The 56087-nt window shown below is 68.8% G+C and carries 48 protein-coding genes (2 of these 48 only partly in view); 22 read left to right on the forward strand and 26 right to left on the reverse strand.

What is annotated here, in order from left to right:
- The 4 genes in view from WG898_RS08885 to gcvPA are tightly spaced (at most 32 nt apart) and all read right to left on the reverse strand, a layout consistent with a single transcriptional unit that may run on beyond the window.
- A protein-coding gene (locus WG898_RS08885) for an SDR family NAD(P)-dependent oxidoreductase (RefSeq protein ID WP_339602415.1) crosses the window boundary here: on the reverse strand, positions 1-617 show its 5' portion. It extends 169 nt beyond the left edge of the window; the window shows 617 of its 786 coding nt (coding positions 1-617); it begins with the start codon at positions 615-617; the stop codon falls past the left edge of the window.
- Positions 618-649: 32 nt separating this feature from the next.
- Positions 650-1747 (reverse strand): ATP-NAD kinase family protein, encoded by a 1098-nt coding sequence (locus WG898_RS08890; RefSeq protein ID WP_339602416.1) that lies wholly within the window; start codon positions 1745-1747, stop codon positions 650-652.
- A 7-nt stretch (positions 1748-1754) separates the two neighbouring features.
- Complete coding sequence (gcvPB, locus tag WG898_RS08895; protein ID WP_339602417.1) at positions 1755-3353, reverse strand: aminomethyl-transferring glycine dehydrogenase subunit GcvPB; 1599 nt, start codon at positions 3351-3353, stop codon at positions 1755-1757.
- An 8-nt stretch (positions 3354-3361) separates the two neighbouring features.
- Positions 3362-4756: an aminomethyl-transferring glycine dehydrogenase subunit GcvPA gene (gcvPA, locus tag WG898_RS08900; RefSeq protein ID WP_339602418.1), complete on the reverse strand. Its 1395-nt coding sequence runs from the start codon at positions 4754-4756 to the stop codon at positions 3362-3364.
- Between the two features lie 129 nt (positions 4757-4885).
- Between gcvPA and WG898_RS08905 the strand changes: the two genes are divergently transcribed.
- On the forward strand, positions 4886-5797 hold the full coding sequence (locus WG898_RS08905; protein ID WP_339602419.1) for a LysR substrate-binding domain-containing protein: 912 nt from the start codon (positions 4886-4888) through the stop codon (positions 5795-5797).
- On the opposite strand, the gene WG898_RS08910 is transcribed toward WG898_RS08905, so the two are convergent.
- Together WG898_RS08910 and WG898_RS08915 are read right to left on the reverse strand one after the other, a co-directional pair.
- Positions 5783-6190, reverse strand: a complete 408-nt coding sequence (locus WG898_RS08910) for a nuclear transport factor 2 family protein (protein WP_339602420.1) — start codon at positions 6188-6190, stop codon at positions 5783-5785. The genes WG898_RS08905 and WG898_RS08910 overlap by 15 nt on opposite strands.
- Before the next feature lie 66 nt (positions 6191-6256).
- Positions 6257-6739 carry an SRPBCC family protein gene (locus tag WG898_RS08915; protein ID WP_339602421.1) on the reverse strand — a complete coding sequence of 161 codons (483 nt, stop codon included), beginning with the start codon at positions 6737-6739 and terminating at the stop codon, positions 6257-6259.
- Between the two features lie 101 nt (positions 6740-6840).
- On the opposite strand from WG898_RS08915, the gene WG898_RS08920 reads away from it, so the two are divergent.
- Genes WG898_RS08920 through WG898_RS08930 form a run of 3 tightly spaced genes read left to right on the forward strand, consistent with a single transcriptional unit; the run spans position 6841 to position 8839 of the window.
- Positions 6841-7242 carry a cupin domain-containing protein gene (locus WG898_RS08920; RefSeq protein ID WP_339602422.1) on the forward strand — a complete coding sequence of 134 codons (402 nt, stop codon included), beginning with the start codon at positions 6841-6843 and terminating at the stop codon, positions 7240-7242.
- A 7-nt stretch (positions 7243-7249) separates the two neighbouring features.
- Positions 7250-7960 (forward strand): sigma-70 family RNA polymerase sigma factor, encoded by a 711-nt coding sequence (locus tag WG898_RS08925; protein ID WP_339602423.1) that lies wholly within the window; start codon positions 7250-7252, stop codon positions 7958-7960.
- 9 nt (positions 7961-7969) lie between these two features.
- Positions 7970-8839 (forward strand): cupin domain-containing protein, encoded by an 870-nt coding sequence (locus WG898_RS08930; protein WP_339602424.1) that lies wholly within the window; start codon positions 7970-7972, stop codon positions 8837-8839.
- Here WG898_RS08930 and WG898_RS08935 read toward each other — a convergent pair.
- Positions 8824-9561 (reverse strand): DUF2306 domain-containing protein, encoded by a 738-nt coding sequence (locus WG898_RS08935; RefSeq protein WP_339602425.1) that lies wholly within the window; start codon positions 9559-9561, stop codon positions 8824-8826. The two genes, WG898_RS08930 and WG898_RS08935, sit on opposite strands and share 16 nt — an antisense overlap.
- On the reverse strand, positions 9558-10520 hold the full coding sequence (locus WG898_RS08940) for an extracellular catalytic domain type 1 short-chain-length polyhydroxyalkanoate depolymerase (RefSeq protein WP_339602426.1): 963 nt from the start codon (positions 10518-10520) through the stop codon (positions 9558-9560). Before WG898_RS08940 ends, WG898_RS08935 begins: the two co-directional genes overlap by 4 nt.
- A gap of 378 nt (positions 10521-10898) precedes the next feature.
- On the opposite strand from WG898_RS08940, the gene WG898_RS08945 reads away from it, so the two are divergent.
- Together WG898_RS08945 and WG898_RS08950 are read left to right on the forward strand one after the other, a co-directional pair.
- The gene (locus WG898_RS08945) at positions 10899-11978 is read left to right on the forward strand and encodes a sensor histidine kinase (protein WP_339602427.1); all 1080 of its coding nucleotides are present in this window, start codon (positions 10899-10901) and stop codon (positions 11976-11978) included.
- Positions 11975-12748, forward strand: coding sequence for a LytR/AlgR family response regulator transcription factor (locus WG898_RS08950; protein WP_339602428.1), 774 nt, complete (start codon positions 11975-11977; stop codon positions 12746-12748). Before WG898_RS08945 ends, WG898_RS08950 begins: the two co-directional genes overlap by 4 nt.
- A gap of 25 nt (positions 12749-12773) precedes the next feature.
- Here WG898_RS08950 and WG898_RS08955 read toward each other — a convergent pair whose 3' ends face one another.
- The gene (locus WG898_RS08955) at positions 12774-15731 is read right to left on the reverse strand and encodes an adenosylcobalamin-dependent ribonucleoside-diphosphate reductase (protein WP_444718926.1); all 2958 of its coding nucleotides are present in this window, start codon (positions 15729-15731) and stop codon (positions 12774-12776) included.
- 248 nt (positions 15732-15979) lie between these two features.
- Between WG898_RS08955 and WG898_RS08960 the strand changes: the two genes are divergently transcribed.
- Positions 15980-16582, forward strand: a complete 603-nt coding sequence (locus tag WG898_RS08960) for a diguanylate cyclase domain-containing protein (RefSeq protein WP_339602429.1) — start codon at positions 15980-15982, stop codon at positions 16580-16582.
- Positions 16583-16592: 10 nt separating this feature from the next.
- Here the strand turns inward: WG898_RS08960 and WG898_RS08965 are convergent, their stop codons facing one another.
- Positions 16593-17210, reverse strand: a complete 618-nt coding sequence (locus WG898_RS08965) for a DUF1134 domain-containing protein (RefSeq protein ID WP_339602430.1) — start codon at positions 17208-17210, stop codon at positions 16593-16595.
- A 207-nt stretch (positions 17211-17417) separates the two neighbouring features.
- Between WG898_RS08965 and WG898_RS08970 the strand changes: the two genes are divergently transcribed.
- The 4 genes from WG898_RS08970 to WG898_RS08985 all read left to right on the forward strand — a co-directional run bounded on the left by WG898_RS08970 (position 17418) and on the right by WG898_RS08985 (position 23061).
- Positions 17418-17855 carry a hypothetical protein gene (locus WG898_RS08970; RefSeq protein WP_339602431.1) on the forward strand — a complete coding sequence of 146 codons (438 nt, stop codon included), beginning with the start codon at positions 17418-17420 and terminating at the stop codon, positions 17853-17855.
- Between the two features lie 4 nt (positions 17856-17859).
- Positions 17860-18996 (forward strand): MFS transporter, encoded by a 1137-nt coding sequence (locus WG898_RS08975; RefSeq protein ID WP_339602432.1) that lies wholly within the window; start codon positions 17860-17862, stop codon positions 18994-18996.
- A gap of 32 nt (positions 18997-19028) precedes the next feature.
- Positions 19029-19391, forward strand: a complete 363-nt coding sequence (locus tag WG898_RS08980; RefSeq protein WP_339602433.1) for a PilZ domain-containing protein — start codon at positions 19029-19031, stop codon at positions 19389-19391.
- A 106-nt stretch (positions 19392-19497) separates the two neighbouring features.
- A complete protein-coding gene (locus WG898_RS08985) occupies positions 19498-23061 on the forward strand; it encodes an EAL domain-containing protein (protein ID WP_339602434.1) in 3564 nt (1187 codons plus the stop codon).
- Here the strand turns inward: WG898_RS08985 and WG898_RS08990 are convergent.
- On the reverse strand, positions 23058-23927 hold the full coding sequence (locus WG898_RS08990) for an alpha/beta fold hydrolase (protein WP_339602435.1): 870 nt from the start codon (positions 23925-23927) through the stop codon (positions 23058-23060). The two genes, WG898_RS08985 and WG898_RS08990, sit on opposite strands and share 4 nt — an antisense overlap.
- A gap of 109 nt (positions 23928-24036) precedes the next feature.
- Between WG898_RS08990 and WG898_RS08995 the strand changes: the two genes are divergently transcribed.
- From WG898_RS08995 to WG898_RS09020, 6 genes are all read left to right on the forward strand, one after another.
- Positions 24037-25179, forward strand: a complete 1143-nt coding sequence (locus tag WG898_RS08995) for a sensor histidine kinase (protein WP_339602436.1) — start codon at positions 24037-24039, stop codon at positions 25177-25179.
- A gap of 73 nt (positions 25180-25252) precedes the next feature.
- Positions 25253-26335 (forward strand): histidine kinase, encoded by a 1083-nt coding sequence (locus WG898_RS09000; protein ID WP_339602437.1) that lies wholly within the window; start codon positions 25253-25255, stop codon positions 26333-26335.
- Positions 26332-27105 (forward strand): LytR/AlgR family response regulator transcription factor, encoded by a 774-nt coding sequence (locus WG898_RS09005; protein WP_339602438.1) that lies wholly within the window; start codon positions 26332-26334, stop codon positions 27103-27105. Before WG898_RS09000 ends, WG898_RS09005 begins: the two co-directional genes overlap by 4 nt.
- Positions 27106-27163: 58 nt before the next feature.
- Positions 27164-27682: a protein tyrosine phosphatase family protein gene (locus WG898_RS09010; protein ID WP_339602439.1), complete on the forward strand. Its 519-nt coding sequence runs from the start codon at positions 27164-27166 to the stop codon at positions 27680-27682.
- 2 nt (positions 27683-27684) lie between these two features.
- The gene (locus tag WG898_RS09015) at positions 27685-28026 is read left to right on the forward strand and encodes a nuclear transport factor 2 family protein (protein WP_339602440.1); all 342 of its coding nucleotides are present in this window, start codon (positions 27685-27687) and stop codon (positions 28024-28026) included.
- Positions 28027-28080: 54 nt separating this feature from the next.
- On the forward strand, positions 28081-30291 hold the full coding sequence (locus WG898_RS09020) for a molybdopterin-dependent oxidoreductase (protein WP_339602441.1): 2211 nt from the start codon (positions 28081-28083) through the stop codon (positions 30289-30291).
- Here the strand turns inward: WG898_RS09020 and WG898_RS09025 are convergent.
- From WG898_RS09025 to WG898_RS09035, 3 genes are all read right to left on the reverse strand, one after another.
- Positions 30288-31136: an alpha/beta fold hydrolase gene (locus WG898_RS09025; RefSeq protein WP_339602442.1), complete on the reverse strand. Its 849-nt coding sequence runs from the start codon at positions 31134-31136 to the stop codon at positions 30288-30290. The two genes, WG898_RS09020 and WG898_RS09025, sit on opposite strands and share 4 nt — an antisense overlap.
- Before the next feature lie 7 nt (positions 31137-31143).
- Entirely contained in the window at positions 31144-33372 is a 2229-nt protein-coding gene (locus WG898_RS09030; RefSeq protein ID WP_339602443.1) for a TonB-dependent receptor, read from the reverse strand.
- A 264-nt stretch (positions 33373-33636) separates the two neighbouring features.
- Complete coding sequence (locus WG898_RS09035; RefSeq protein WP_339602444.1) at positions 33637-34878, reverse strand: serine hydrolase domain-containing protein; 1242 nt, start codon at positions 34876-34878, stop codon at positions 33637-33639.
- Positions 34879-35221: 343 nt separating this feature from the next.
- Between WG898_RS09035 and WG898_RS09040 the strand changes: the two genes are divergently transcribed.
- On the forward strand, positions 35222-35428 hold the full coding sequence (locus tag WG898_RS09040) for a cold-shock protein (protein ID WP_339602611.1): 207 nt from the start codon (positions 35222-35224) through the stop codon (positions 35426-35428).
- 539 nt (positions 35429-35967) lie between these two features.
- Here the strand turns inward: WG898_RS09040 and WG898_RS09045 are convergent.
- From WG898_RS09045 to WG898_RS09055, 3 genes are read right to left on the reverse strand one after another with little or no spacing between them, the layout of a single operon-like run.
- Positions 35968-37353, reverse strand: coding sequence for an efflux transporter outer membrane subunit (locus WG898_RS09045; protein WP_339602445.1), 1386 nt, complete (start codon positions 37351-37353; stop codon positions 35968-35970).
- A gap of 1 nt (position 37354) precedes the next feature.
- A complete protein-coding gene (locus WG898_RS09050; RefSeq protein WP_339602446.1) occupies positions 37355-40522 on the reverse strand; it encodes an efflux RND transporter permease subunit in 3168 nt (1055 codons plus the stop codon).
- Between the two features lie 18 nt (positions 40523-40540).
- The gene (locus WG898_RS09055; RefSeq protein WP_339602612.1) at positions 40541-41713 is read right to left on the reverse strand and encodes an efflux RND transporter periplasmic adaptor subunit; all 1173 of its coding nucleotides are present in this window, start codon (positions 41711-41713) and stop codon (positions 40541-40543) included.
- Positions 41714-41880: 167 nt separating this feature from the next.
- Here WG898_RS09055 and WG898_RS09060 point away from each other — a divergent pair, with 167 nt between their 5' ends.
- Together WG898_RS09060 and WG898_RS09065 are read left to right on the forward strand one after the other, a co-directional pair.
- Positions 41881-42564 (forward strand): TetR family transcriptional regulator, encoded by a 684-nt coding sequence (locus WG898_RS09060; protein ID WP_339602447.1) that lies wholly within the window; start codon positions 41881-41883, stop codon positions 42562-42564.
- 99 nt (positions 42565-42663) lie between these two features.
- The gene (locus tag WG898_RS09065; protein ID WP_339602448.1) at positions 42664-44982 is read left to right on the forward strand and encodes a YgiQ family radical SAM protein; all 2319 of its coding nucleotides are present in this window, start codon (positions 42664-42666) and stop codon (positions 44980-44982) included.
- An 11-nt stretch (positions 44983-44993) separates the two neighbouring features.
- On the opposite strand, the gene WG898_RS09070 is transcribed toward WG898_RS09065, so the two are convergent.
- Together WG898_RS09070 and WG898_RS09075 are read right to left on the reverse strand one after the other, a co-directional pair.
- Positions 44994-45344 (reverse strand): hypothetical protein, encoded by a 351-nt coding sequence (locus WG898_RS09070; RefSeq protein WP_339602449.1) that lies wholly within the window; start codon positions 45342-45344, stop codon positions 44994-44996.
- A complete protein-coding gene (locus tag WG898_RS09075) occupies positions 45341-45742 on the reverse strand; it encodes a phage holin family protein (RefSeq protein WP_339602450.1) in 402 nt (133 codons plus the stop codon). Before WG898_RS09075 ends, WG898_RS09070 begins: the two co-directional genes overlap by 4 nt.
- 185 nt (positions 45743-45927) lie before the next feature.
- Here WG898_RS09075 and WG898_RS09080 point away from each other — a divergent pair, with 185 nt between their 5' ends.
- A complete protein-coding gene (locus tag WG898_RS09080; RefSeq protein WP_339602451.1) occupies positions 45928-48174 on the forward strand; it encodes an EAL domain-containing response regulator in 2247 nt (748 codons plus the stop codon).
- Between the two features lie 36 nt (positions 48175-48210).
- On the opposite strand, the gene WG898_RS09085 is transcribed toward WG898_RS09080, so the two are convergent.
- From WG898_RS09085 to WG898_RS09095, 3 genes are all read right to left on the reverse strand, one after another.
- Positions 48211-48525, reverse strand: coding sequence for an ElaB/YgaM/YqjD family protein (locus tag WG898_RS09085; RefSeq protein WP_339602452.1), 315 nt, complete (start codon positions 48523-48525; stop codon positions 48211-48213).
- Between the two features lie 75 nt (positions 48526-48600).
- On the reverse strand, positions 48601-49305 hold the full coding sequence (locus WG898_RS09090; protein WP_339602453.1) for a response regulator: 705 nt from the start codon (positions 49303-49305) through the stop codon (positions 48601-48603).
- A complete protein-coding gene (locus WG898_RS09095) occupies positions 49302-50780 on the reverse strand; it encodes an ATP-binding protein (RefSeq protein ID WP_339602454.1) in 1479 nt (492 codons plus the stop codon). The genes WG898_RS09090 and WG898_RS09095 overlap by 4 nt, the downstream gene beginning before the upstream one ends.
- A 120-nt stretch (positions 50781-50900) precedes the next feature.
- Here WG898_RS09095 and WG898_RS09100 point away from each other — a divergent pair, with 120 nt between their 5' ends.
- On the forward strand, positions 50901-52163 hold the full coding sequence (locus WG898_RS09100; RefSeq protein WP_339602455.1) for a cytochrome-c peroxidase: 1263 nt from the start codon (positions 50901-50903) through the stop codon (positions 52161-52163).
- A gap of 6 nt (positions 52164-52169) precedes the next feature.
- Here WG898_RS09100 and ald read toward each other — a convergent pair whose 3' ends face one another.
- From ald to WG898_RS09120, 4 genes are all read right to left on the reverse strand, one after another.
- The gene (gene ald / locus WG898_RS09105) at positions 52170-53285 is read right to left on the reverse strand and encodes an alanine dehydrogenase (protein WP_339602456.1); all 1116 of its coding nucleotides are present in this window, start codon (positions 53283-53285) and stop codon (positions 52170-52172) included.
- Positions 53286-53387: 102 nt separating this feature from the next.
- Positions 53388-53624: a hypothetical protein gene (locus WG898_RS09110; protein ID WP_339602457.1), complete on the reverse strand. Its 237-nt coding sequence runs from the start codon at positions 53622-53624 to the stop codon at positions 53388-53390.
- A gap of 9 nt (positions 53625-53633) precedes the next feature.
- Entirely contained in the window at positions 53634-55118 is a 1485-nt protein-coding gene (locus WG898_RS09115) for a hypothetical protein (protein ID WP_339602458.1), read from the reverse strand.
- A gap of 91 nt (positions 55119-55209) precedes the next feature.
- Positions 55210-56087 carry the 3' portion of a hydroxymethylglutaryl-CoA lyase gene (locus WG898_RS09120; protein ID WP_339602459.1) on the reverse strand. Its footprint extends 31 nt past the window's final position, so 878 of the gene's 909 nt are visible here — the last part of the coding sequence; its start codon lies beyond the right edge, outside the window — the gene reads right to left on this strand; its stop codon occupies positions 55210-55212.

Here is a 56087-nt window from a genome sequence, read left to right on the forward strand (position 1 = left end):
CCGAGCTGGGCCGCCTCGTTGCGCAGCATCGCGGTGTCGGTATCACCCGGGCAGACGCTGTTGACGCGGATCTTCTGTGGCCCATGGTCCACCGCCATGGCCCGCGTCATATTCACCACCGCACCCTTGGCGGCGCAATAGGCCACGGCGTCCTTGCCGCCCACCAGACCCCAGCCCGAGCCGGCGTTGATGATGCTGCCGCCGCCTTGGCTCGCCATCACCGGCACCGCGTGCTTGCTCATCAGAAAGATGGATTTGACGTTGACCGCCATCACCGCGTCCCAATCCGCCTCGCTGGTGCTGAGCACATTGGCGCGGCGCGTGATGCCGGCGTTGTTGAAGAGCACATCCAGGCGGCCGTAGGCGGCCAAGGTCTCGCGCACCGTGCGCTCGCAGTCGGCGGCCAGGGCCACGTTCGCCTCGACGAATTGCGCCTGTCCGCCTGCGGCGCGGATGGCCGCCACCGTGGCCTCGCCGCCGGCGCGGTTCATATCGCAGACCACCACCTTCGCGCCCTCGCGGGCAAAGAGCTGGGCGGTGGCGCGGCCGATGCCGGAACCGGCGCCGGTGATCAGGGCCACCTTGCCGGCGAGTTCGCCATGTCTGTCGTTCATCATCATGTCTCCTTCTTTCCCTCTTTCTTCATCCATCAGGCCGCGACGAGTCGCAGCATCGCTTGTTCCCTGGGCCCGGTCATGGCGCGCACCGGGCCGGCATACAGCGCATCCACCGCGGCCGCGCCGCAATCCACGCGCAGCGGCACGCCGCCCAGGGCCTGCAGCTTGCGCGGCGTGATCAGCAGCGTCAGCGCCGCGCGGCCCAGGGCCTGCAGCACGCGCGGGCTGAGCGGCGCATTGCCGCGCCCCAGCACATGGCCCTGGCCGCCGATTGCGGTGAGCCAGAGCCTGGGCTGACGCTGCTGCTGCGCCAGCTCCCACAGCTGCGCCTCGGTGGCATCGCGCAGCCACAACGCGCCGTCCGCCACCACATCAACACCGATCAGGCTGCCGTCCAGCCCCAGGGCCTGCTTGAGGGCCCAGGTGGTGGAGCCGGGGCCGATGAAATGCAGGCCCTGCTGCAGCTGCGGCTTGAGGCTCTCGGCCAGGCGTTGGGCGTCCAGCGCATCGCCGGCCTCGCTGCGGGCCTTGCGTCCTTGCAGCAGGCGGGCGTCGACCGGCACGCGCAGCAGCCCGTAGAGCTGGGCCTGCACCCGGCCCTGGGCCAGCGCCCGTTCGTCCAGGTCCAGCACCTCGCGGGCTTCGCTGACGCGGGCGTGGCGCATCAGATAGGACGCCGCCAAGGCACCGGCGGCCCGCGGGCTGACGCCGAAGCAGGCCGATTGCAGCTTCACGCCGGCCGGAATGCCCAGCACCGGCAGCGCCTCGCCCACCGCATCGTGCACATCGCGCGCGGTGCCATCGCCGCCGGCAAAGAGCAGCAGGGTCAGGTCTTGCGCCAGCATCTGCGCGGCGATCTCGCGGGTCTGCTGCGCGCTGCTGGGCCAGCGGCGTTCGCCCAGCAGCTCGGGTGCCTGGCCCAGGGCACGCAGCAGGTCCTCGCCCATCGCGCCGGCGCCGCACACCCAATCGGGCTGGCAGCTCGCCAGCAGCAGCAGGCGCAGCGCTTCCTCGGCCCGCTGCGCCGCCCAGGCGGGCGGCTCGGCCCCCGGCCGGTAGGCGTCGCTGCCATGCTGGGCCAAGGGCCCGCCGGCACCGGCGATGGGGTTGATGATGAGGCCGACACGCATGCTGGGGTCAGACGGCGCTGCCGTGTTCGGAAAGCTTGCGCCGCCAGGCGCGCCAGGTGATGGCCCAGCGCTTGGGGTCTTCCAGGTACTCGTCCTTCACCCGCTTGCTGGGGCAGTGATGCGGCGCGCTGCGCACCAACTCCGGCTGCGTGCGGGCCTCGTGCGCCACTTGCGCCATGATCTGCACAAACTCGTCCAGGTCGGCGCGGGAATAGGCCTCGGTGGGCTCGATGGTGGCGGGCTCGGGCACCACATAGGGGTGGTGGCTGGTCCAGTAATGGGTGCCGTAATCGGCGGCGCGCAGGCCGATGTCGCCCGAGCTCACGCCGGTGGCCGCGCACAGCTCGGCCCAGCTGTAGCGCACCTGCTCGATGCGGCGCCTGCCGGCGGCATAAGGCGCGGCCAGGCCCTCGATCTTGTCGAGCAGCTGGCTCATCATGTAGTTGTTGTTCAGCACCGCCACCTCGGCCACCTCGCGCAGGCCATCGGCGCCGAGGTTCATGACCCAGGCATAGGCGCGCAGCACGATGGGGGCCGTGCCCATGAAGGCGGCCACCTTGCCGATGGATTGCGCCTCGCCCTGGTCGATGCGGTAGCGCTCGCCGTCCTCTTTCACGACGCGGGGCCGCGGCAGAAAGGGCGCCAGTGCGGCCGTCACCGCGCAGGCACCGACTGCCGGCCCGCCGCAGGCATGTGGCGTGGCAAAGGTCTTGTGCAGATTGAAGTGGCAGAGATCAAAACCGGCCTCGCGCGCCCGGGTGATGCCCAGCAGGCCGTTGGCATTGGCCTGGTCATAGCAGGCCAGCGCGCCCACCGCATGGGCGGCGGCCACGAACTCGGCGATCCTGGGGTTGAAGATGCCGGTGTCCTCGGGGTTGGTGATGATGAGCGCGGCGGTGCGCGGGCCCACGGCCGCCTGCATCGCGGCCAGGTCCGGGTAGCCGTCGGCATCCGGGTAGAGCGTGATGACGTTGTAGCCCAGCACCTTGGCGCAGGCGGCGTCCGAGGGGTGGGAGAAGATCGTGGTGATGATCTCGTCGCGCTGCTCGGCTTCACCGCGCGACTCGAACCAGGCCCGCATCATCGCGATATTGGCGTAGATGGCCTGCGAGCCCGAGCGCGGCTGCAGGCTCACCGCGTCCATGCCCGAGACCTCGCAGATCACCTGCTCCATCGCGTGCATCACCTGCAAAATCCCCTGCACGGTGGACTCGTGCTGCAGCGGGTGCAACTCGCTCATGCGCGCATCACGCGCCAGCTGCTCGTTGATCTTGGGGTTGTACTTCATGGTGCAGGTGCCCTGCCCCACGTCCACGTTCAGGTCCGCACCCAGGTTCTCCTGCGACAGCCGCAGATAGTGGCGCAGCACGCGGTTCTGACTCAGTTCGGGCAGGGCCGGCGCCTGGGCGCGGCGCATGCCGGCCGGCAGCTGGTCCAGCGCATCCGACGTGGCGGCCGCCATGCCAGGCTCCAGCTCGGGCACCAGGATGGCGCGCTCGCCGGGCTGGCTGAGCTCGAAGATCAGCGGCTCGTCCCAGCGCGCCTGCTGGTAGCGGCGCAGATTGGGCTTGCCGTCGGTGAAGCGGTGGGCGGAGATGTTTTCCATGGAGGCACTCATTGGGTCAGCAGCTCGCGCAGCGCGCTCACCAGGCGGTCGATATCGGCCTGGCTGTGCAGCTCGGTGAAGGCATAGAGGGCGCTCTGGCCCAGGCTGGGGAAGGCTTGGGATAGGTCGTGGCCGCCGAAGATGTCATAACGCTCGCGCAGCGCGGTGTTGAGCTGCGCCACCGTCAGGCCGCTGGCATTGAAGTCCAGCACGAACTCCTTGAAATGCGCGGTGTCGGGGTGCCCCAGGCGCAGGCCCGGCAACGCGGCCAGCTGCTGGCGCGCATAGGCCACGCGGCGCAATATGCCCTCGCCCAGCTCCACCATGCCCTGCGGCCCCATGCTGGCCAGATACACGCCGGCGGTGATGCCCCAGAGCGCGGCGGCGGTGCCGACGAACTCGTTGCCGTTCTCGCGCTGGTCAAACGAAGTGCGGTGGTAGGCCACATCGCCAAAGCCGTACTGCCCGGGCACCGAGGTCGGCGCGATGCCAAACAGGCGCGAGGGGTATTGCAGCACCAGCGCCTCGTCGTCACGGCTGGCGATGAAGCCGCCATGGCCGCCGCCATAGCTCATGTGCATGCCCAGCGGCTGGATGTCGCCGCAGACGATGGCGGCGCCGTAGTCGCCCGGTGGCGTCAGCACGCCCAGCGAGCTCGGGTCCACGCCGACGATTAGCAGCGCGCCGGCGTCCTGCGCCAGTTTCGCCATCGCCGCGCCCTCGTCGATGCCGCCGAAGTAATTGGGTACGTCCACATAGAAGGCCGCCACCTGCGGGCCCAGCCTGGCCTGCAGATCGGCGCGGTCCACCAGGCCGCTGGCGGCGTCGAAGCCCACCTCGATGAACTCGATCTCGCTGCGCCCATAGGTCTGCATATGCGAGCGCTTGTCGGGGTTCACATTGGCGGCCACCAGCACCTGGCGGCGTCCGGTATGCCTGGCGGCCATGCAGCAGGCGGTGGCGGCGGCCTGGAAGCCGTCGTAGGTGGGCACGCTCACCACATCGAGATTGAGCAGCTCGCCCATCATCGAGCCGTACTCCCACAGCGCCTGGAAGCGGCCATGGTCGTCATAGGGCTCGCCGGCATAGGCGGTAAGGAATTCGCTGCGGCCGTTGATCTCGTCGCACAGCGCCGGCACATGGTGCTGGTAGCAGCCGCCGCCCAGAAAACTCAGCACCTCGCCGCAATGGGTATTCCTGGCCAGCAGGCCCTGCACATGGCGCTTCAGGCGCGCCTCCGACAGCATGGGCGCCGGCAGATTGAGCGGGCGCGGCAGGCGCAGCGCGGCCGGGATGTCGGCATAGAACTCCTCCACCGAGGCCGCACCGGTGGCCGCCAGCATGGCCGCCTTGACCGCGGGCACCGAGTTCGGGATGTAGGGGTAAACCTTGGTTTTGTTCATGAGCCCTGCACGTCATTTGAAACGTTTCGATGACGCTATTTCAATGGCAGGAGCCGAATTGCACAAACGAGAAATATTTGCCGCATGCATGAGTTGAACTAATCCATGCAGGGCTTAGCATCGCGCCTCATGCGACGCCATCTGCACCACCTGAACGCCTTGCGCTGTTTCGAGGCGGCCGCCCGCCTGCTCTCCTTCACCCAGGCTGCCGCCGAGCTGCATGTGACCCAGGCGGCGGTGAGCCACCAGGTGCGCGCGCTGGAACAGGCGCTGGGCCAACCGCTGTTCGAGCGCCGGCCGCGCCAGGTGCGGCTCACCGCCGCCGGCGAGCGTCTGGTGGGCGTGCTCTCGAACAGCTTCGATCGCATCGACGAGCTGCTGGGCCAGCTCAAGCAGAGCGAGCGCCAGGCGCAGCAGAGCCTGCAGCTGGCGGTGACACCCAGTTTTTCGAGCCGCTGGCTGATGCCGCGCCTGCCGCGCTTCTGGGACGCGCACCCCGAGATCGAGCTGCACCTGCACCACAGCACCCAGGGCGACGCGCTCAGCCGCGGCACGGCCGAGGCCGCGGTGGTATGGGCGCTGGAGCCACCGCCGCGGCCCGCGGGCCTGTGGGCGCAACGCCTGTTCGGCACCGCGCTCACACCGGTTTGCTCGCCCGCCCTGCCGCGCCAGACCCAGCCGCTGGACAGCCCGGCCGCGCTGCGCCACTACCCGCTGCTGCACGAAGACAGCCATGCCGATTGGGCACGCTGGATGCGCGCCGCCGGACTGGCGGACATGCCGGTGCACCAGGGCCAGCTGATCGACGACAGCAACGCCCTGTTGATGGCCGCGATGGCCGGCCGCGGCCTGGCGTTGGGCCGCCTGGCCCTGATCGAGGACGAGCTGCGCGCGGGCCGCCTGCTGCGGCCCTTCGCGCTCAGCATCGCGGCCGAGGGCGCCTACTGGCTGCTGGCCGCGCCGACCCTGGCCGAGCGGCCGCACTTCCAGGCGCTGGCGGCCTTCATGCAGGCGGAGTGCATCGCCTCAGGCATGCACTGAGGCGCGCGCCTTGGCCGCCGCCGCGCTGTCGAACATGCCGTAGAAGCGTGCCAGCTTGCCGTCGCGCAGCTGCCAGACATGCACCCAGTTGCTTTCGAACACGCCGCCATTGGGCAGGGCCCGGGTGCGCTCCCAGCCGAGCACGGTGACATGGTCGGGCCCGGCCAGGAACTGGCGCGGCTCGAAGGCCTGGATGCCGTCCACGGCCAGCACCTGGGCGAACCAGCTCATCACATCGTCCTTGCCGCGCGCCGTGCGCATATAGGCTTCGCCGGTGCTGCCGTCGTGGGTCCATTCGACGTCGTCGCTCAGGCAGTCCAGTACGCCCGGGATGTCGCCGCGCCCGAACGCGGCATAGGCGGCTTGCACGATCTCGACAGGCTTGTTGCTCATGGTGCTCTCCAGGGGAATGTTGGTGGAGCCCGGTCTACGCGGCGGCCGAGCGAACGGATGCGGTCATCAGCGGCCGGCCGCCAGGAATTCGCTCAGGCCGCGTGCGCCGGCGCGCATCACCGCGTCGTGGTTCCAGCGGAACAACGGTGCCAGCAGCGGCGCCAGCCAGCGCATCCAGGGCTTGACCAGCTGCACCCGCCAGACATAGGTGACATCGGTGTGGCCGCCCGCCTCGTCCTCGCGCAAGAGCCAGATACCCTCGCCCTGCAGCTGGCCACGCGAGCGGCCGCGGATGCGCTCATGCTTCAGGATCTCCACCGCCTCGACCTCGATCAGGATCTCGTAGGGCAGGCGCGTGGCCCAGCGGAAGCGGCGCAGGCTGCCCAGGCCCTGGCCATCGCCGGGGCGCAGGGTCTGCACCTCGCGCACATAGGGCCACCAGCGCGGCCAGCCCTCGGGCTGGCTGAGCGCCGTCCAGACCCGCTCGCGCGGCGCGGCCAGGCGCCAATGGCTGACGAGGTCGAAATGGTGGCTGGGCGATCGTGACATAGCCTCTTTATTACGAAGCCGGCGCGGCCGCGGATGCAGGCCCGGCCCTGCATCTCTTGGGGTCATACATCCAGGCGTGCGCCGGCCGCGTAGAGCATGGCATGGACAGCCCCACCCCCGCCCAGGCGCGCACGATCAGGCGCAAGCTGATGGAGCGCGTTGCCGACGCCGACACCAGCCATCTCACCATTGCCGCCGACGCACCCGGCTGGCAAGCCTTCGGCGATGGCGTGAGCATCAAGCCGCTGCGCGAACAGGGCGGCGTGCTCTCCTACCTGCTGCGCCTGGCGCCCGGCGCCAGCCTGCCGCCGCACCGCCATCCGCTCGACGAGGAATGCCTGGTGCTGGAGGGCTGGCTCAGGGTAGGCTCGCAGCTCGAACTGGGCCCGGGCGGCTACCATCTGGCCCACCAGGGTGCCCTGCATGCGACCATCAGCACCGTCACCGGCGCAACGATTTTTCTGCGCGGTGCGGTTCCCGAGGCAACTCAAGCGCTGCGTTAGGACAAGCATGAACACTGCCCAACATCAGCAGCTTCCAGACCCCGGCGAGCCAGGCTGGCCCGAGCCGCCGCTGGAGTTGCAAGACGAGCTGGACGGTGCGCCGGATGCCGCACCCACCTGCCCAGCGGCCAGCGCGGCGCTGCCGCGCGTCAGCGACGCCCAGTTGGCGGCCTGGATCGATGCCGTGGTGGCGCGTGACGAGCGGGCCCTGGCGGCCCTCTACGACGCCACCTTCGCCCGCCTCTACAGCCTGGTGCACCGCATCGTGCGCCGCGAGGCGCTGGCCGAGGAGGTGGTGGAGGACAGCTACTTCCAGGTCTGGCGCCAGGCACCGCGCTTCGACCCGACGCGCGGTTGCGCGATCAGCTGGCTGCTGGCCATCGCGCGTTCGCGCGCCATCGACGCGCTGCGCCGCGAGGCGCGCTTCCAGCATGCCAGCCTGGACGAGCATGCCAGCGAGGCCGCCGACGGCCATGCCGGCAGCGACGAGCTGCTGGAGCTGGCGCGCCACCATGCGGATCTGCACCGCGCCCTGCTGCAGCTGGGTGCGCAGCCACGCCAGCTGGTGTCGCTGGCCTTCTTCCGCGGCCTCAGCCATGAGGAGATTGCGCAGCAGACGAGTCTGCCGCTGGGCACCGTCAAATCACAGATACGCCGCGCCCTCATCACCCTCAGGCAGGTCCTGGGCGAGACCGGCCTGCCGGCATTGGCTTCCTGAAGGCAGCATATGAAGAGCACCCCCAAGCCCGCATCCAGCCCGCTCGCGGCGGCCCCAGGCCCAGAAACCACCGAACAGGAATTCGCCGCGCTGCTCAGCGAACCGCTGGCCAATAGCTGGCCGGCGCAGCCCGGCAGCGCGAGCCCGGCGCTGGCGGCCGTGCGCGGCCGCCTGCTCGGCCGCCTGGCCGCATCGCAGGCCGCCAGCCGGCCCATGGTGACGGCGCGGCGCCTGCGCCTGCCCGCGCAGACGCTCGCACCCGGCGTGCAGCTGCGCAGCCTCTACCGCGCCAACACCGCGCAGCCGGCGCGCCCCGGCGAACCCCTGCATGCCTGCCTGCTGGAGCTGGCCGCGGGTGCCCGCCTGCCGGCCCTGGCGCATGCCCATCTGCATCGCGAATGGCTGCTGCTGAGCGGCACGCTGATGCTGGGCGAGCAGCTCCGCCTGGCGCCGCACGACTACCATGTCCAGCCCGCCGGCACGCCCAGCCTGGCGCTGCACAGCGAGGACGGCGCCCTGCTCTTTCTGCGCGAAAGCACCCTGCCGGCGCAGCCCGGCGAACAGCCCTTCACCGTGCATGACCAGGCCGCCGCATGGCCCGACTACGCACCCGGCATCCAGCGCCGCGTGCTCTGGCAACGCGAGGGCCAGGCCGCCCTGCTCTACCGCGCCCAGCCCGGCGCCCAGGTGCCGCAGCACCGCCATGGCCACGACGAGGAATGCCTGATGCTGCAGGGCGAGCTCTTCCTCGACGACATGCTGCTGCAGGCCGGCGACTACCAGCTAGCCCCCGCCGGCAGCGGTCACCGCATCACCGAGACCGATACCGGCGTGGTGATCTATGCGCATGGCGACCTCGACCTTCAATTCGAGGACTGAGACGCGTAGCGACGACGGTAGGCGCCATGGCCCACATGGCACAGCCAGTACAGCAGCAGGCCGAGGATCAGCAGCGCCGGCACAAACAGCAGGCCGGACTTCTGCACGGCCTTGGGAAACACCTGGGGCTGGCCCAGGAAGAGCGAATTGGCCGCGATGAAGAGGGCGACCGTCATGCGCCAGAGATGCCGGGCCAGGCGGGTGGCGCCGCTCACGCCGCCCTTGACAAGCATGCGCAGGTCGCCCAGCGCGGCCAGGCCGCCGATGATGATGAACATCACGAAGGCCTCGCCCGGCTGGCCGTCCAGCTTGCCGCCCGGGCTGTGGGAGGCCAGCCAGAAGAGGTAGGCACTGGCGGCGGTCAGGCCCAGCGAGGCCGGCAGCATGCCCAGCTCGGCCCGCCCCAGCCGGCCGGGCTTGCGCCGCGCGGCCATCCAGGAGCTCAGCACCAGGTAGAAGGTCAGCAGCCCGGCGATCACCGAGGCACGCTCGGGCGTGGGCAAGAAGGGCGCCACCGTGGCGCCTATGCCCGACATGATGAGCATGGCCGCGACAAACACCTTGCCGACCAGGCGGTGCAGCGGCGTGCCCTTGCGCAGCACAAAGGCGGCCGAGCCCGAGGCAATGCCGACGCTGCCCGCGCCGATATGCAGGTAGAGCAGCGCGGCGGCGGCCGCATGCACCAGGGGAGAACTTTCGGGGCCGATGTAGAGCACGGTCATGGCACTTGCCTTGCAAAGAAATTCCAGATCATGTTGGGCCCGTCGGGCTCCATCGGTGAGGGGCCCAGGAGTCGCGGGCGCTGCGAGTAGGGCTGCGGCAGGCCATGGCCACCGCCGTGGATGGTCACCAGCTCGACCTCCTTGCGGCCCCCCTCATGGCGCCAGCGCTGGTGCTCGAGGCCAAAGCCCCCGGCCAGCTCCGCGCGGTGGGTCTGAGGCGTGGCGCTGAGCCGATTCCAGGCGGTGAAATACTCGGCCGAGGCGCGCGAGGAAATGACCGGCCCGCCCTTGTAGAACAGGCCCAGCAGGCTGATCTCGCCGCCGGCATAGGGCACCAGCGGATCCTTCGTGCCATTCATGATCATCACCGAGCTGCCCTGCTGGGCCGAGGGCTTGCACTGGAAGTTCTGCGGCGCCGGCACATTGGCCGCCACCGCCGCCACCGCGCGGTAGCGGCCGGGCTGCTCCAGCGCCAGGCGCATGGCCATGGAGCCGCCGTTGGACACGCCGGCGGCAAACACCCGCGCCGGATCGAGCCCGTGCTCGGCCACCAGCTTGTCCACCAGCGCGGACAGAAAGCCCGCATCGTCGGCGCGCAGCCCATTCAGCTGGGTGCTGCCGATCACGCTGCAGTCGTTCCAGTCAAAGGCATAGGACTTGGGGTAGGCGACGGCAAAGCCATGCGCGTCGGCCAGGCGCTCGAAGCCGTAGCCTGTGCCGATGCGTATCTGCTGCGGGCCTTCGCCCGAGCCGTGCAGCACCAGCAGCAGGGGCGCGCCCTTGGGCAAGTCCTTGGGGGCGTAGACGCGGTATTGGCGCGTCAGGCCGTCCACCTCGATGGAGCCCTTGCTCAGCGTGCCAGAGAGTTGCGGCAACACCGGATCGGGCGTGTAGAGGAAGTAGCCGAACAAGGCGGCCAGCAAGGCCAGCAGAGCCAGCAGGCCGAAGAGGCCAAACATCAGGAAACGAAGAACAGTTCTTCTCATGGCAAAGCAGGTGATCTGATCGGGTGGGTGCCGCTAATGTGCCCGCATCGCCTGCCTGGCGAGGCAGCCGCCGGATCGGCGACGCCGGCGTCAGGACGAACGACGCCCGGCCACGACCGGCCACGCCGGGCCATTCGTCCCGCCAGGGCGTGCCCGGAAACCCGCGGGGCGTGGGCCATCCGAGAGCCGCTGCGCTCGCGCCGGCATGTCCAAACAATCGCCCTGTCCCACGTCATCAAGGCCGGTACTCAGCGCATGTCGCCCTGAAAAGGCAGCGCTGAGGCCCGACGCCAGAACTCACTCAGGCGCCCGCTCACCCTCGCTCCACGCACGCAAAGGTATTCTGCCGTGATGCATCCACCCTCCCCCCTGCCCACGCGCTCGCCCGGATGGCGAGGCCTGTTCGCGTGGCGCCGCCTGCGCACCGTCGCCATCATCTGCGCGCTCTTCGTGCTGCTCTTCAGCTTTGGCTGGCAAGCAGGCCTATGGGTGCTGGTGACAAGGATGTTCGGTGTCGGCCTCGCCTTGCTGCTGGCCTTCGGCCTGTTCGAGCAATGGCCGCGCCGGCTGCCAAAATGGCTGGCACGTTGGGCCCTGCAGGTGGCGGCGGTGGGGGTGACGGTGCCTGTCGCCCTGTTCATGGCCTATCTCTTGAGCACCGCGCCGGGCGCGCCCATGTTCTGGCACGAACCCAAGCGCCTGGAGGGCTTCATGACCTTCACCTTCCTGGGCATGCTGGTGGCGCCCTGGACGGCGCTGACGGCCCTGCTGCGCCAGCGCGAGGCCAAGGTGGAAAAGCAGGCCATAGACTTCGAGCTGGAGCGCAGCGAGATGGCGCGCCAGGCGCTGGACGCGCGCATGCGCCTGCTCAGCGCTCAGGCCCAGCCGCACTTTTTGTTCAACACCCTGGCCAATGTGCAGGCCCTGGTGGAGGCCGGCTCGCCACGCGCGCCCAAGCTGCTGCAGAGCCTGACGGATTACCTGCGCGCCGCCGTGCCGCGCCTGGACGGCTCGGCCAACACCCTGGGCCAGGAGCTGGAGCTGGTGCGCGCCTATCTGGAGCTGATGCAGATGCGCATGCCCGACCGCATGGCCTTTGATCTGCATATCGGCGCCGGCGTGCACCTGCTGCCCTGCCCGCCCATGACCCTGCTGACCCTGGTGGAGAATGCCGTGCAGCATGGCATAGACCCCAGCGAAGAGGGTGGCCGCATCGACGTGCATGCCGAACTGCTGGCGAGCGGGCGCTGCCGCCTGCGCGTGCTGGACACCGGCGTGGGCCTGCAGGCCACGGGCGGCGGCCTGGGCACCGGCCTGGCGGCGCTGCGCGAACGCCTGCTCTGGGCCTATGGCGGCAGCGCCAGCCTGGAGCTGAGCGAGGTGGCGCCGCATGGCGTGCAAGCAACCATTGAATTTGCAGTGACGACATGAACCAAGCCACCGCCCTGATCGCCGACGACGAGCCCCTGCTGCGCGAGATCCTCGAAGCACGCCTGGCCGCCGCCTGGCCCGAGCTGCAGATCGTTGCGCAGGCGCGCAATGGCCGCCAGGCCATCGAGCTGTTCGAGCAGCAGCAGCCGACGATCTGCTTTCTGGACGTGCACATGCCGGGTCTGAGCGGCGTGGAGGTGGCGCGCCATATCGGCAAGCGCGCCCACCTGGTGTTCGTCACCGCCTTCGATCAATACGCGCTGGAAGCCTTCGAGCAGGGCGTGCTGGACTATCTGGTCAAACCGGTGACGCCGGCCCGACTGGCCGAAACCGTCGAGCGCCTGAAGGCGCGGCTCTCGCAGGCCCAGCCGGCGGTGCACAGCGAGGCGCTGCTGAGCCAGCTGGCCGCGCGCCTCAAGCTCGACCAGCCCGAGCCGCTGCGCTGGGTGCGCGCCTCGGTGGGCGCCTCGCTGCGCATGATTCCGGTGGACGATATCGACTATCTGAAGAGCGACACCAAGTACACCCTGGTGGCCTACCGCGACGAAGGCCATGCGGCCGAGGCGCTGATACGCATGCCCTTGAAGGACCTGCTGGCGCAGCTCGACCCCGCGCACTTCAGCCAGGTGCACCGCTCGGTGGTGGTGAATCTGCGCTCGATCCGGCGTGTCACCCGCGGCGACAACGAGACCGCCGAGATCGAGCTCAAGGGCCGCAGCGAGCGCTTGCCGGTGAGCCGCAGCTATCTGCCGATGTTCAAGGAGATGTAGGCGGGCGCGAGGTCAGCTCATCGCCTCACCCACACTGCCCCACATACCCACAAGCGGTGCAGAAGTCGCAGCCGTCCTTGTGGATCATGGTGGCATTGCCGCATTCCGGGCAGGGCTTGCCGGCCTGCACCTGCAGGCTGGTGCTGCTCGACACCGACTTGCCCACGGGCGCTTGCAAGAGGCCCATCTCCACCAGCGGCATGCCCTGCTCGTCCAGCACGCCCAGCATGGCATAACGGTGAATGATGAGGCGCGCCACATAGGCCACGGTGGAGGGCCAGATCTGCTGGCGACGCTCACCCGAGAGGGTAGGCACGGGCGCCATGAAATGGCCCAGGGGCTCGCCCACATTGAGCAGCTTGCGCAGCTTCATGCCTATCCAGGCCGGGTCCATCACGCGCATGTCCAGCGACAGCAGGCGCGCCATGCCGTCCAGCGCCTTGGGATAGTTGCCCGAGAAGCCCATCGCGCAGGGGCGCGTGATGTGGCCGCCCCTACCTGTGGAGTCAGGCGTGGGCAGGCTCACCTCCTTGAGCGTAAGGGTGAACTGCTCGTTGGTGGCGGGGTTGTCCACGTCCACCGCCCAGGCCAGCGTGCCCATGGTGCTGGTGCGCGGCTCCTCGCGGCTGAACATCGCGTCCAGCACCGGGGTGGGGCCGCCCTCCTGCAGCGCGCCAAGCTGCTCGCAGCGCGAGCGGATCACCGCGGCGGTGGCCGAGACCACGCCGGGGAAGAGGCGCGCTTCGCCGTTCGGCGGCATCGGCATCTCAAAGGCGCGCTCCTCGGCCACGGTGGCCAGGGCGTCGAGCTTGAGGCGCAGCCAGGCCGCGTCATTGGTGCGCAGGTCCATCGAGAGCGTCTTGGCCACGGCCGCCAGGCCGCGCGGCTGCTCGGCGCCGTTCACCCACACCTCGAAGGGCAGGTTCTTGCCGAACAGGCCGGCGTCCGGGCCCTCGGCCGGCAGCTCGCCGACGAAGAGCGCGAAGTCGCCATGCGGGTGGCGGATCATGTAGCTCCAGGCCGGATTGCCGCCGGGCAGCTCGGGCCGGCTGGGCCAGCGCAGCGAGGCCAGCACCGCGGTGGGCAGGCGCTCGACGCGCAGGCGCTGGTTGGTGCCGTCGGTGACGACGGGCTGCAGCGGTTCCGGCGATGCGGCCGGCTCGACGCTCAGCACCGAGCCCAGCACGCTATTGGGCCGGTAGGTGGCCAGGCCCTTGAGCCCGGCCTTCCAGGCCTGGTTGTAGAGATCCTGGAAGTCGGCGTAGGGATAGTCGGCCGGCACATTCACCGTCTTGGAGATCGCGGTGTCGACAAACGGCGCCACCGCCGCCACCATCAAGGCATGGTCCGAGGCCGACAGCTCCAGCGCGGTCACGAAGGCATCGGACAAGGGCGCATCGCTGCCGAACATATGGCGGTACAGGCGCCAGGCATGGTCCTCCACCGCATATTCCTTGAAGGAACCGTCGGGCATGCGCTTCTTGCGCGTGTAGCTCCAGCTGAAGGCGGGCTCGATGCCGTTGCTGGCGTTGTCGGCGAAGGCCAGGCTGATGGTGCCGGTGGGCGCGATCGAGAGCAGGTGCGAGTTGCGCAGGCCCTGGGCGCGGATCTTGTCCTTCAGGCCTTGCGGCAGGCGCGAGGCGAAGTTGCCGCCCGAGAGGTAGAGGTCGGCGTTGAAGAGCGGGAAGGCGCCGCGCTCCACTGCCAAGTCGGCGCTGGCCTCGTAGGCGGCATTGCGCATCAGCTCGCTGATGCGGCGCGCCACATCGCGCGCGGCCTCGCTGTCGTAGCGCTGGTTCAGCATCACCAGGGTGTCGCCCAGGCCGGTGAAGCCCAGGCCGACGCGGCGCTTGTTGCGCGCCTCCTGCTGCTGCGCGGGCAGCGGCCAGGGCGTCACGTCAAGCACGTTGTCGAGCATGCGGGTGGCGACCTTGCAGACCTCGGCAAAGCCCTCCTCATCGAAGCTGGCGTTCGGGCCGAAGGGGTCGCGCACAAAAATCGTCAGGTTCACCGAGCCCAGGCAGCAGCAGCCATAGGGCGGCAGGGGTTGCTCGGCGCAAGGGTTGGTGGCGGCGATCGACTCGCAGTAATGCAGATTGTTGTCGGCGTTGATGCGGTCCAGGAACAGCACGCCGGGTTCGGCATGGTCGTAGGTGCTGCGCATCACCTGGTCCCACAGCGAGCGGGCCTTGAGCTTGCGGTAGACCCACAGGCCGTCGCCGCGCTGGTAGGCGCCGGCGGCGCGCTGCTTGGCGCCGGGCTCGGCCTTGTGCGTGAGCTCCACCTCGGCGTCGGCCTCGATGGCCTGCATGAAGGCATCGGTCACGCCCACCGAGACATTGAAGTTCTTCAGGTCGCCATGGTCCTTGGCGTGGATGAACTCCTCGATGTCCGGGTGGTCGCAGCGCAGCACACCCATCTGGGCGCCGCGCCGGCTGCCGGCGGACTCCACCGTTTCGCAGCTGCGGTCGAACACGCGCATATAGCTGACCGGGCCCGAGGCGCTGCTCTGGGTGGAGCCGACCCAGGCGCCGCGCGGGCGGATGCGCGAGAAGTCGTAGCCCACGCCGCCGCCGCGGCGCATCGTCTCGGCGGCCTCGGTGAGCGCGGTATAGATGCCGGGATGGCCGTCATCGACGGAGGCGATCGAGTCGCCCACCGGCTGCACAAAGCAGTTGATCAGGGTGGCGGTGAGCTCGGTGCCGGCGGCCGAATTGATGCGGCCGGCGGGCACGAAGCCGCGGCGCTGCGCGTCCAGGAAGCGGGCCTCCCAATGGGCCCGGGCCTCGGGCGCCTCGGCCTCGGCGAGCGCGCGCGCGACGCGCTGGCGCAGCTCGTCCAGGGTCTGTTCATCGCCCTTGGCGTATTTTTCCAGCAGCACTTCGGCACTGATGTCCTGCGCCGGCAGGGCCGAGGCGGGGGCCAGGGCGATGCGCGGGGCGGAGGCGGGCGTGTCGGTGTGGGCTGGGGTGGGCGGTGTCATGCGGGGGCTCCAAATACCTGTATGTATGAACAGATTCGTGATCTTGCCGGCATCTTAGCGCCGCGGTTTTGACCCTGGTCACTGCAAGCCGGCTCGGCCCACACCGGCGTTCGCACTGGTGAGTGCCCACTCGCGCGCGGCATGCTGCGCTGCCTGACTGCAACAAGATTTACCGCCCGGCCGGGACTTACCCTGCTTGCGCCGCGCGAGGGCGCCGGCTATGCGCCGTGGCGCGCTATGCTGCGAGCATGCCAGCCCCCGCCCAGCCTGAGGAGGAACTGGCCGCGCTGCAGCGCGCCCTGCGCGACGCGCCGGCCAATGCGGCCCTGCACGAGCGCCTGAGTGCCCTGCATGAGGCCAGCGGCGATCTCGCCGCGGCGCTGGCCCATTACAAGCTTTTCCACCGCTTCAGCCTGCAGGCCGCGGCCGCAGGATCTGCCGCGCTCACGCGCGCCGAGCTGGAGCAACGCCTGCCCGAACTGCTGGCGCTGGCGCGCAGCCAGGGGCAATCGCTGTGCCTACTGAGCCTGAGCCTGGACGGCCCGGCGGACGCCGCGGCGCAACAGGACCTTACCGATCTCCTGCGCGGCCAATGCCGCCAGCGCGACCTGGTGGCCGGCCATGGGCAGGAGGCGCGGCTGTTGCTGCTGGTCGATGTGGACCTGCCCATCGCGCGCCGGGTCTGCGAGCGCGTGCGTGCCGCCTGGGCACAACAGAGCCAGCTCAGCTTGAGCCTGGGCCTGACGGCCTGGCGTGGTGCCGGGGACGATGTGGGCAAGCTGCTGGCGCGCGCCGAAACGGCGCTACAGGCCGCCAGCCGGGCCGGCGGCAACTGCCTGCGCGCCGGCTGAACGAGCGTGTTCAGAAGGGGTTGTAGGACTTCTCGCGCCGGTAATGCACATAGCCGACGCTGGCGCCCGCGCGCAGGCCCACGCCCAGGCGTATCGGCGCCAGCGTGATGCCCTTGCTGCGCTGGTAGTTGATACCGGCGCCGCCGATGTAGTAAAGGCTGCCGTCCACACCCGGGAAGCGCTGGTAGATCGCCGCGATGCTGGGCAGCTTGTAGACCAGGGTGAAGACCTTGGAGGCATTCGCGCCGGCGTCGAAGCCGATCGAGGGCCCGGCCCAGTAGACGCGCGCGCTGCCGCCGCCCTTCAGCTGCAGCACGCCATCGCCGTAGCGCACCCCCACGGTCAGCGCCGCGGAGGCTTCCTCGCCCTTGATATAGCCATTCGGCCGCCCCTGCTCCTTGAAGGCCTTCTCGATCACCTTGGCCAGGCCCTCGGTGGTGCTGCCGAAAAACTCGGTGGCGGCGTGAAGAATGGAGTCCTCGTCATAGGTGTTGTCCTGCTTGGGCGCGGTGTCAAGCGCCAGGCTGGGCAGGGCCAGGCCGCCCAGGCCCAGCAGGGTGGCGCCGCCGCCCATTTGCCTGAGCATGGCGCGGCGCGCGCGCAGGCTCGTGTCGATGTCTTGCTTCATGCTTGGATCCTTTCGATTGACAGCCTAAGCCAGGGCGGTCGGCAGGCGCGTCGGGCGGCTGCCCGTTTGTAAGCAAAAACCACCCCCCCCTTCTTGGGGGCAAGCATAGCCAGCATGGCGTGACATTGTTCATGTTCATGCCAGCACCGCTGCGCCTAGACTGCCCAGTCCCTGGGAGGGGATAGCCGAGAGAGGAAGCTTCCGACCATGATGCAGGACCTGTCCAGGCTCGCCCTGGCGCTGGAATATGTCGACCTGGCGGCCGGCCATTTCCTGGCCGGCGGCAGCGAACATGCCGCGCGGCTGCTGGCCACCGCCGGCGAGACCCTGCTGGGCGACCTGGCCCGGCTGGTGAACGACGACACCCATGGCAGCGGCGTGCAGGACCTGCTGGCCAGCATCGCGCGTGCGCATATGCCGGCCGCCCTGCCGGCCCCGCATTCGCAGATGCGCCAGCAACAGCAGACCCTGGCACGCGCCGGGCGCATGGGCGAACTGCCCGAGGACGCCGCCCGACAGGCCACCGCGGCGCTGCTGCGCGCCTGCTGGTATCTGCTCGAGTCGATGGGGCTGGAGACGGTGGCGCCCGAGCGCTTGCGCCGGGCCATCGAGCTCAGCACGATCTGGGCCGAGGTCACCATCTAGCGCTGTGCGGCCGCTCCCCCTCATCGTCATCCTGCTGGTGCTCAACCATGTGGCCTTCAGCGGCAGCCGCATCGCCGTGGCGCTGTTCGGCATCAAGCTGGGCGCCACGCCGCTGGTCGTCGGCAGCCTGATGGCCACCTACGCCCTGCTGCCGGCCCTGCTGTCGGTGCGCGTGGGGCGCTGGATCGACCGCGACGGCCCGAACCGTCCCATGCTGCTGGGCTCCATGGGTGTCGGCCTGGGCACCCTGCTGGGCTTCGCGCTGCCGGGCCTGGCCACGCTCTACCTGACGGCGGTGGTGGTGGGCCTGTCCTTCATGCTGATCAATGTGGCGACCTATCACGCCGTGGGCGAGATGAGCCTGCCCGAGGAGCGGCCGGTGAACTTCAGCTATGTGGCGCTGGGCTTCTCCACCTCGACCTTTGTGGCGCCCATGCTCACCGGCCTGTCGATCGACGCGCTGGGCTACCGCGCCGCCTTCCTGATCCTGGCGCTGTTCACGGTGCTGCCGGTGACGGCGCTGGCCGCCGGCCTGCTGCCTGCCCACCAGCGCCACCAGAGTCCGCAGGCCCAGCGCGCCGGCCATGTGTTCGAGCTGCTGCGCGATGCGCCGCTGCGCCGGCTCTTCATCGCCATGGCCATACTCACGGTCGCCTGGGACATCTACAACTTCGCGATCCCGGTCTACGGCTCGCAGATCGGCCTCACGGCCTCGCAGATCGGCATCGTGATGGGTGCCTTCGCGGCCGCCACCTTCGCGGTGCGCCTGGCCATGCCCTTCATCGCCCAGCGCCTGCAGCCCTGGCCCCTGCTGGCCGCCTCGCTGCTGACCGCCGGCCTGGCCTATCTGGCCATGCCCTTCACCCACAGCGTGGGCATGCTGATGCTGCTGACCTTTGTGCTGGGCCTGGGCCTGGGCGCCCCGCAGCCCATGGTGCTGACCCTGCTGCACCAGGCCGCGCCCGCCGGTCGCGCCGCCGAGGCACTGGGCCTGCGCACCACCCTCATCAACAGCAGCCAGACAGTGATGCCGCTGGCCTTCGGCGCGCTTGGCGCGGCGCTGGGCGTAGCGCCGCTGTTCTGGGGCATGTCCGGCGCGATGCTGCTGGGCAGCTTGTATGCCCGCCGCAGCACGCGCTGAGTGCTAGCATCAATCACGCTCAGGAGCCCGCGATGAACCAGGAACGCCGCCACTTCGCCCGCGTCGCATTCGATGCACCGGCGCAGCTCACCACCACCGAAGACCGCCTGCCCGTCAAGCTGCTCGACATCTCGCTCAAGGGCGCGCTGCTGCAGCTGCCGCGCCCCGACGCCATCGCCGCCGGCATTCCCTGCCTGCTGAAGGTGGAGCTGGACGGCGAGGACAGCCGCATCACCATGGCGGCCGAGGTGGCCCATGTGGACGGCGATCATGCCGGCCTGCTATGCCGCAGCATCGACATCGAGAGCATCACCCATCTGCGCCGGCTCATCGAGGTCAACCTCGGCGAGGCCAGCCTGCTGGAGCGCGAGCTGAAGGCCTTGATCGCCGGTTGATCCGGCAGGGGCGAACGCTGTCGCGCCTGGCCCCGGCTCTCGCCGGCCGACTGGCCTTGGGCGCACGGTGGGTGATGTCGACGGATTGAACTGGGAGGTTTTCCGCATGCATCAAACGGCAGCATCAAGCAGCAAGGAAGCAGCAGGACTGCTCGCCAGGCTGGAATTTCTCGAATTCACACCGCAGGATGCCCAGCTGCTGGCCGAATTGCACGAAGAGCTGGAAGGTCACAAGCAGCAATTCGCCGACACCTTCTACGCCCACCTCTGCAAGTTCGAAGCCTTGCGAAAGCTGATTCCGCCCAAGGGGCTGGATCACCTGAGCAAGATGCAGTCGCGCTACTTCTCCTCGCTCACCGAGGGCAGGTACGACGCCGACTATGTGCGCGAGCGCCAGCGCGTCGGCCTGGTGCACCAGCGCATCGGGCTGGCGCCCGACTGGTATCTGGGCGCCTACCGCAAATACCTGGCCGAGCTACATCCGGTGCTCCTGGGGGCATGCAAGGGCGACGCGGCGCGTTTTGCAACGGTGCTGAACGCCATCTTGAAGATCATCTTCTTCGACATCGGCATTGCCCTGGACGCCTACTTCGGCGCCGACAAGAAGGCCGTCGAGGAGGCCCGCGAAGTGGCCGAGCAGGTGAACCATGTGTTCCAGGCCACCTCGCTCAATACCGGCGAGGAATTCCTGACCGGGCTGTGCAGCGAATTGGCGGCGACGCTGGGCCTGTCCTTTGCCATGGTGGCACGCTTCGCCGATCACGATGGCCGGCGCGCCGAAACCCTGGCCCTGGTACACCAGGGCCAGGTGCTCGCCAATTTCGGCTATGCGATGGCAGATACCCCTTGCGACAATGTGCGCGAGAAGGGCCTGTGCATCTATCCGGCGGGCATACAGGCGCTGTTTCCGCGCGATCTGCTGCTCGCCGAGATGGGCCTGGAGAGCTATGCCGGCATCCCGCTGCACGACCGCAACGGCAAGCCCCTGGGCGTGCTGGCGGTGTTTTGCACCGCGCCGCTGCCCGACCCCGAGCGGGCCGGACGCTTGTTGCAGGTGTTCTCGCTGCGTGCCGAAACCGAGCTCGAACGACTGCAGGCCGCGCGCCGCCTGGCCGACAGCGAGGCACGCTTGCGCAGCGCCTTCGATCAGGCCGCCGTCGGCATCGTCCAGACCAGGCCGGACGGCGAGATCTGCCTGGTGAATGCCTGCGCCTGCGCCCTGCTGGGCATACCGCCGCCGCCGGAGCCGCACGGTGCCTTGCTGCAGCGGGCCATGGCCCCGTACCACGGCATGCTCGCCGAATTGGCGCAGGATCCAAAGCGGGTGCTGCGTGCCCAGCGCCGTGTGGAATTGCCGGGGGATGGCACGCAATGGCTGGCCCTGACCGCCTCGGCCATCGTCGATGCGGCCGGGCAGATGACCCATATGCAACTGGTGTTCGAGGACATCAGCCAGCGCAAGCAACTGGAACAAACCCTGCACCTGTACGGCCGTGCCCTCGCCTCCAGCAGCTCGGGCATTCTCATCACCGACGCCCTCGCGCCGGACCAGCCCATCGTGTTCGTCAACGACGCCTTCTGCCGCATGACCGGCTACGAGCGCGCCGAGGTGATGGGGCGTAACTGCCGATTTCTGCAGAGCGCGGACCGACAGCAGCCCGAACTGACCATCCTGCGCGAGGCGCTCAGCCAGCAGCGCGAGGCCCATGTGGTGCTGCGCAACTACCGGCGCGACGGCGGCATGTTCTGGAACGACGCCCTGATCTCGCCGGTGCCCGATGAGCAGGGCCGGGTGACCCATTTCATCGGCATCCAGACCGATGTGAGCGAGAAACGAATGTACGAGGAGCAGCTCGCCTACCAGGCCACGCATGATCCGCTCACCGGCCTGCCCAACCGCACGCTGCTGGACGACCGCCTCGACCAGGCGCTGCGGCGGGCGCAGCGCCACGGCGGCGCGGTGGCGGTGCTGTTCCTGGATGTGGACAGCTTCAAGTTCGTCAACGACAGCTTTGGTCACAGCACCGGCGACCTCTTGCTGCAGACGCTGGCCGCACGCCTGCATGCACGGCTGCGCGACGGCGACACGGTGGCGCGCTATGGCGGTGACGAGTTCGTGGTGCTGCTGAACGATCTGACCGAGCCAACCAACGTCAACACTATCTGCGAGGGCATTCTGCGCGCCATGGCGCTGCCGCTGGAACTGCAGGGTCAGGAGTTCCAGCCCTCGCTGAGCATAGGCGTCGCGCTCTATCCGCACGACGCCAAGGACAGGGACAGCCTCTACAAGTTTGCCGACATGGCCTTGTACCGTGCCAAGGAGCTGTCGCGCGGCGGTTATCGCTTCTTCTCGCAGGACATGAACACGCTCACGCTTGAGCGGGTGAAGCTCGAGTCGGCGCTGCGCGTCGCGCTGCGCCAGGGCGACCTGGACCTGCACTATCAACCCATCGTCGATCTGCGCGACGGCCGCGTCGTGGGCGTCGAGGCGCTGGCGCGCTGGACCCATGCCGAGCTGGGCGCGGTGGCGCCGGATCGCTTCATCCGCGTGGCCGAGGACTGTGGATTGATCGCTGCCCTTGGCCTGTGGGTGATGCGCCGCGCCTGCAGGGATCTGCGCGGCTGGCTGAACGCCGGCCTGGGCGAGATCTACGTCGCCGTCAATGTGTCGGCGCGCCAGTTCCGCGAGCCCGACCTGGTATCGAGCTTCGAAGCCTGTCTGCAGGAGTTCGACATCCTGCCCTCCCAATTGACCCTGGAGATCACCGAGTCCGTGCTGCTGCACGACATGGCCGCCAACGAGCGCACCCTGCACCTGCTCAAGCAGCTGGGCTTTTCGCTCGCCATGGACGACTTCGGCACCGGCTACTCCTCGCTGTCCTATCTCAAGCGCCTGCCCTTCGACACTGTGAAGATCGATCGGTCCTTCATCCGCGACGTGGCCTGTGATCAGAGCGACAAGGCGCTGGCCAGGTCGATCGTGTCGATGGCGCATTCCCTGGGCATTCGGGTCGTCGCGGAGGGCGTCGAGACCGAAGCCCAGTGCCGTCTGCTGAGTCAGACATGCTGCGATCTGATTCAGGGCTATTTGTTCTCCCCGGCACTCCCGCCGGGCGAGCTCGCGGCGCTCATGCGCGACGGGCTGCGCCTGCCCGAACACCTGCAGCGCGCGCAGCGCCCGGTTCGCACGCTGCTGCTGGTGGACGACGAGCCCAGCGTGACGGCGGCGCTGAAACGCCTGCTGCATCGCGATGGCTACCGGATCCTGACCGCCGCCAGTGCGCTCCAGGGACTCGAGTTGCTGGCACAGCACGAGGTCGGGGTGATCGTGTCGGACCAGCGCATGCCCGGCATGGTGGGCACCGATTTTCTGCGCGCCGCCAGGCAGCATTACCCGAACACCATACGGATCATCCTGTCGGGCTACACCGAGCTGGAGTCGGTCACGCGTGCGGTCAACGAGGGCGCCGTCTATAAATTCCTCACCAAGCCCTGGGACAATGACGAGCTGCGCGAGCATATCGCCGAGGCCTTCCGGCTCAGGGAGCTGGCCGATGAGAACGGCCGCCTCGACGCCGAGATACGCAGTGCCAATATGGAACTCGCCGCGGCCAACCGCCGACTGCAAGCGGCGCTGAGCGCTCAGACCAGCAAGCCTGCGGCGGTCTAGCGCGCGCCTTCGGGCCCGGCTTGCGTCAAGAAGCGCCGCAGCACCGCATAGGCCGCATCTGGATCGTCGCGCCAGGCGCCGTGGCCGACGCCGGGGAAGCGCGCCAGCTGCATCCACCGCGGCGGCAGGGCTGCGGCGATCTCCAGCGCGTCCTCCAGCGGGCAGACCGGATCGTCCTCGCCCACCATCACCAGCACCGGGCATTGCGCGCGCGCCAGCCCCGGCCGCAGGTCCAGGCCCTGCATTTCGCCGGCCGCAAAGTGCAGCAGGATGTCGGTGTTGAGCAGCACGCGCGCGCCGGCATCCGGGTCGATGGGATCGCGGGTGTTGTAGAGCTTGCGACAGCCGGTCCAGTAGGCGGCCCAGGTGTCGGCATTGGGTGTGCTCCAGAAGGCGCGCGCCAGCTCGCGTGCCACCGGCCCGCCCAGGCGCTCGAACACCGCCAGCTTGCGCGCCAGACCCATATGGTGCGAGGTGCTGGAGAGCACCACCCTGGACGCATGGCCGGGGTGGCGCGCCAGGTAATGCTGGGCCACAAAACCGCCAAAGCTCTGGCCCAGCACGATGGGTTTGACCAGGCCCAGCGCGTCCGACAAGCGCACCACGTCGTCGGCCCAGTGGTCCAGCGTCCATTCGCTGCGCGGGCGCGGGTCGCTGCGGCCATGGCCGCGGTGGTCGTAATAGATGATCTGGGCCACATCGGCGAGCGCGCCAAAGCCGGGCTTGAAGGCCGAATGGTCAAAGCCGGGCCCGCCATGCATGCAGATCAGCGTCGGCAGCTCGCGCATCAGCGCGCCGTCGGGCAGCAGGCCGGGGCCTTGCACATCGACAAACAGGCGCACGCCCGGGGCAATCTCGATTCGCATGAATTTCACTCCTTGTGGCCAGTATGCCCTGGCCAGGTTTCGTCGCCGCATGGCGGCGCCGGTCGCAAGGCGCTCGCGCCGGCTGGTTGGCGGCGGCAGAATCGCTGCCATGCCCTCCCTCCCCAACAGCCCCGCTGCCGCCTTTCGCGCGGTCTTCAACCTGCGCGTGCTGGCGGCCATGGTGGGCCTGTGCCTGCTGTTCGCGGGCTCGCGCGTGCTGACCTGGTATGTCGGCTACAGCGAGCTGGACAAATGGCTGATGGGCTGGCTGAGCTACACGCGCCAGACCCTGATCTCGGGCTTTGTACTGCTCCTGCTGATCGGCTGTGCCGAGGCCTGGCTGGTGCAATGGCCGCTGCAAACGGAATTGGCCAAGCGCCTGCTGCGCGCCGGCGCGGTGCTGCTGGGGGCAGCCCTGGGCGTCCTGCTGCGCAACCGCGTGGCCCACTGGCTGGACCCGGCGCGCGTCAAGTTCGAATGGAGTTGGTTCTTCAGCCTGCTGCTGCTGTGGAGCGCACTGGGGGGGCTGGGCTACGCGCTGTTCCTGAAATCGCAGCGCGCCAGCCTCAGCCGCCAGGCGCTGGCCGAGGCCAGGCTACAGAGCGAGCGCCTGCAGATACGCCAGGTCGAGGCCCAGGTCTCGGCGCTGAATGCGCAGATCGAGCCGCATTTCCTCTTCAACACGCTGGCCAACGTGAAGCGCCTGTACGAGACCACACCCGAGCGTGGCCGCGACATGCTGGGCCATTTGATCGCCTATCTGCGCTCGGCCCTGCCTAGCATGCGGCGCAGCCAGTCCAGCCTGGGCGAGGAGCTGGCCCTGGTGCGCAACTACCTCAGCATCCTGCAGATGCGCATGGGCCCGCGGCTGCGCTTTCGCATCGAGGTGCCCGAGGCGCTGCAGCCCGCGGTGCTGCCGCCCATGGTGCTGGCCACCCTGGTGGAGAACGCCATCAAGCATGGACTGGGGCCCTTGCCCGAGGGCGGCGAGATCTGCATACGCGCCGCACGGAGCGAGCCACCGGGCGAGGCACAGCGCCTGGTGATCGAAGTCCAGGACAACGGCCATGGCTTCAGCGCCAGCGCCGGCAGTGGCGTCGGCCTGGCCAACACGCGCGCGCGCCTGCAAGCCATGTTCGGCGACGCCGCCCGCCTCGAACTGGAGACCGCCAGCCCGCGCGGCGTGCTGGCGCGCCTGCACCTGCCGCTGCTGGAGCCAGCGGCGGCCGAGCATGCGGAGGCCCTTGCGTGAGCGCCGCGCCGGGCCGCCCCAAGCAAGCTCGCTCCCGCGTGGCGGGACAGGCCGCAGGCCGAAGGGTGCCCCAGTGAGCGGCCTGGCCGCCCATGTCTGGCAGTCCTGGTGCAGCTTGCGCGCGCGCGAGCTGGCCGGCGGGCTGCTGATCGGCCTGCTGTTCGGTGTGCTGGATTCCAGCTCGCTGATCTATGTGCTGGACCAGCCGGGATGGCCACTGGCCCTGCTGGGCCAGCTGATCTCGCCGCTCGTGCTGGTGCTGGTGATCGCCCTCGTCTGGCTGCCGGTGGACCGCAGCGATGCACAGCATCCGGCCCGGCCCTGGCGCCTGGCCGCCGCCCTGCTGCTCGGCGCGGGCCTGGCGCTGCTGCTCTTGCAATGGCTGCTGCAGTGGCTGGCCTGGCCCGACGCGATGACGCTGATGATGAAGAAGGAGGGCAAGCCACCCTACGACCGCTGGCACTGGACCGGCATGCTGGGCGACGCGCTGTTCGCCAGCCTCTGCGCCGGCCTGGTGGTGGCACTGCACGAGATGAACCGGCGCCAGCAGGCGCTGGAGCTGGCGATGCAGCGCAGTCTGCAGGAGCAGACGGTGCTCAGGCGCCGCGCCATGGCGTCGCGCCTGGCCACCCTGCAGGCCCAGGTCGATCCGCAATTCCTGTTCGACACCCTGGTCGGCATCGAGCAGGACTATGCGCGCGGCGCGGCCGGCGCGGCCCTGCGCATGGAGCAGCTGATACGCCATTTGCGCGTGGCCCTGCCGCGCCTGCGTGAATCCGGCAGCAGCCTGGAGGCCGAGGCCGAGCTGCTGGAGAGTTATCTGGCGGTGCGCCTGGGGCCGGCATCGCCCGGTCTGCGGCGCGACTGGCCGGCCGAGCTCGGGCAGCTGGCGGTGCCGCCGATGGTGCTGCTGCCGCTGCTGCAACGTGCGCTGGCGCTCAGCGAAGGCGTACCCGGCCCCTGCGAGCTGCGCGCCGAACTGAACGCGCCAGGCTGGCGCGTCGGCCTGCGCTTCGGCCGCCCCGGCCTGTGCGGCGACGCCGCCGAGATGGCCGGCCTGCAGCAGCGCCTGCAAAGCACCACCGACACCCGCACCCGCCTGGCCTGCAGCAGCAGCGCCGACCACACCCTCTTCAGCCTCGAGCTGCACCCATGAACAGCAGTGCCCCCACCGCCATCGTGGCGGAAGACGAAGACACCTTGCGCCATGAGCTGGTCGAGCAGCTCGGCCGGCTCTGGCCCGAGCTCAGCATCGTCGCCGAGGCCAGCGACGGCATCGAGACGCTGCGCCTGCACGAGTTGCACAAGCCCGACCTGATGTTCCTGGACATCCAGATGCCCGGCCTGACCGGCATCGAGGTGGCCCGTCAGGTGGGCGCGCGCAGCCATGTGGTGTTCGTCACCGCCTACGACCAGTACGCGGTGCAGGCCTTTGACGAGGGCGCCGTCGACTACCTGCTCAAGCCCCTGCAGGCGGCGCGCCTGTTCACCGCCATCAACCGCCTCAAGCAGCGCCTGGCGCAGCCGCTGGCGGACCTGAGCGCGGTGCTGGACCGCCTGGCGGCCGCGCCCCGGCTGCTGGAAACAAGAACGCCGCGCCAGCCGCTGCGCTGGATCAATGCCTCGGTGGGCCAGACCCTCAAGCTCATCACCGTGGACGAGGTGCTGTACTTCCAGTCCGACAACAAGTACACGCGCGTCGCGATCCGCGAGGGCGAGGCGCTGATACGCAAGCCGCTCAAGGAACTGGTGGAGGAGCTGGACGCCCAGCAGTTCTGGCAGATCCACCGCTCCACCCTGGTGAACGCGGCCGCGATCGCCGGCGTAACGCGTGACTTCCGCGGCCGCCTGCAGGTCAGGCTGAAGGACAGCGCCGACGTGCTGCTGGTGGCCGAGAGTTACGCCCACCTGTTCAAGCAGATGTAGGACTTTTGGCATCGGCGCAGGCCCTGCATACCATCGGCACTCCCGCCTTGGAGCCGATATGCGAACCAGCCTGCTACTCGTCATGGCCATGCTGAGCGGCAGCCTGCACGCCAGCCCGGCCGCGCCGCCCAATCTGGTGCCACTGACCGAACAGCTGGTGACCTCGGGCCAGCCCTCGGCGGACTGGCTGGCCACGCTGGGCGCGCAAGGTTTTGAGGCGGTGATCTATCTGGCGCCGCCCACCGTCGGCGACGCGCTGCGCGACGAGCCGCTGATCGTGGCGCGCCAGGGCCTGGTCTTCATCAACATCCCGGTGCGCTTCGACGCGCCCAGCGCGCGCGATTTCGAGACCTTCGCGGCCCAGCTCGCGGCCCTCAAGGGCAAGAAGGTGCTGGTGCATTGCCAGGTGAATATGCGCGCCAGCACGCTGAGCTTTCTCTACCGCACCTTGGTGGAGAAGGCCGACCCGCGCCAGGCCTACGAGCAGGTTTCACGCATCTGGACCCCGTCGGGCCCCTGGAAGGCGCTGGTGCAGGAACAGCTGCGCCAGCATCAAATCAACTTTGAACCCTTCTAGCCATGCAATACACCTTGTTTGCACTTGAGCAAGAACTGGCCCTGGTGGGCCACCATCCCGGCCCCGAACGGCTGGAGCAGCTGATGGCCGACGAGTTCGTCGAGCATGGTGCCTCGGGTCGCATCTGGACCAAGCCCCAGCTGCTGGAGCTGATGGCCAAATGGCCGGTGGTGCAGCGCGAGGTCAGCGACTTCAAGGCCGAGGCGCTGGCCGAGAACCTGGCCCTGGTGCGCTACCGCTCGCTGCGCATGGGTCAGCTGAGCCTGCGCGCCTCGGTCTGGAAACGGCAGCCACGCGGCTGGCAGATCGTCTTCCATCAGGGAACACCCGTGTCGCCAACTTGACCGCCGCGGCCGCATGCTCGTCCCACAATCCGCCAGCCAACCGGAGATGAGCACATGGCCGAACACACCCACTACCGCATCTGCCCGCTGTGCGAAGCCTGTTGCGGACTGGAAGTCCGCACCGAGGGCGAGCGGGTTGTCAGCATCCGCGGCGCCGAAGGCGATGCCTTCAGCAGCGGCTACCTCTGCCCCAAGGGCGTGTCGCTGAAGGACCTGCACGAAGACCCCGACCGGCTGCGCCAGCCGCTCATCAAGCGCGACGGCCGCTTCGTGCCCGCCACCTGGGACGAGGCCCTGGCCGAGGTGGAGGCACGCCTGCTGCCCATCCTGCGCGCGCATAGGCCCGACGCGGTGGCCGCCACGGCGGGCAACCCCTCGGCGCACAAGATCAGCCTGCTGGCCTACTTCCCGCGCCTGGTGCGGGCGCTGGGCACGCGCAATGTGTTCTCGGCCTCGACCCTGGACCAGATGCCCAAGCAGCTCAGCAGCGGCCTGATGTACGGCCACTGGCTCTCGATCCCGGTGCCCGACCTGCCGCGCAGCGACCTGCTCATCATCCTGGGCGCCAACCCCATGGTCAGCAACGGCAGCCTCTGGACCGTGCCCGACTACCGCGGCAAGGCGCGCGCAATGCGCGCGCGCGGCGGTCGCATCATCGTGATCGACCCGCGCCGCAGCGAGACCGCCGCGGCGGCCGACGAACACCTACCGATCAGGCCCGGCGGCGATGTGTTCCTGCTGCTGGGCATGCTGCACACCCTGTTCGACGAGGGCCTGGCGCAGCTCAAACACCTGGCCCCGCATGTGAACGGCCTGGACGCGCTGCGCGCCGCCGCCCTACCCTATGCGCCCGAACGCATGGCGGCCGGCTGCGGCATTGCCGCGGCCGAGCAGCGCCGCCTGGCGCGCGCGCTGGCGAGCACGCCGCGCGCCTCCATCTACGGCCGCATCGGCACCTGCACGCAGCGCTTCGGCACGCTCAACAGCTGGCTGATCGATGTGCTCAACATCCTCACCGGCCATCTGGACGCCGAGGGCGGCGCGATGTTCCCCAAGGCCGCCGCCTTCGCGTCCAACACCCAGGGCAGGCCGGGCTCGGGCAAGGGCATCACGACCGGCCGGCGCCACAGCCGCGTGAGCGGCGCGCCCGAGGTGTTTGGCGAGCTGCCGATCAGCTGCCTGGCCGAGGAAATCGAGACGCCCGGCGCCGGCCAGGTGCGCGCCCTCATCACCATGGCCAGCAACCCGGTGCTGTCGGCGCCGAATGGCCCGCGCATTGCCAGGGCGCTGGATGCGCTCGAGTTCATGCTGAGCCTGGACATCTACCTGAACGAGACCAGCCGCCATGCCGACGTGATCCTGCCCGGCCTCTCGCCGCTGGAGGATCTGCATTACGACATGGCCTTCCCCCAGCTCAGCTGGCGCAACCACGCGCGCTTCTCAGGGGCCTTGTTCGCGCGCCCCACCGGCCAGCCGGAGGAATGGGAGACCCTGTTGCGCCTGGCCGCGATGGTGCAGGGCCAGGATTGGCGCGGCGATGTCGGCGCGCTCGACGATGCCTATGTCGCGGCGGATGTGCAGCGCCTGGCGGGCGAGCATGCGGGCGCGGTGCTGGCGGCGCTGGCGCCGCAGCGCGGCCCCGAGCGCCTGATCGACCTGGCGCTGCGCAGCGGCCCCTATGGCGACCGCTTCGGCCTCCAGCCCGAGGGCATCAGCCTAGCCAAGGTGAAGGCCGCGCCCTATGGCCTGGACCTGGGCGAGCTGCGGCCGCGCGTGCCGGAACTGCTGCGCACGCCCTCGGGCCGCATCGAGTTGGCGCCCGCTGCCCTGCTGGCCGATCTGGTGCATGTGGAGGCCGCGCTGGCCACGCCGCCCGCCGAGCTGCTGCTGATAGGCCGGCGCGACACCCGTTCGGGCAATAGCTGGATGCACAACCTGCCGGTGCTGGCCAAGGGCCCGGAGCGCTGCACCCTGCTGGTGAACCCGGCGGATGCCGCGCGCCTGGGCCTTGTGGACGGCGGCCAGGGCCGGCTGCGCAGCGCCGGCGCAGAGCTGCTCGCGCGCATCGAGCTGAGCGCCGAGATGATGGCCGGCGTGGTGAGCCTGCCGCATGGCTGGGGCCATGACCTGCCGGGCGCGCAGCTGGCGCTCGCACGGGAACGCCCGGGCGTGAATCTGAATGCCCTGCTCGACGATGCGGCGCGCGACCCGCTCTCCGGCAACGCCGTGTTGAGCGGCGTGCCGGTGGAACTGTCGCCGGCCTAGCTGTAGGCGTGCGCCAGCAAGGCCTGGATGGCCTCCCGCGCGGCGGGCTCGTCCAGCGTCGGCGCGTGGCCGCGGCCGGGAATCTCCAGCGCCTGCAGCTCGGGCAGGCGCGCGCACATCGCCGCGACGGTGGCGGTCGAGAGGATGTCCGAGCGATCGCCGCGCAGCACCAGCGCGGGCTTGCCCCGGATGGCATCGAACAGCGGCCACAGCGTAGGCGCGGCGCTGCCCGAGCTGACGCCCTGCGCGATCGCCGGGTCGTAGTCGGGCACGGCCAGCTGGCCCTCCATCAGATGCGTGGCCATCACCATGTCCAGCCAGTCGGCCGGGCCGAAGTCGGGGAAGCTGCCGTCGTTGATGCGCTGCAGCCGTGCCAGCACCAGGTCCAGCCCGCCGGGCTCGACCGGCTCGCTCATATAGGCCTGGATACGCGCCACGCCGCGCGGGTCCAGCTCGGGCCCGACGTCGTTCAGCACCACGGCGCGCAGCCGCTTCGGCTGCAACGCGGCCATGATGATGGCCATCAGCCCGCCCAGCGAGGTGCCGATCACGCTGCACTCAGCGAGACCGAGCAGATCGAGCAGGGTGAACATATCGGCCGCGTAGCGGTCGGGGCGGTAGCGGGTGGGGTCGGGGTCGCGCTGCGAATGGCCGCGGCCGCGCTGGTCGGGGCAGATCACGCGGTAGCGCGCGCTCAGCGCCGCGGCCAGGCGATCGAAGTCGCGGCTGTTGCGCGTCAGGCCGGGCAGGCACAACACGCAGGGCGCGCCCGGGCCTGGGCCCGGGTAGTCGCGCGCGAACAGCCGCAGCCCGTCGTCACTGCGGTAGTAACGCTGCAGGTACATGGCTGCCTCAGAACTTCATGTTCACGCCCAGCGTGACGCTGCGCGGCGCGCCGTAATAGCCGCTCAGTATGCCCAGCGCCGGGATGTTGTAGCCGTCGGTGCGGTAGGCCTTGTCGGTCAGGTTGCTGCCCTGCAGCGAGAAGCTGAGGTTCTTGCTGCGCTCCCAGATCAGGCCGGCGGACAGCAGCGCGTAGGCGTCCTGCGCGATGACCTCGCTCAGGTCGGTGGTCGGGTAGACCTTGGTGCGATAGCTCAGGCCCACGCGTGCGCGCAGCAGGCCGCCGAAGGCCGGCTGGCTCAGGTGCTCGAGGTTCAGGCCGCCCTGGAACTTGGGTGCGTTGGAGAACTTCTTGTCCTTGGCGACGTTCACGCCCTTGTCCATGTACTCGTCGTACTTGGCATGCAGGGCAGCGAGGTTGCCGCTGAGGGTCCAGGCCGAGCTGGGGCGCCAGATGAACTCGAGCTCGGCGCCCTGCACGGTGGCCTTGCCGGCGTTGGTGAAATCGCCCAGGAAGGTGGGCGCGCCGTTGATGACCACGGTGCTGAACACCGAGAGCTGCACGTTCTTGTACTTGTTGTGGAAGGCCGCGGCATTCAGCTCCAGCCGGCCGCCGTCCAGCACCATCTTGGAACCCAGCTCGAAGGAGTCGAGGGTTTCGTCCTCGAAGGGCTTGAGCGTGAGCGGGTTGGCGGCGTTGGCGCGCACGTTGTAGCCGCCGGACTTGAAGCCGCGCGAGGCGGTGGCGTACAGATTGGTCGTGCTGCTGAGCTTGTAGTCCATCGACAGCTTGGGCGCGGTGTTGTGCACCTTGCGCGTCTTGTCGAAGTCGGCCGCGGTGGCGATGACCTTGGTGTAGGTGCCGTCCGAGAAGCCCTGGTTGAGCACCACCGCGCGCTTGCTCTCCTCGGTGAGGCGCAGGCCCGCCGTCAGGCTCAGGGCGGGCGTCAGGCGCCAGTTCCAGTCGCCATAGATGGCCGTGCTCTTGGTGTAGACGCGGCCGTTGGTGTTGCCGAAGGAGCGGAACGCTGTATCGGCCAGGAAGGCGTTCAGCACCGTGCCACCGGCGCGGCCATCGAAATGGTAGAGGCCGAACACGCCCGACTGCGAGCCGCCGGCGTCGTAGCTGAACTGCAGTTCGTTGCTGCGCTGGCTGTCGGCATAGCTGGCGCGCACGTCGGCGATCTTGTTGGGCAGGCCGTCGAAGTCGATGCCGGTGGCGGTGTCGCCGCTGCGGTAGGCGCTGATGAACTTGGCGGTCCAGGCGTCCGAGACGTTCCAGGTGGCGGTGAGCGACTGGCCACCACCATGGGTGAAGTTGGCATTCGCCATGCCGCTCGTGATGTCGTAGCGGCTCTCCGGCACCGGCGTCTTGAGCGGATCCCAGGTCTTGTTCACCGCCATGCGCTGGAAGCCGCGCATATTCGAGTCGTCGCGCGTGCGGTCGATGCTAAACAGCAGATTGAAGGGCATGCCGGTGGGGAAGAAGCCGAAGCTGGCACGGCCGGCGGTGGTCTTCTGGTTGCTGACATCGCTGCCGTCCACCAGGTTGTGGCCATAGCCATCGTGGTTCAGGCTGGCCAGGGCCACACGGCCGCGCAGTTGCCCGTCGGCGCTGGCCGCGCCGGCGGCGGCCTTCATATTGATCTGGCCGTGGTTGCCGAGGGCCAGGCTCAGCGCGCCCTCGGTCTCCTTGCCGAGCGGGCGCGACACATACTTGATCGCGCCACCGATGGTGTTCTTGCCGTACAACGTGCCCTGCGGCCCGCGCAGCACTTCCACGCGCTGCACATCGAACACGTCCAGCAGCCCGCCCTGCGGCCGTGCCACATAGACGTCATCGAAATAGATGCCCACGCCCGGGTCCACGCCCCACAGCGGATCGGCCTGGCCGACACCGCGGATGAAGCTAGTGACGGTGGTATTGCTGCCGCGCGCGGCATAGACGGTGAGGTTGGGCACCTGGCCCTGCAGGTCGCCCAGGTTCTTCACGCCCAGGGTCTCCAACGCCTTCTCGGTCATGGCGGTGACGGCCACCGGCACGTCGCGCAGGCTTTCCTCGCGGCGGCGCGCGGTGACGGTCACCGTCTCAAGCGTCGTCACCTCGCTCCTATTCGCCTCGTCGGCAGGCTTGGCCGCGGGCGCGCTCTGTTGTGCCAGGGCGGGGCCGGCAAAGGCCGCGGCCAGGGCCAGGCAGAGGCGGCTGATACGTTGATGGTGCTGATGTTGAGGGATCATGGGGTCTCCGTGTTGTCATGGCCTTGGGCGGCCAGCTGGGCATGTCTTTGCAAAGCCCATGCCCATGCCCGGGTCGACGGCCACAAGCAGGTACAAACCACTAGGGTTTGGGTCAAAACAGGGCGAATGGCCGCGGTTAGTTGGTGCGAGGGCGTGGCACAAGCCACGCCACTGCCTGCAAGGCAGGCAATTGCCCCCCGTTCAGCTGCCCACATTTCAGTCACTGCCTACATTTCAGGCAGCGTCAAGATGCGCCGCGGCGGCTCAAGGCTGGTAGTAGCGCAGCAAGCCCTGCCACAGCGCCAGCGCTTCATGCGCCATGCTGGTGCTGCCGGCCAGGGGCTTGGCGTCGGCAGCCAGCTGCACCATCACCAGCTTGAGGGCCGGATCGATCAGCATCATCTGGCCGAACACGCCCAGCATGGCAAAGCGGCGCGCGTTGCCCGGGAAGGTCCAGAACTGGTAACCGTAGCCGAAGTAAGGGCTGGCCCGGCCGGGCTGGAAGGCCGGCGCATGCAGGTGCCAGTCGGTGGCCTCGCGCAGAAAGCGCGCCGGGATGATTTGCTGGCCGTTGTCGGGGCGCCGGCCATCGTTGGCCAGCAGCACGCCCAGGCGCGCATAGTCGCTCAGCGTGGCGTTGAAGTTGCCCGCCGCGGCCTCCAGGCCGGTGCGGTCGGCACGCCACAGCGCGCTCTGCTCGGCGCCCATCGCCTGCCACAGGCGCGGGCCCAGGTAGTCGCTCAATGACTGGCCGGTGGCGCCGCGCAGCACCGCCGCCAGCATCACCGTCTCGGTGCTGGCGTAGTGAAAGCGCGTGCCCTGCGGCGCGACGCGCTGGTTGAGCTGGCTGGCGGCGGCCTCCAGGCCCTCGCGGCTGGCGGCACGGCCATAGCGGGCCAGATCGTCCTGGCCGTCATAGCGCTCCTCGAAGCGCACGCCCGAGGCCATGCGCAGCAGATTGCGCAAGCTGGTCTGGCCATAAGGGGTGTCGGCCAGGCGCGGCGCATAACGCTCTGCCGTATCGTCCAGCGAGCGCAGCTTGCCCTCCTGCAGCGCCAGCCCGACCGCCAGCGCGACGATGGACTTGGCCATCGAATGCGAGACAAAGCGGTGCTCGGTCCCGCGTTCGTACTGATAGCGCTCAAGCTGCACCACGCCGTCCTTCACGATCATCAGGCCCATCACGCGTTGACGCGCCAGATAGGCGGAGACATCGCGCTCGACGCCATCGTCGGCCACCCAGCGCAGCGCCGGTTCGCTGGCCGCGCGCGGCAGCCGCAAAGGCTGCTCGCTGGCCGGCAACTCATGCACCGGCCCATTCAGGATGCCGGCAATCGCACCCTGGTTGCTGAACGAGCCCACGCGCACCGCTTCGTTGCTGAACCAATCGCTGGCGGTGCCGAGCGGATAGCCCTGCTGGCGCCCCAGCAGATCCTCATCCGGCGCGGCATGCAGCAGCGCAGGCAGCAGCAGGGCCAGCCATACGCAATGCCTGTTCGTCGCCATCACCACCTTGCTGCTGCCCCTGCGAATCTTGTTGGATGGGGCGCATTTCAACAGCATTCCCGGTCGCCCCCAATCCCAGGGACTGGGGGACAATGCGCCGGCCGTGAAACTTCGCTAGGGCGAAGCGGGTAACTGTGGTACATTCGGCCGCATAGAACCGCACAAGACCGTTTCTTCAAGGTCTTCAATCTGCAGCCCCGCCGTACGTTCGCTTCATTCGTCGCGCCAGGCTCGCTCCAGTTTTAACTCCCCGTTTGACTGTTCTTGAGTGTTTCTGTCTCCGCAGGCCATGTGGCCGCGGAGTGTTTTTCAATTTTTTCCTAAGGAACAGATCATGACGACTATGCAAACCGGTACCGTGAAGTGGTTCGACGACGGCAAGGGCTTTGGCTTCATCACTCCCGATGACGGCTCCAAGGACCTGTTCGCCCACCACAGCGAAATCCGCAACAACGGCGGCTTCCGCACCCTGGCCGAAAACCAAAAGGTCGAGTTCGAAGTGAAGCAAGGCCCCAAGGGCCTGCAAGCCGCCAACATCCGCGGCGTGTAATTCACGGGGCCGGGCGGCGCTTTCGAGTTCCGCCCAGCCTCTGAACTCAGCCTGGGAAGGCTGAGACCCTGGTGCAAGCCAGGGTCTCTATCCGCAAGCAGCGTTGACCCAACAACTTCTGCCTTGCGATTGCATGCAGTGACCCGTGTCACTCATCTGCGCGACCCGATGCGCAGCGGCTCCGTGATGAGCCAAACCCGGTGCTCTGCACCAACTCCCTTTCATCGCAATCCGCGCCAAGACGGTTTCCCTATTCGCTCACGCCACAGGGACGGCATCAAGGCGCACACCTCAAAAGACTATGCAAACTACAAAAAGCATTGAGGTGGGGCGTTTCCTTGTCTCACCTTTCAGCAAACCCACCCATGACGGCGGCTTCGCAGCCTCGGTCTCGATACGCTCAGGCCAGGGCATGGCCAGCCATGACCGCGTGATGCGCTTCACGCCGCGCTTTGCCACCCAGCGTGCCGCCATCGCCTATGCCACCCGCGAGGGCGTGGCCTGGGTCAGCAAGCTCCACTGAGGCCGGCCGTCAGGGGTCAGGTCTTGCCTGCCGCCGCCACACCGCCGCCCAGCGCCTTGTAAAGCTGCACGCCGTTGACCAGCTGTGCCAGCCGCAGTTGCAGCGCCGCCTGGCGCGCCGCATAACTTGCGCGCTGGGCGTCCAGCAATTCCAGCGAACCGGACGCGCCGTTGGCAAAGCGCAGCTCCACCAGGCGCAGACGCTCGGCCTCGGCCGCGGCCTGCGCATCCTGGGCGCGCGCCTGCTCGGCCAGCGTGGCCCGGCCCGCCAGCGCATCGGCCACCTCTCGGAAGGCGCTCTGCACCGCTTTCTCGTACTGCGCCACGGCGATTTCGCGCGCTGCCTTGGCCGCGGCCAGGTTGGCTTCGTTGCGGCCGCTGTCGAAGATCGGCAGCAGCAGTTGCGAGGCAAAGCTCCAGGCGGTGTTCTTGAACAGGCCGTCGAGCTCGGCGCTGGCCGTACCCAGGCTGGTGGTGAGCGTGATGCTGGGGAAGAAGGCCGCACGCGCCGCGCCGATATTGGCATTGGCGGCGCGCAGCTGGCTCTCGGCCTGCAGCACATCGGGCCGCTGTACCAGCACCTCGGAGGGCAGGCCGGCGGGCAGCTCGGCGAGTTGTTGCGCGTCCAGGGCCCGGCCCGCCGGCAGATCCGCCGGCAAGGGCTGGCCAAGTAAGAGCACCAGGGCATTCTCGTCCTGCGCGCGCTGGCGCTCGGCCTGGGCCAGCGCCGCGCGCGCGGCCTCTAGCGCGGACACCGCGCCGGCCAGATCCAGGCTGGAGGACGCGCCCTTGTCGAAGCGCAGCTTGATGAGGCGATGGCTGTCCTCGCGCGTTGCCAGGGTCTGGCGCGCCAGCTGCAGCAGTTCCTCGTCGGCCTGCAGGCCCAGATGGGCGGAGGCCACCGCGGCCACCAGGCTCAGCTGGGCCGCGCGCGCACCTTCGGCGCTGGCCAGATAGCGCTGCGTGGCCGCGTCGCTCTGATTGCGCAGCTTGCCAAACAGATCCAACTCATAGGCGCTGATCTGCAGGCCGGCCTGGTAGCTGCTGGTGATGCTGTCGTCCTTGCCGGGCTGGCGCGCACTGGCCAGACCAAGACCCACGGTGGGCAGCCGGTTCGCGGCACTGACGCGCGCCAGCGCGCGCGCCTGCTCCACATTCAGCAGGGCCACGCGCAGATCGCGGTTGTTCTGCAGCGCCAGCTCGATCAGCCTTTGCAAGCGCGCATCGGCGTAATAGCGCTGCCAGCCCAGCTGCGCGGCTGCCTCGGCACCCTGGCTGGGCTGTGCCCAGGTCTGCGCCACCGGTGCGGCCGGGCGCTGGTGCTCGGGCGCGAGGTTCACACAGCCGCTCAGGGCCGCGGCCATGATGAGAGTGAGGGTCAGGTGTTGCTTGATCTGTTTCATTTCAGCGCCCCTCCGCCGTGTGGGTGGCTTCGCTCAACGCCGCCTCATGCGCATACAGCCGCCGCTGCCGGTCGCTGCCCTTGAAGATGCGTCGCACCACCAGGAAGAACACCGGCACGAAGATCACCGCCAGCACCGTGGCCGAGATCATGCCCGACAGCACGCCGGTGCCGATGGCGCGCTGGCTGGCCGAGCCCGCGCCGGTGGCGAAGAACAGCGGCGTCACGCCCAGGATGAAGGCCATCGAGGTCATGATGATGGGGCGGAAGCGCAGGTGGCAGGCCTCCAGGATGGCCTCGATCAGGCCCTTGCCCTCGGCCTGCAGGTCCTTCGCGAACTCGATGATCAGGATGGCGTTCTTGGCCGACAGGCCGATGATGGTGATCAGGCCCACCTTGAAGTAGACGTCGTTGGGCATGCCGCGCAGGCTGGCACCGGCCAGCGCACCCAGCAGACCCAGCGGCACCACCAGCAGCACCGACAGCGGGATCGACCAGCTCTCGTACAGCGCCGCCAGACACAGGAACACCGCCAGCAGCGAGAAGGCCAGCAGGATGGTGGCTTGCGAGCCCGAGAGCTGCTCCTCGCGCGACAGGCCGGTCCACTCATAGCCGATGCCCGGCGGCAGCTGCTTGACCATCTGCTCCAGTTCGGCCATGGCCGCGCCGGTGGAGGCGCCGGGCGCAGCGTCGCCGGCCAGGCGCATCGCCGGGTAGCCGTTGTAGCGCGTGGCCTGCATCTGGCCGGTGATCCAGTGCGTCTTCGCAAAGGCGGACAGCGGCACGCTCTGGCCCTTGCTGTTGCTGACATTCAGGCGCAGCAGGTCCTCGGGCTGCATGCGGGCGGCCGCATCGGCCTGCACCACCACGCGCTGCAGGCGGCCGCTGCTGGGGAAGTCGTTCACGTAAGCCGAGCCCAGCTGGGTACCGATCACCGCGGCGATCGCGTCGTAGCTCACACCCAGGGCGTTGGCCTTTTCGCGGTCGATGTCCAGCTGCAGCTGCGGTGCGTCTTCCAGGCCGTCGGGGCGCATGCCGGTGATGAGCTTGCTCTGGCTGGCCATGCCCATCAGCTGGTTGCGCGCGTTCAGCAGCGCCTCGTGGCCAAGGCCGGCACGGTCCTGCAGGCGCAGGGCAAAGCCGGTGGCCGTGCCCAGCTCGGGGATGGGCGGGGGCGAGAGCGGGAAGATGAAGGCATCGCGCACCGTCGCCATCATCGCGCCGAAGGCGCGGCCGGCCAGCGCCGAGGCGCTGTGCTCGGGGCCGACGCGTTCCTCCCAGGGCTTGAGCGGCACGAACACCAGCGCGGCGTTCTGGCCCTGGCCAGAGAAGGAGAAGCCGATCACGCCCACGGTGTGCTGCACCTCGGGCTGCTTGAGCATGAAGTCCTCGACCTGCTTGACGGCCGCCTCGGTGCGGCTGGCGGTGGCACCCGGAGGCAGCTGCACATTCACGATCAGATAGCCCTGGTCCTCGTTGGGCAGGAAGGAGGTGGGCATGCGGGTATAGAGCAGGCCCACGGCCGCCACCACCACGCCATAGACGATCAGCATGCGGCCGCTCTTCTTCAGGAGCCTGGCCACCCAACCCTCATAGCCCTTGGCGGTGCGCGCAAAGCCGCGGTTGAACCAGCCGAAGAAGCCGGTCTTGGCGTGGGCATGGCCGGCCTGCACCGGCTTGAGCAGGGTGGCACACAGGGCGGGCGTGAGCGTCAGCGCCATCAGCGCCGACAGCAGCATGGAGGCCACCATCGCGAGCGAGAACTGGCGATAGATATTGCCCACCGAGCCGGCGAAGAAGGCCATCGGCACGAACACCGACACCAGCACCACGGTGATGCCGATGATGGCGCCCGAGATCTGGCTCATCGCCTTGCGCGTGGCCTGCAGGGGTGCAAGCCCCTCCTCGTTCATGATGCGCTCGACGTTCTCCACCACCACGATGGCGTCGTCGACCAGGATGCCGATCGCCAGCACCATGCCGAACAGCGTCAGCACATTGATGGAGAAACCCATCCACAACATGATGGCGAAGGTGCCCAGCAGGGCCACCGGCACCACGATGGTGGGAATCAGGGTGTAGCGCCAGTTCTGCAGGAACAGGAACATCACCAGGAACACCAGCACGACGGCCTCGACCAGGGTCTCGACCACCTGGCTGATGGAGATCTTCACGAACTTGGACGAGTCGTAGGGAATCGCGTAGTGGATGCCCTCGGGGAAGTAGCGCTGCAGTTCCTGCATGCGCTGCTTCACCGCGCTGGCCGAGGCCAGCGCGTTTCCGCTGGGCGCGAGCTGGATGCCGATGCCGGTGCTGGGCTTGCCGTCCAGGCGCGAGTAGGAGCCGTAGCTCTGGCCGCCCAGCTCGATGCGCGCTACGTCCTTGAGGCGCACGCTGGAGCCGTCGGTGTTGGCGCGCAGCACGATGTTACGGAACTGGTCCACCGTCTCGAGCTGGCCCTTCACCACCACCGTGGCCGACATGGTCTGGCTGGAGAGATTGGGCAGCTCGCCGATGGAGCCTGCGGGCACCAGCGCGTTCTGGGCGCGGATGGCGGCATTCACCTCGGCCGGACTGATGTTGAACGACAGCAGCTTGGCCGGGTCCAGCCAGATGCGCATGGCGCGCTCGGTGCCGAACAGCTGGGCCTGGCCGATGCCGGGCAGGCGCTGCAGCTCGGGGATGATGTTGCGCGAGGCATAGTCGCCCAGCGCCACCGGGTCCAGCGAGCCATCCTTGCTGGAGAGCGTGACGAACAGCAGGAAGTTGCTGCGCGCCTTGTCCACGCGCACGCCCTGCTGCACCACCTGGGCGGGCAGGCGCGGCGTGGCGCGGCCGAGGCGGTTCTGGATCTCGACCTGGGCCAGGTCGATATTCGTGCCGGGCTCAAAGGTGACGGTGATGGCGCCGGTGCCGTTGGCCTGGCTGACCGATTCCATATAGGCCAGGCCCGGCGCGCCATTGAGCTCCTGCTCGATGACGGAGACCACGCTCTCGTCCAGGGTCTTGGCCGAGGCGCCCGGGTAGGCGGTGCTGATCACCAGCGAGGGCGGCGCCACCGTGGGGTATTGCGCCACCGGCAGCTTGGTGATCGAGACCGCGCCGAACACCAGGATGAACAGGGCGATCACCCAGGCGAACACCGGCCTGTCAATGAAGAAACGTGACATAGGTGCTGTCTCCTCGGCTTAGCGGCTGGCGGCCGAGGCTGCGGGCGCGGGGCTCCACGGCACCGGGTTCACCGGCGCGCCGGGCACGAACATCTTTTGAAAACCGTCCACGATGACCTGATCGCCGGGCTTGAGGCCGTCCAGCACCACCCATTGATTACCCTGGGCGCCGCCCAGCTTGACCAGGCGCGGCTCGGGCTTGTTGCCGGCGCCGACGACCAGCACCGAGTCGCCCTGCTTGCTGCGCTTGACCGCCTGCTGCGGCAGCAGCATGCCGGCCGGCAACTCGCCCTGCGCCAGGCGCACCCGCACATACTGGCCGGGCAAGAGCTGACCCTCGCTGTTCGGCAACTCGGCGCGCAACAGCACCTGGCCAGTGCTGGCGTCCACGCTCAGGTCGGTAAAAAGCAATTTGCCTGGCTTGGCCAGCTCGCTGCCGTCGTCGAGAACAATGCGCACCTGCGCCGCCTGGGCGCCGGCCGAGCGCAGCTGGCCACGGGCCAGCGCGGCGCGCAAGGCCTGCACCTCGTTGGCGCTCTGGGTGAAGTTGACATAGACGCTGGCGGCCTGCTGGATCAGCGCCAGCTGGGTGGCCTCGGCGGCGCTCACCAGCGCGCCCTCGGTCACCAGGGCGCGGCCGATGCGGCCCGAGATCGGCGCCCTCACCTGGGCGTAGTCCACATTCAGCCTGGCGCTCTGGATCGCGGCCTTGGCGGCGGCCACATCGGCCTCGGCCGACTTGGCGGCCGCCACCGAGCTGACGTATTCCTGCTGGCTGATCGCCTTGGCCTCCACCAGGGGCTTGTTGCGCTCGGCCTGTGCCGCCGCCTGGGCCAGATTGGCCTGGGCCTTGGCCAGGCTGGCCTGGGCGCTTTCCAGCGCGGCCTGGTAGGGGGCTGGATCGATCTGGAACAGCGGCTGGCCGGCCTTGACCTCGCTGCCCTCGGTGAACAGGCGTTGCAGCACCACGCCGTTGACGCGGGCGCGCACCTGGGCCGTGCGCTGGGCCTCCACGCGGCCCGGCAGCTCGGTCTGCAGCGCCACCGCCTGCAGCTCGGCCTTCAACACGCCCACCGTGGCCGGCGGCGGCATGCCAGTCGCGCCGGCGGGCTTGTCGGCGCCGCCGCAGGCGCTCAGCGCCGCGACCACCGCGACCACCAGGGGCAGCAGGTACAGCGTACGGGCACGCAGGCCGCAAGAAGCGGATGACGAGCTCGTTGCGATTTGTTGTTGGCGTGGCTGCACGATGCGTTCCTCTCTGAATTTCAACAGGGCCGAAGTATATACATACATTCGCGTATGTATGTTTATTGGCCTAAAATCCCTGCATCATGGCCAGGAAAACCAAGCAAGAAGCAATGGAGACGCGCCACCGCCTGCTCGACGCGGCGGAGCAGCTGTTCCACCAGCACGGGGTGTCTCGCACCTCGCTGCAGGACATCGCCCAGGCCGCCGGCCTGACACGCGGCGCGATCTATTGGCATTTCGAGGACAAGGCCCAACTCTTCAACGCCATGATGGAACGCGCCACCATGCCGCTGGAAGAAGGCATGACGGCGGCGGCGGAGGAGCCTGCCCAGCTGAGCCTGGCTGAGCTGCGCTGGGGCCTGGTGAACGTCTTCTACTCGGCCATGCACAACCAGCGCACCCGGCGTGTGTTCGAGATCGCGATGCAGAAGGTCGAGTACACGGGCGAGCTGCAGGCCCTGAAGGAGCGCAAGCTCAGCGCCCATCGCGACTGGCGCGCACAGAACCAGGCGGCGTTCGACCATGCGGTGGCCTTGGGCCAGCTGCCCAGGGCGGTGGATACCCGCATCGCCGCGATCGCCCTGGTGGCCCTGGTGGACGGGCTGATACACCAATGGATCATGGACCCCGAATCCTTCGACCTGATGCAGGTGGGCCAGGCCAGCGTGGAGGGCTTTCTGACCAGCCTGGCGCAAAGCGGCCACGCCCTGCTGCCGCCCATGAGCGCCGAGGAACGGGCCCGCCTGGGCCAGCAAGGCATTTGCCGGCGCGCGGCACAAAGCCACACCGAATGACCTTTCAAGCCCCGGGCCTTCGTCGGGAGGGTTCGGGTTTGTGCCGAGTCAAGGGACAATCGCGGGTTGCCCGCGCCTGATTGATCCGAAAGCCCTGCCGTGTCCGCCCATCCAGCCATCACTCCGCCCAAAGCCTCCAAGGCCCTGACGGCCTACCGCCCGTTCTGGGCCAAGCGCTTTGGCGTGGCGCCCTTCCTGCCGATGAGCCGGGCCGAGATGGAGCAGCTGGGCTGGGATTCCTGCGACATCATCATCGTCACCGGCGACGCCTACGTGGACCATCCCAGCTTCGGCATGGCGGTGATAGGCCGCACGCTGGAGGCGCAGGGCTTTCGCGTCGGCATCATCGCGCAGCCCGACTGGCAAAGCGCCGATCCCTTCAAGGTGCTGGGCAAGCCGAACCTGTTCTTCGGCGTGGCGGCCGGCAATATGGATTCGATGATCAACCGCTACACCGCCGATCGCAAGATCCGCAGTGACGATGCCTACACGCCCGGCGGCGAGGCGGGCAAGCGGCCGGACCGCGCCACCCTGGTCTACACCCAGCGTTGCAAGGAGGCCTGGAACGATGTGCCGGTGGTGATAGGCGGCATCGAGGCCAGCCTGCGCCGCATCGCCCATTACGACTACTGGAGCGACAAGGTGCGCCGCTCCATCCTGGTGGACGCCAAGGCCGATCTGCTGGTGTATGGCAACGCCGAACGGGCGATCGTCGAGATCGCGCATCGCCTCGCGCAACGCAAACCCATCGAGAGCATCACCGATGTGCGCGGCACCGCCTTCATGCGCCGCACGAACGACCCCACGGCCACCGGCTGGTTCGAGCTGGACTCCAGCTCGGTGGACCTGCCCGGCCGCGTGGACGAGCTGATCAGCCCCTACCAGGAGATCGCGCAGGAGAGCTGCGACAGCGCCACGGCCGCCAACGCGCAGAAACCGATCACCATCCACCGCAGCGGCAAGATCGCCCTGCCGCCGCGCGAGCAGACCGTGATACGACTGCCGGCCTACGAGCAGGTGAAGAGCGACCCGGTGCTGTACGCCCATGCCAATCGCGTGCTGCATCTGGAGACCAACCCCGGCAACGCGCGCGCCCTGGTGCAGCGCCACGGCGAGCGCGACCTCTGGATCAACCCGCCGCCGATCCCGCTCAGCACCGCCGAGATGGACCATGTGTTCGACCTCAACTACGCCCGCGCGCCGCACCCGCGCTATGCGGACGAGCATGGCGGTCATGATGGCGCGACCAAGATCCCGGCCTGGGAGATGATCCGCTTCAGCGTCAACATCATGCGCGGCTGCTTCGGCGGCTGCACCTTCTGCTCGATCACCGAGCATGAGGGCCGCATCATCCAGAGCCGCTCGGAAGACTCGGTGATACGCGAGATCGAGGAGATGCGCGACAAGGTGAAGGGCTTCACCGGCGTGGTCTCGGACCTCGGCGGCCCCACCGCGAACATGTACCGCATCGGCTGCAAGTCGCCCGAGATCGAGGCCGCCTGCCGCAAGCCCAGCTGCGTCTACCCCGGCATCTGCCAGAACCTGCAGACCGACCATGGCCCCCTGATCCAAATGTACCGGCGTGCCCGCGCGCTCAAGGGCGTGAAGAAGATCCTGATCGGCTCGGGCCTGCGCTACGACCTGGCGATCAAGTCGCCCGAGTACATCAAGGAACTGGTGACCCACCATGTGGGCGGTTACCTGAAGATCGCGCCCGAGCACACCGAGGGCGGGCCGCTGTCCAAGATGATGAAGCCGGGCATAGGCACCTACGACAAGTTCAAGCAGCTGTTCGAACAGGCCAGCGAGGAAGCCGGCAAGAAGCAGTACCTGATCCCCTACTTCATCGCCGCCCACCCCGGCACCGCCGACGAGGACATGATGAACCTCGCGGTGTGGCTGAAGAAGAACGGCTTCCGCGCCGACCAGGTGCAGACCTTCTACCCCAGCCCCATGGCCACCGCCACGGCGATGTACCACACGGGCAAGAACCCGCTGAAGAAGATCACGCGCAATCCTGAGACGAGCGAGACGGTGGACATCGTGCGCGGCGAGCGCCGCCGCCGCCTGCACAAGGCCTTTCTGCGCTACCACGATGCCAACAACTGGCCCCTGCTGCGCGAGGCCCTGCAGGCGATGGGCCGGGCCGATCTGATCGGCAACGGCAAGCACCACCTGATCCCGACCTACCAGCCGATGACCGATGGCAGCTACGAAAGCGCGCGCCGCAAGAACTCGACGCCGGTGAAGCCCTGCAGCGCCAAAGCCCTGTCCAAGCAGCCGGCCAAGCCCGCCGGCACGGCGCCGCGCAAGGGTCAGATCTTGACCCAGCACACCGGACTGCCGCCACGCGAGACCGGCAGCCGACCGGCACGGCCATCGAGCCGACCCGGCACACCCAAGCCGCCCAAACGTTGATCAGGGGCTGATCAGGGCCGGGGCGGTGGCTCCTCTGGCGTTTGGGCTGGCTGCGCCTGCCAGGCGCGCCACAACCTGAGCGCCTGCAAGCCCGTCTTCAGCAGGCCCAGCAGACCGGCCAGCTTGGCCGGGCGGCGCAACATCAGCACCACGCCGGCCACCCCCAGGCCGGTGGCCGCCGCCCGCCAGGGCGGTGGCAGGCCGCGCACCAGGCGCAGGCCGCGCCAGGCCCAGGGCATCCAGCCCAGTGGCCGCAGCAACTCGGCCACATCGGCCTGCAGATCGCCCCGCAGCGTGGCGCTGCGCAGGCGCAATTCCAGCTGGCGCAAGCGCAGCCTCTGTTCGGCAGCGCGCCAGATCATGATGACGAACTCCCCAGCGCGTCACGATCGCGCGCCAGTTCGGCGGCGCTGGCGGCGAACACCCCCTCGGGGCTTTGCAATCGCTCGCGTGCCTGCCCCAGCAAGGCGTAGCCCAGGCCGGCATACAGCAGGCACAGCCCCATGGCCACCGCCCAGCGCCAGCCCTCGGGGCTCAGCAGCAGCAGGGCCAGGCTCAGCATCACCACCGCCGCCGTCAGCAGCATCACCGCCAGCAGGGCCGTCACCAGGGCCGAGACCAGGCGCAGCTTCTCGGCCTCGAGCTCGGTGCCCAGCAGTTCCAGGCGCAGCTGCAGCAGCTCCAGCAGATGGCCGCCCAGACGCTGCAGGGCAGGCTTCAGACCGCTGCCGGCACCATCATCGCTTGCGGGGCTGCTCATGCCTCATCTCCGTGTGAACGAATGCCAGCATTGTGCTCGCAGCGCTGCAGATCAGGGTAAGGCCTGTCTCTCCCTGAGCACAGCAAGGTGCTAGCTTGGGCTACAGTCCGGCTAGCGGATTCATGTACAGAGCCTTGACGAAACGCCTCACCACCCCCAAGGTTGAATAAATGCCGGAAAGCCAGATGTCCAACAGCGCAGCGCTCGCCCCAGGCGATGATGACCTGCTGGAGTTCCTGGACGGTCCCGAGCATCACGACGAGATTCCCGCGCACGAACAACAGCCCTGGCGCATCCTGATCGTTGACGACGACGCCGATGTGCACAAGGCCACCGAGCTGGCCATGCAGGGCCTGCAGGTGGAGGGCCAACCACTCGTCTTTCTGCACGCCGAATCGGCCGCGCAGGCGCGCCAGGTGCTGTCCTCCGAGCCCGATCTGGCGGTGGTGCTGCTGGACGTGGTGATGGAATCGGAAGACGCCGGCCTGCAGCTGGTGCGATTCATCCGCGACGACCTCAAGCTGCGTGCGGTGCGCATCGTGCTGCGCACCGGCCAGCCCGGCTATGCGCCCGAGATCGAGACGGTGCAGACCTACGACATCAACGACTACAAGACCAAGTCGGAACTGACACGCACGCGGCTCTACACGGTGCTGACCGCCGCGATCCGCTCCTACCGGCAGATCCGCGCGCTGGAAAGCAACCGCAAGGGCCTGGAGCTGATCGTCGAGGCCAGCACCGAGCTGAGCCGGCTGCAGGGCCTGCAGCGCTTTGCCGAGGGTGTGGTGACCCAACTCTGCGCCCTGCTGGGCATCCTGCCCGAAGGCCTGGTGTGCGCACGCGCCAGCGCCGATGTGGACGATCAGTCGCGCATCGTTGCCGCCGCCGGCCAGTTCAGCGGCCTGATCAACTGCCCGCTCGGCGCGGTGCAGGTCACCAAGGTCAGGCACATCCTCACGCGCTGTCTCAGCGAGCGTCAGAACATCGTCGAAGACGGCTGCACCTGCCTGTATTTCGGCCTCTCCAACGGCCGTGCCCTGGCGGCCATGGTGGAAGTGGGCCGCCCGCTCGACGAGCTGGACCAACAGTTGCTGCGCGCCTTCTGCTCCAACATCGCGGTGGGCTTCGAGAACGTGGTGCTGTATTCGCAGCTGATCGATCAGGCCTACAACGACCAGCTGCTGCACCTGCCCAATCGCACCCGTTTCATCGAGCTGCTGGAGCAGAACCTCAAGCATCCCGACGGCATCACGCTGGCGCTGATCGACCTGGACGACTTTTCCGACGTCAACGACGCCTTCGGCCATCGCTTCGGCGACCAGGTGCTGCAGGCCGTGGTGGCGCGCCTGTCGGACCAGCTCGGCTTCAACACCTCGATGGCACGCGTGGCGGCCGATGCCTTCGGCCTGATGGGGCCTAACCATCTGGTCAACGGCGACAACATCCGCAACCTGTTTGCCGAACCCTTCACGGTGGCCGGCGAACGGCTGCAACTCTCGGCCACCACCGGCCTGGTGCGCCTGACCGAGTCGAATTCGGTGGGCTCGGAACTGCTGCTGGATGCCCAGATCGCGCTCAAGCGCGCCAAGCAGCAGCACCGCGGTTCTTCGCAGTACTTCTCCGCCGCCATGGGCACCGACGCGCGCGAGCGCTTCAAGCTGCTGAAGGGCCTGCGCGCCGGTTTCGAGGAGCGCCGCCTGTTCGTGGTCTACCAGCCCCAGGTGGATCTGGCGAACCGCCAGCCGCTGGGCGCCGAGGCGCTGCTACGTTGGCGCACCGCCGAGGGCCAGTTCGTGCCGCCGGACCAGTTCATCCCGCTGGCCGAGCAGTCCGGGCTGATCATCAGCATCGGCGACTTTGTGCTGCGCACCGCCTGTTTCCAGCTCAAGCATCTGCGCGACCTGGGCTATCAGGACTTCCGCATGGCGGTGAACATCTCGCTGGCGCAGTTCCGCCATCCGCTCTTCATCCAGACCGTCAAGGCGGCGCTGGAAGACAGCGGCGTGCCCGGTGCCAGCCTGGAGCTGGAGATCACCGAATCGATGGCGATGGAAGACATCTCCCTGGTGCTGCGCGTGCTGGCTGACATCCGCAGTACCGGCGCCTCGGTGGCGATCGACGACTTCGGCACCGGCTTCTCCTCGCTGAGCCAGCTGCGCCAGCTGGACGTGGAGCGGCTCAAGATCGACCGCGCCTTCGTGCGCGAGGCGCAGAGCAGCAATGCCGGCTCCACCATTGCGCAAATGGTGGTGAACCTGGGCCGCGGACTGGGCATGCGCGTGATCGCCGAGGGCATAGAGACCGAAGAGCAGTGCCAATACCTGCAGGCCCTGGGCTGCCACGAGGGCCAGGGTTATCTATTCGCCAAGCCCATGATGGCCGACCAGCTCCAGCTCTGGCTGGAGGGCGGCAAGGGCGAGCCGCTGCAGTAAGCAGCACGGCCCGCTCCGGCGCGGCAGGCGGCTCGCCTACTTGCTGCGCGCGATCAACATGCCCAGCAGCAGGCCGACGCCGGCCGCCACGCCGATCGACTGCCAGGGGTTCTCGTGCACATAGTTGTCGGTGGCCTTGCCGGCGGCCTTGGCCTTCTCGATCGCGGCTTCCTGCAACTCGCTGAGATGGCGCTTGGCGCGGTCCAGGCTGGCCTGGACCTTGGCGCGCAACTCGCTGGCGCCCTCGCCGGCCTGGCCGGCGGTGGCCTTGAGCAGCGACTCGGCCTCGGCGACGACGGCGTGCAAATCCGCCACCAGGCGTTCCTTCTGGGCGTGTACTTGATCTGACATGGTGTCCTCCGTTGCGGAACTGGGGTCAATGCTTGTACACCTTATTTCGAAACAGCACAGCACCAATGCGCCAGATCAAGCTTTCAGATCGAGCCGGTAGCCCACCCCATAGACGGCGCTGATGCAGTCCTGCGGCGGCTCCAGCGCGGCCAGCTTGCGGCGCACGTTCTTCACATGGCTGTCGATCACCCGGTCGCTGACATCACGGAAGTCTTCGTGCAATTGCTCCAGCAATTGGCCGCGCGCAAACACCCGGCCCGGCTGCGCCAGCAGCAGCCGCATGAGGCGGAACTCCAAGGTGGTCAGCGCCAGCAACTGGCCCTGCCAGAACAACCGCTGCCCCGCCTCGTCGATGGCAAAGCCCCCGCCCAAAGGCCGTGGCGCGGTGTTCATGCCGGGCAGCCGCCCCTCGGCGCGCCGCAGCAGCGCGCGCACGCGCGCCACCACCTCACGCGGGCTGAAGGGCTTGCACAGATAGTCGTCAGCGCCCAGCTCCAGCCCGAGCAGGCGGTCCAACTCGTCCACCCGCGCGCTCAGCATCAAGATCGGCAGGCTGCTGAACTGACGCAGCTCGCGGCACAGTTCCAGCCCGTCCATGCCGGGCAGCATCACATCCAGCAGCAGCACCGCCGGCGGCTCGGCGCGGATCGCCTGCAGGGCGGCCAGCCCATCGCCCAGGCTGTGCGCCTGGTAGCCGGAGGCCTTGAGGTAGTCGCACAACAAGGCGGCCAGCTTGGGCTCATCCTCCACCACCAGCACCACACGTCCACTCTCGCTCATGCGCGCCCTCTTGCTGCTTGGCTGGCTTGCTGGCTGGCATCGAGCGGCAGCCACACGGTGAGCGCCAGCCCGCCAAGGGCCGAGGCATCGGCCAGGATGCGGCCATGATGGCTGCGCACCAAGGCCTGTGCAATCGCCAGGCCCAGGCCGCTGCCACCCGACTCGCGGCTACGCGAGCCTTCCACCCGGTACAGCGGGTCGAACAGCTGCGGCAAGGCCTCGGGCGGCACGCCGGGCGGGCTGTCCTCCACCACCAGACGCAGCCAGCCCGGCTGCAGCTCGGCCGACAGGCTGATGCGGCCGGGCGCATCCGTATAGCGCAGGCTGTTCTCCAGCAGATTGGCCAGCAGCTGCGCGATGCGCTGGCCATCCCAGACCACGCTACCGAGCTGCTGCGGCCAGGCGCTCACCAGCGTCAGCCCGCGCGCCCTGGCGCGTTCGCTCACCCGCGCCACCGCCTCGGCCAGCAGGGCCTGGGGCTGCAGCGGCGCGAAGCGACAGGGCAGCTCCCGCAGGTCCGAGCAGGCCAGGGTGTGGAAGTCCTCGGTCAAGCGCGTCAGCCGCCGCACCTCGTCCTGCAGCGACGCCAGGGCGCGCTGATCCAGCGGGCGTATGCCATCGGCCAAGGCTTCCAGCTCGCCACGCAAGACCGCCAGGGGCGTGCGCAACTCGTGCGAGAGCTCGGCGATCCAGCGCCGCCGGCTCGCCTCCAGGCGCTGCAAGGAGGCCGCCATCGCGTTCAGATCGCGCGACAGCTCGCCCAACTCGTCATCGCCCTCGGCCGCCACGCGCACCTCCAGGGCGCCGTTGGCGATGCGGCGTGCCGCCGCCTGCGCCTGCTGCAGCGGCCGCACCCAGCGGCGCGCCAGTTGCCGGCCGGCCAGCAGGGCCAACAGCAGCAGCGCCGCCGCCACGCCGGCGATGCCCAGATACTGGCGGCGCAAGAAGCTGGCATCCACCTGGTCCACCGCCGCGCTGCCGCGCTCGCTCAGGCGTAGCAAGGCCAGCACTTGCCCGTCTAGCTTGATGGCACGCTGCTGACCCGACAGCTGCCAGAGCTCGCGCCGGCCGGCCCAGAGCTCGCGCCCGTCCGGGCTGAGCAGCGCCAGCCGGTGGCCCAGGCTGGCGGGGTCGCGCGGCGGGCGCGGCGCCGCGCCGCCGGGGCGTGGCGGCGGCAGCAGCAGGTCCTCGGGCGCGCCCTCGCCCTCGGCCAGGCGTTGCGGCCGGGGTGCGGTGGCCTCCACCCAGCTACGCAGGCGTGCGCGCAAATCGCCTGGCGGCAGGCCGCCCAACCGGCGCAGATCGTTCTCGGCCACCACCATCACGCGATCCAGCAACTGGGCATCCTGGGTGCTCAGATAGGCGCTGAAGCCGGCACGCAGATTCCAGGCCACCAGCGCCCCCATGGCCAGCACGGCCAGGAACACCGTGCCCAGCAGCAACAGGGATATCTGATGAACCAGGCGCAGGCGCATGCCGCGCATCTTAGTCAGGCCGGTGGCGGCAATTGTGGAGCGCCTCTCCACAATGTCTCCATGCTCGCTGCCTGATGCAGAGCCAAGCTCCGGCCATCACCACCCTGCCCAGGAGCCGCCATGCGCACATCCCTCCATGCCCCATTTGCCGCCGCCCTGGCCTGCCTGCTGAGCGCCTGCGGCGGCGGCGGCAGCAGCCCGACCGAGGCCAGCGCTCTGGCACCAAGCATGGCTGAAACACAGGCGGTTCGCCCGCCACCGCCGGCCCCGGCCGCATCGGCCGCCGGTCTCGGCACCCTCGCCAGCGTGGGCGACAAGCTCTTCCATGACCGCAGCCTATCGGCCAGCGCGCGCCTGGCCTGCGCCAGCTGCCATGTGCCCGAGCGCGGCCATGCGGATGCGCCCGGTGGCTTCCTGCCGCTGGGCGGGGCGAACGGCCAGCAACAAGGCCTGCGCAGCACGCCCAGCGCACGCTATCTCGACCAGGCCGGCAGCTTCCGCTTCGACGCCCAGGGCGATCCGCAGGGCGGCCTGTTCTGGGACGGGCGCGCCAATGACCGCGTGGCCCAGGCCCGCGGCCCGCTCTTCAACAATCACGAAATGGCCAACAGCAGCGTCGCCAGCCTGGCGGGCAAGCTGCGCGCCACCGCCTATGCCGGCGAGCTGCTGCGCGCCGCCGCCCTGCCGCCCGGCGCCAGCGACGAGCAGTGGCTGCAAGCCGCCCTGTCGGCGCTGGCCAGCTACCAGGCCCAGGACGCCGAGTTCCACCCCTTCAGCAGCAAGTTCGACGCGGTGCAAGAGGGGCGCGCCAGCTTCACAGCGGCCGAGGCGCGCGGCCTGGCCGCCTTCAACGACCCCCAACGCGGCAATTGCGCGGCCTGCCACAGCAGCCGTCCGGGCCCGAATGCGGGTGCGGGCGCACGCGCGCTCTTCACCAACCATCGCTACTTCGCCCTCGGCGTGCCGCGCAACCAGAGCCAGGCGACGGCCGACCCATCCTTCTTCGACCTCGGCCTGTGCGGCCCGCAGCGTAGCGACCTGGCCGCTCGCGGCGAGCTGTGCGGCAAGTTCCGCGTGCCCACGCTACGCAATGTCGCGCTGACCGGGCCCTACTTCCACAATGCCCGCTTCAACACGCTGGAGGAGGTGGTGAGCTTCTACGCCACGCGCGAGAGCGACCCGGCGCGCTGGTACCCGGTGCTGAACGGGCAGGTGCAACGCTACAACGACCTGCCGACCGAGTACCAGGCCAATCTGTTCCGCGGCGCTCCCTTCAACCGCAGGCCCAACCAGCCGGCGGCGCTAACGCCGCAGGAAGTGAACGACATCGTCGCCTTCCTGCGTACGCTCAGCGACGGCTTCCAACCGGCGCCGAGCCGTTAGCCGGGCTCAGCCCAGCAGCGTGTCGGCGTTCACATAGGCATAGCCCAGATCGCGCGCCACCGCCTCGTAGGTGACATGGCCGGCGGCCACGTTCAGGCCCGCTTTCAGATGCGGGTTGTCCTTGAGCGCCTGCTTCCAGCCCTTGTCGGCCAGCGCCACCGCATGGCCGATGGTGGCGTTGTTGAGCGCGAAGGTCGAGGTACGCGCCACCGCGCCGGGCATATTGGCCACGCAGTAATGCACCACGCCGTCCACCACGAAAGTGGGCTCGGCATGGGTGGTGGCATGCGAGGTTTCGAAGCAGCCGCCTTGGTCGATCGCCACGTCCACCACCACCGCACCCTTCTTCATGCGCGACACCATCGCGCGCGTCACCAGCTTGGGCGCCGCGGCGCCAGGGATCAGCACGCCGCCGACCACCAGATCGGCCGACAGCACCGCCTCTTCCACGCTCAGGGCGGTCGAGTACTGGGTGGTGATGCGGTTGCCGAACACCAGGTCCAGCTGGCGCAGGCGGTCCACACTCTTGTCCAGCACGGTGACGCGCGCGCCCATGCCCACCGCCATCTGCATGGCATGCGTGCCGACCACGCCGGCACCGATCACCACCACATGGGCCGGGGCCACGCCGGGCACGCCGCCCAGCAGCACACCCATGCCGCCCTTGCTCTTCTCCAGATGCGCCGCGCCGGCCTGCACGGCCATGCGGCCGGCCACCTCGCTCATGGGCGCCAGCAGCGGCAGGCCGCCGCCGGGCGCGGTGACGGTCTCATACGCAATGCAGATCGCGCCGCTCTTCACCAGTGCGGCGGTCTGCTCGGGGTCCGGCGCCAGATGCAGATAGGTGTAGAGGATCTGGCCGGGGCGCAGCATCGCGCATTCCTGCGGCTGCGGCTCCTTGACCTTGACGATCATCTCGCTCTGCGCGAACACCGTGGCGGCGTCGGGCGCCAGCTGCGCGCCGGCGGCCAGGTACTGCTCGTCATCGAGCCCGATGGCGGCGCCGGCACCGGTCTGCACCAGCACGCTGTGACCACGGCTGGTGAGCTCGCGCACACTGGCCGGGGTCAGGCCCACGCGGTACTCGTGGTTCTTGATTTCCTTGGGGCAACCTATCTTCATGATCTGTCTCCGTTCTTGTTGAGGGAATGAAGAGCGCTTTGTACGACCGCAGGCGGCCCGAGGGCAAATGGCATTTGCCGCGCTACAGCGCTATTAGCGCGGCTAATCCGCCGCCTCTTCCCAGCGCTCGACCAGGAAGAAGTCCTCGGCGGCACGCCCCAGCAGACGCAGGCGGCGCCCCTCCAGCGCCTCCAGCTCCGAGTCGCGGAAGGGGTTGCCGCCCACACGCCGCAGCACATGCTGCTGCCCCCGGGCATCCTCCAGCACCATGCCACGGTGCTCGCTCTTGCTACCCTGGGCGAGCAGGCGCTTGACGACGGTTCCGACCAGCTCACTCATGCGGCGACCTCAGCGCGAATGGACACGACGCACATGCAGCAACTGGCCATCCTCCTCGGTGGCGACGATGGCGAGCACACGCCGGCCCAGCAAGCCTTTGAGCACATGGATGCGCCGCGCCGCGCCCCTGCCGCCGATCTCGAAACTCAGGCGCGCGACCTCGCCCCGCAGGCCCGACTCGCGCGCCATCAGCTGCATGGTGCGCTCCACCGCGACCGCGGGCTGCAAGGGCTTGGCCCGCAGCGGCGGCAATGCGCGCGCCAGATGCCGGCCTTCGCGTTCCAGTCGCTCGCGCCGCAGGCCGCGCACGCCGCGGTCCTGCACCTTGGCAAAGGCCTGCTTGAAGGCCCTGGTCTTGCTGAGCGCATGGGCCGCATAGGCCACCGGTTGCAGCGACGGGTCGCCCAGCAGATAGAACTGGCCCAGGGTCTTGAGATCGAAGGGGTCCAGATGGGTGCGTTCGCCCGCGAACTTCTGGCGCGCCTCCAGCGCCGCGCGGCCCAGCGATGAGCCCGCCAGCACGCGCTGCAGGAAATACTGGCAGATCAGGTCGGCCGAGCCATTGCCCTCGCTGGGCCCGTAGGCAATCGTGGTGCTGCCGAAAAAGCCACTCGCGCCGTCGGCCAGATACCTCAGCGCGATGCCCTGGCTGCCGCCGCCCTCGGCCGGGTCGTAGAGCTGGGCGCCATAGCAGCATTCGGCCGCCACCACGGTGCCGGCGCTGATCTTGCCGGCCAGCAGGCTGGCGCGGTGCGCCACCGGATAGTCATCGCCGCGCTGGCCAAAGTACTCGGGCGAATGGCTGGCGCCATGGCAGTTGATGAAGTGCATGCGCGGTGCCAGGTCTTGCTTGGCCCAGCGCGGACCCTTGGGCGGCGCCAGGTTCAGCGGCGCGGCATCGCCGAAGGTGTTGTTCACGCTCAGGCGCGTGGAACCCTGCCAGACCTCGGCCGAGAGCGCGAAGCTCTGCTGGTAATCGGCGCGCGGCAAGGGCTTTGAGCGCGCCGAGGCGCGCAGCAACTGCAACAGCAGATCGGGCTTGCTGGCGCCCGGCATATCGGGCAGGCGACCGACCACCCGGGTCGGCCCCAGGAAGCGGTTCACATCGGTGCCATAGGGCGCCTCGCAGGCATAGGGCAGATCGCTGGGTACGGTTTTGTCCTCGTCGCCGCCCGGCCCGCCATAGGCCGGGTTCGCCAGCGGCACCATGGGCAGCACGTCGAGGGCGCCGAGCAGCAGGATGTAGTGCGGCTTGGCCGCGCTGGCCACGGCATCGATGGCGACCTTGAGCGCGCGCGCATCGGGCTTGGCCGGCACCGCGGCGCCATAGGGCTTCATCGCCGAGGCCAAACTGACGTCCAGCACCACGGTCTCGATGCCACTCTTCTTGTCGGCGCTCACCAGGGCCTTGAGCGCCGCGTCCAGCTTGGCCAGGCCGGCCGCCGCGTATTTGGCACGTAAGGCCGCGCCATGCTTGATCACCAGCTTGTCCATCTTGCGCTCCCCGCGGGCAAAAGCCGATTGTGGCGACCGCAAGCAAGCGCTGGCAACGCGTGCCCCCTAGCTTGGCGGGGGCCCCCGGGTCTCAGCCGGCGCGCTTGGCCAGCAGCGCGCGCCCCACACGCGAGACCGGCGCGCGGCCCAGTACATGGGAGATGAAGGCGCCGGCGTCGACCAGGCGCTCGATGTCGATGCCGGTCTCGATGCCCAGGCCGTTCAGCATGAAGACCACGTCCTCGGTCGCCACATTGCCGGTCGCGCCCTTGGCGTAGGGGCAGCCGCCCAGGCCGGCGACGCTGGCGTCGAAGGTATGCACGCCCAGCTCCAGGCAGGCGTAGATGTTGGCGAGCGCCTGGCCATAGGTGTCGTGGAAATGCCCGCTCACCTCCACCAGGGGGTAATGCTTGAGCGCACGTTCCATCGCCGCCTGGATCTTGCGCGGCGTGCCCACGCCTATGGTGTCGGCCACGCCCAGATGATCCACGCCTATGCCCTTCATCAAGAGCACCACGCGCTCGACCTGGTCGGCGCTGATATCGCCCTCGTAGGGGCAGCCCACCGCGCAGGAAAGCGCGCCGCGTACCTTGAGGCCGGCGGCGTGCGCCGCCTCCACCACCGGGGCAAAGCGCTCGATGCTCTCGGCGATGGAGCAGTTGATGTTCTTCTGGCTGAAGGCTTCCGAGGCCGCGGCGAACACCACGATCTCGTCCGGCTTGGTGGGCAAGGCCGCCTCCAGGCCCCTCACATTCGGCGTCAGCACCGAATAGCGCACGCCGGGCTGGCGCGCGATGGCGGCCATCACCGCCTCGTTGTCGGCCATCTGCGGCACCCATTTGGGGCTGACGAAGCTGGTGACCTCGATCTCGCGCAGGCCGGCGGCCTGCAGCATGGCCACCAGCTGCGCCTTGTGCTCGGTGGCGACCGGCTGCTTTTCGTTCTGCAGGCCGTCGCGCGGGCCCACAT

It is taken from the genome of Paucibacter soli, assembly GCF_037482845.1.
Taxonomy (GTDB): Bacteria; Pseudomonadota; Gammaproteobacteria; order Burkholderiales; family Burkholderiaceae_C; genus Paucibacter_B; species Paucibacter_B soli.

Bases quoted from the DNA above. Each gene is read 5' to 3' on its own strand.
- WG898_RS08890 (WP_339602416.1), bottom strand. From the start codon at position 1,747: ATGCGTGTCGGCCTCATCATCAACCCCATCGCCGGTGCCGGCGGGCCC.
- gcvPB (WP_339602417.1), bottom strand. From the start codon at position 3,353: ATGGAAAACATCTCCGCCCACCGCTTCACCGACGGCAAGCCCAATCTG.
- gcvPA (WP_339602418.1), bottom strand. From the start codon at position 4,756: ATGAACAAAACCAAGGTTTACCCCTACATCCCGAACTCGGTGCCCGCG.
- WG898_RS08905 (WP_339602419.1), top strand. From the start codon at position 4,886: ATGCGACGCCATCTGCACCACCTGAACGCCTTGCGCTGTTTCGAGGCG.
- WG898_RS08910 (WP_339602420.1), bottom strand. From the start codon at position 6,190: ATGAGCAACAAGCCTGTCGAGATCGTGCAAGCCGCCTATGCCGCGTTC.
- WG898_RS08915 (WP_339602421.1), bottom strand. From the start codon at position 6,739: ATGTCACGATCGCCCAGCCACCATTTCGACCTCGTCAGCCATTGGCGC.
- WG898_RS08920 (WP_339602422.1), top strand. From the start codon at position 6,841: ATGGACAGCCCCACCCCCGCCCAGGCGCGCACGATCAGGCGCAAGCTG.
- WG898_RS08925 (WP_339602423.1), top strand. From the start codon at position 7,250: ATGAACACTGCCCAACATCAGCAGCTTCCAGACCCCGGCGAGCCAGGC.
- WG898_RS08930 (WP_339602424.1), top strand. From the start codon at position 7,970: ATGAAGAGCACCCCCAAGCCCGCATCCAGCCCGCTCGCGGCGGCCCCA.
- WG898_RS08935 (WP_339602425.1), bottom strand. From the start codon at position 9,561: ATGACCGTGCTCTACATCGGCCCCGAAAGTTCTCCCCTGGTGCATGCG.
- WG898_RS08940 (WP_339602426.1), bottom strand. From the start codon at position 10,520: ATGTTTGGCCTCTTCGGCCTGCTGGCTCTGCTGGCCTTGCTGGCCGCC.
- WG898_RS08945 (WP_339602427.1), top strand. From the start codon at position 10,899: ATGCATCCACCCTCCCCCCTGCCCACGCGCTCGCCCGGATGGCGAGGC.
- WG898_RS08950 (WP_339602428.1), top strand. From the start codon at position 11,975: ATGAACCAAGCCACCGCCCTGATCGCCGACGACGAGCCCCTGCTGCGC.
- WG898_RS08955 (WP_444718926.1), bottom strand. From the start codon at position 15,731: ATGACACCGCCCACCCCAGCCCACACCGACACGCCCGCCTCCGCCCCG.
- WG898_RS08960 (WP_339602429.1), top strand. From the start codon at position 15,980: ATGCCAGCCCCCGCCCAGCCTGAGGAGGAACTGGCCGCGCTGCAGCGC.
- WG898_RS08965 (WP_339602430.1), bottom strand. From the start codon at position 17,210: ATGAAGCAAGACATCGACACGAGCCTGCGCGCGCGCCGCGCCATGCTC.
- WG898_RS08970 (WP_339602431.1), top strand. From the start codon at position 17,418: ATGATGCAGGACCTGTCCAGGCTCGCCCTGGCGCTGGAATATGTCGAC.
- WG898_RS08980 (WP_339602433.1), top strand. From the start codon at position 19,029: ATGAACCAGGAACGCCGCCACTTCGCCCGCGTCGCATTCGATGCACCG.
- WG898_RS08985 (WP_339602434.1), top strand. From the start codon at position 19,498: ATGCATCAAACGGCAGCATCAAGCAGCAAGGAAGCAGCAGGACTGCTC.
- WG898_RS08990 (WP_339602435.1), bottom strand. From the start codon at position 23,927: ATGCGAATCGAGATTGCCCCGGGCGTGCGCCTGTTTGTCGATGTGCAA.
- WG898_RS08995 (WP_339602436.1), top strand. From the start codon at position 24,037: ATGCCCTCCCTCCCCAACAGCCCCGCTGCCGCCTTTCGCGCGGTCTTC.
- WG898_RS09005 (WP_339602438.1), top strand. From the start codon at position 26,332: ATGAACAGCAGTGCCCCCACCGCCATCGTGGCGGAAGACGAAGACACC.
- WG898_RS09010 (WP_339602439.1), top strand. From the start codon at position 27,164: ATGCGAACCAGCCTGCTACTCGTCATGGCCATGCTGAGCGGCAGCCTG.
- WG898_RS09015 (WP_339602440.1), top strand. From the start codon at position 27,685: ATGCAATACACCTTGTTTGCACTTGAGCAAGAACTGGCCCTGGTGGGC.
- WG898_RS09020 (WP_339602441.1), top strand. From the start codon at position 28,081: ATGGCCGAACACACCCACTACCGCATCTGCCCGCTGTGCGAAGCCTGT.
- WG898_RS09025 (WP_339602442.1), bottom strand. From the start codon at position 31,136: ATGTACCTGCAGCGTTACTACCGCAGTGACGACGGGCTGCGGCTGTTC.
- WG898_RS09030 (WP_339602443.1), bottom strand. From the start codon at position 33,372: ATGATCCCTCAACATCAGCACCATCAACGTATCAGCCGCCTCTGCCTG.
- WG898_RS09035 (WP_339602444.1), bottom strand. From the start codon at position 34,878: ATGGCGACGAACAGGCATTGCGTATGGCTGGCCCTGCTGCTGCCTGCG.
- WG898_RS09040 (WP_339602611.1), top strand. From the start codon at position 35,222: ATGCAAACCGGTACCGTGAAGTGGTTCGACGACGGCAAGGGCTTTGGC.
- WG898_RS09045 (WP_339602445.1), bottom strand. From the start codon at position 37,353: ATGAAACAGATCAAGCAACACCTGACCCTCACTCTCATCATGGCCGCG.
- WG898_RS09050 (WP_339602446.1), bottom strand. From the start codon at position 40,522: ATGTCACGTTTCTTCATTGACAGGCCGGTGTTCGCCTGGGTGATCGCC.
- WG898_RS09060 (WP_339602447.1), top strand. From the start codon at position 41,881: ATGGAGACGCGCCACCGCCTGCTCGACGCGGCGGAGCAGCTGTTCCAC.
- WG898_RS09070 (WP_339602449.1), bottom strand. From the start codon at position 45,344: ATGATCTGGCGCGCTGCCGAACAGAGGCTGCGCTTGCGCCAGCTGGAA.
- WG898_RS09075 (WP_339602450.1), bottom strand. From the start codon at position 45,742: ATGAGCAGCCCCGCAAGCGATGATGGTGCCGGCAGCGGTCTGAAGCCT.
- WG898_RS09080 (WP_339602451.1), top strand. From the start codon at position 45,928: ATGTCCAACAGCGCAGCGCTCGCCCCAGGCGATGATGACCTGCTGGAG.
- WG898_RS09085 (WP_339602452.1), bottom strand. From the start codon at position 48,525: ATGTCAGATCAAGTACACGCCCAGAAGGAACGCCTGGTGGCGGATTTG.
- WG898_RS09090 (WP_339602453.1), bottom strand. From the start codon at position 49,305: ATGAGCGAGAGTGGACGTGTGGTGCTGGTGGTGGAGGATGAGCCCAAG.
- WG898_RS09095 (WP_339602454.1), bottom strand. From the start codon at position 50,780: ATGCGCCTGCGCCTGGTTCATCAGATATCCCTGTTGCTGCTGGGCACG.
- WG898_RS09100 (WP_339602455.1), top strand. From the start codon at position 50,901: ATGCGCACATCCCTCCATGCCCCATTTGCCGCCGCCCTGGCCTGCCTG.
- ald (WP_339602456.1), bottom strand. From the start codon at position 53,285: ATGAAGATAGGTTGCCCCAAGGAAATCAAGAACCACGAGTACCGCGTG.
- WG898_RS09110 (WP_339602457.1), bottom strand. From the start codon at position 53,624: ATGAGTGAGCTGGTCGGAACCGTCGTCAAGCGCCTGCTCGCCCAGGGT.
- WG898_RS09115 (WP_339602458.1), bottom strand. From the start codon at position 55,118: ATGGACAAGCTGGTGATCAAGCATGGCGCGGCCTTACGTGCCAAATAC.